The organism is Ruegeria sp. ABF4_144, from assembly GCF_056160045.1.
In genome coordinates this window covers 867,856-924,203 of record NZ_JBSWWK010000001.1, presented here as the reverse complement: position 1 = coordinate 924,203, position 56,348 = coordinate 867,856, and the positions used below count along the sequence as shown (strand labels likewise).

Below are 56,348 nucleotides of genomic sequence, written 5' to 3'. Positions count from 1 at the left end.
TGGAAAGCGATCTGGGCCTCGATCAGGCCACCTGCACCGCCGAGGCGATCACCCGCATCGACCGCTTTGTCTGTGACATCAAGGAAAGCCAATTCGGCGACGGTCTGCACATCTTTGGCCGCGTACCCGAGGTAACCGGAAACTTTGACCCAGCGCCCTCGGCCCATGCCGAGCGCAACGGCCTGATCGACGCGCTGGCTGGAAAACGGATTGAAGCCGGTCCATCCGGCTCTCCCTACCGCGGTCGTTCAGACGTGCTTCCGACCGGGCGCAACCTCTACACCACCGACCCGCGATCCGTACCGACCCGTGCAGCCTACACCCAAGGGGTGAAACTCGCCGAGGAACTGGTGCGGCGCCACCTGCAGGAAGAAGGCGACTACCCCAAGGGTCTGATCGTCGATCTGTGGGGTTCGGCCACCATGCGGACCGCTGGCGAAGAATTCGCCATGGCATTGCACCTGCTGGGCGTGAAGCCGGTTTGGGACAAAGGCTCGGAACGGGTTTCGGGCATCGAAGTACTGCCCATCACCGACCTCAGCCGCCCGCGCCTGGACGTGACGCTGCGCGTCTCGGGGTTGTTCCGCGATGTGTTTCCGACACTTTCCGCTCTGTTCGGTCAGGCCGTGCGGGCACTGGCGGGCCGGGATGAAGCTCAGGATTGGAATCCGTACGCCGGTCAGGCCCCTGCCGCCCGCGTCTATGGCCCTGCCCCCGGCAGCTATGGCCTGAACATGACCCACCTGTCTGAGACCTACACGGATGAGGCACGAGCTCAGGCCGGTGAAGCCTGGTTGGAGGCCAGTTCCTTCGCGCTTGAAGGCGAGCATATCGCACAAGACAAAGAGGGCATCACGCGGCGTGTCGCAAGTGCCGACAGCTTCGTTCATCTGCAGGACCTGACCGAGACCGACCTGCTGTTGGCCAATGACTATGCGACGCACGAGGCCGGATTCGCTGCCGCCAAGAAGATCACCGGCGGCACGGCGCAGCTCTATCATCTGGACAACACGAACCCAGAGAACCCACGCGCCCGGACACTGCCCGAAGAGATCAGCCGCGTCGTCCACGCCCGCGCTGCCAACCCCGGCTGGATCGCGGGGATGCAGCGGCATGGGTTCCGGGGTGCTGCCGAGATCGCGGCGACGTTGGACCACATGGCATCCTTCGCGCATCTGTCCGGAACGGTGGCACCGCATCTATTCGATCTTTACCATGACGCCACGCTGGGTGACGCCGAGGTCGATGCCTTCCTGCAAGAGGCCAACCCGCAGGCACATCAGGCCATGAAGGACAGGTTCCTGGCGCTGCTAGAGGCTGGGCTGTGGAACACACGCCGCAATTCGATCCGAGCAGATCTGGAGGGGCTGAGATGAGCGCCCCCGTTGTTCAAGGCTGGTGCCCCGGCGCTCATCGCCCGATGATGTCGGGCGACGGGCTGGTGGTACGTGTACGTCCTCGGCTGGCCCGGCTAAGCGCGGCGCAGGCGCTTGGCCTGTGTGAACTGGCGGACCGCTATGGCAACGGCACTATCGACCTGACCAACCGCGCCAACCTGCAATTGCGTGGCGTGAAAGAGACCGATCATCAGCCACTGCTGGAGGAACTGGCAGCGCTGGACCTGCTGGACGCCGAACCCGGCATCGAAGTGCGGCGCAATATCCTTGTCTCGCCTTTGTATGCAACCGGAGACGTGACCGCTCGATTGACACAACAATTGATCAACCGGCTGAGCGAACTGCCTGCCCTGCCCGCGAAGTTCGGCTTTGCCGTCGATACCGGCCCTGAACGTCTGCTGGCCAGTGACTCCGCAGATATCAGGATCGAAACCGGTACCGAGGGGCTGATCCTGCGCGCCGACGGCTGTGACACCGGGTGCCATGTGGCAGAAGCGGACGCCATCGACCGAGTGATCGCCTTGGCCGAGTGGTTTGCCGAACACTTTACGCCCGAAACACGCCGGATGGCGCGCGTGGTTGCGGCGCAGGGCTTGCCGCAGAATTGGCTGGGCAGTGTACCAGCCACCATCGGCGCGCCACTGCAACCCGGTGCCTGTGATCTGGGCGCGATGTATGGCGCGGCCTTCGGGCAATTGCCCGCGCGGCGTCTGTTCGGCCTGATCGAAGATACCGGCGCATCCGCCCTGCGGGTAACCCCGTGGCGGCTGATCCTGCTTGAAGGCGGGGCGGCGATCCCTGCATCAGCCTTTGTGACCGACAGCACCGACCCGCTGATGACCACCGACGCCTGCCCCGGTGCACCGTTTTGCCCGCAGGCGCAGGCAGCAACCCGCGACATCGCCCGCGCATTGGCGCCACGTGTCAGCGGCAGTCTGCATGTCTCAGGCTGCTCTAAGGGATGCGCCCGAATGGGTGCGGCAGATGTCACTTTAGTCGGCCATGATGGACGATTTGATCTTGTCAAACAGGGCCGTGCGGGGGATGAGCCCAGCCAGTACGGCCTGACCGAAGAAACACTTATGACCATGGACTTCACCTGATGCCCTATGAATACGAAACCGACGGAGCAGCTATCTATAAGGAAAGCTTTGCCACCATCCGGTCCGAGGCTGAGCTGGCCCGGTTCGACGCTGACGAAGAGCAGGTCGCGGTCCGCATGATCCACGCCGCCGGGATGGTCGGGTTGGAAGAGTTCGTGCATTTCTCCCCGGGTTTTGTGGCTACTGCCCGCACCGCGCTGGAAAACGGTGCACCGATCTTGTGCGACGCGCGCATGGTCAGCGAAGGCGTGACCCGCTTTCGCCTGCCTGCCGACAACGAGGTGATCTGCACCCTGCATGACGAACGCGTGCGCCCTCTGGCAGCCGAGATGAGCAACACCCGGTCCGCCGCGGCGCTGGAACTGTGGCGCCCGCATCTGGAAGGTGCTGTGGTCGCCATCGGCAACGCCCCCACTGCGCTATTCCACCTGCTGAACATGCTGGAAGACCCCGATTGCCCGCGTCCCGCTGCCATCATCGGCTGCCCTGTGGGCTTTGTCGGCGCGGTCGAATCCAAAGACGCTCTGTGGGAGGCGCAGCCAGTGCCGTCCTGCATCGTCAAAGGCCGTCTGGGCGGCAGCGCTATCACCGTCGCCGCTGTCAACGCCATCGCGAGCCGTGCCGAATGAGCGCGGGCAAGATATTCGGCGTGGGCCTTGGCCCCGGTGACCCGGACCTGATGAGCGTCCGCGCCGACCGCCTGTTGCGCAGCGCCCGCCACGTGGCGTTCTTCCGCAAGCCGGGCCGCAGCGGTCAGGCGCGTAAGATCGTCAACGGTATGATTCCCGGCGACGCGGTGGAGTTCCCGATGGAATACCCCGTCACCACCGAAATCCCGCTGACCGATCCGCGTTACAACGAATTGCTCTCGGCCTTTTACCAAGACTGCGCCGCACATCTGAAATCCCTGTCGGATCAGGGCGAAGACGTGGTGGTACTGTGTGAGGGCGACCCGTTCTTCTACGGCTCTTTCATGCACCTTTATAGCCGCTTGCGCGATGAAGCTAATGTTGAAGTCGTGCCCGCCATCACCGGCATGTCCGGCGCGTGGACGGCGACCGGCGATCCGATCACTTGGGGCGATGACGTGCTGACCGTACTGGTCGGCACCCTGCCCGAGGACGATCTGGCGCAGCGCATGGCCCAGACCGACGCTCTGGTCGTGATGAAGATCGGGCGCAATATCGACAAGGTGAAACGGGCTCTGAAAACGGCTGGTCTGTATGACCGGGCGTGGATCGTGGAATTTGCGCAGATGCCAAACCAAACGGTGACAAAACTGTCAGAGGCCTGTGACAAGGTCACCCCCTATTTCTCGATCATCATCGTGCATGGTCAGGGGCGGCGCCCATGAGCGGCTGGGTCAAGATCGCGGGTCTTGGACCGGGTAACGAAGACCTGGTGACGCCCGAGGTGTCCGCCGCGCTGGCCGAGGCCACCGATATCGTTGGTTACATCCCTTACGTCGCGCGCGTGGCTGAACGCCCTGGGCTGACGCTGCACGCCAGTGACAACCGGGTCGAGATCGACCGCTCGCGGCACGCGCTGCAGATGGCGGCCGAAGGCAAACGCGTGGTTGTGGTCTCGTCAGGCGATCCGGGCGTATTCGCGATGGCAGCCGCGGTTTACGAGGCGTTGGAGAACGGCCCCGCCGAATGGCGTAACATTCCCATCGACGTCCTGCCCGGCATCACTGCGATGCTGGCGGCGTCGGCTCGGGCCGGTGCGCCTTTGGGGCATGATTTCTGCGCCATCAACCTCAGCGACAACCTGAAGCCCTGGTCTCTGATCGAAAAACGCCTGCGCCTTGCCGCGCAGGGGGATTTCGCGATGGCGTTCTATAACCCGCGCTCAAAATCCCGCCCCGAAGGCTTTGTGAAAACGCTGGAAATCCTGCGTGAAGAATGCGAGCCCGAGCGCCTGATCCTGTTTGCCCGCGCTGTTTCCCGCGCAGATGAAGCAATCCGGATTTCAACACTGGCCGAGGCGACGCCGGATATGGCCGACATGCAGACAGTGGTCATCGTCGGCTCCTCCCTGACCCGCGTGATTGAGCGGGACAGCGCCCCGATCGTCTATACCCCGAGGTTCACACCGGAATGAGCCAACCAGTCCAGAACCTGAGCAACATTCGACAGTTCCGTCCGCTGCGGCAGTGCCGGACGGTCGATCATCAGCACCGGCACGCCCAGCGCCCGCGCGGCGTCCAGCTTGGCGCGCGCGCCGGTACCGCCTGCGTTCTTGGACACAACCAATTCAATCCCATGCTGCTGCATCAGCGCCCGGTCATCCGCAACGGTGAACGGTCCGCGCGAGACTACCACGTCACAATTCGGCAATGGCAACTGTCCGGGCTCGTCAACCAAACGCAGCAAGTAGCGGTGCTGGGGCTGGGCGGCAAAGTCCTCAAGATGCATTCGTCCAACGGCCAGAAATACGCGCTGCGGCTGGCCGGGCAGAGCGGCGACCGCACCGTTGATATCCGCAACGTGAAGCCATCTGTCACCGTCCTGCGCTTCCCATGCCGGGCGGGTCAGCGCGGCCAATGGCACTTGGGCCGCGCGACATGCTTCGACGGCGTTCCCGCTCATCTGCGCGGCAAAGGGATGGGTGGCATCGACCACATGGCTAATCGCGTGGTCGCGCAAGTAGCTTGCCAACCCTTCAACACCGCCAAACCCACCGACACGCACCGGCAAGGGCTGCGGGCGCGGATTTTCAACGCGCCCGGCATAGGAATAAGTGGACGGAATACCCTGTTCGACCACAGCTTTGGCCAGTGCGGTGGCCTCGGTCGTGCCGCCAAGGATCAGGAGGTGTGTCATGCATGAAGCTCCGTGGCTGACCGTTCTGGGCTTGGGCGAACATGGACTGGATGGCCTGCCGCCCGCAAGCCGTCAAGTGCTGGAGCGCGCTGAAATTATCATGGGCCCGCCGCGCCACTTGTCATTGGTGCCCGAGACCACCGCACAGCGGGTCGAATGGCCAGTGCCTTTCGCCGACGGCCTGCCGATTTTGACCAAGTTTCGGGGGCAACCAACTGTTGTTCTGGCCTCGGGCGATCCGTTCTGGTTCGGTGCGGGTTCGGTCATCGCGCGCAATTTCGAAGCCGGGGAATGGGCTGCCCTGCCCGGCCAGTCGACCTTTTCGCTGGCCGCTGCACGGCTGGGCTGGCCGCTGGAAAGCACGTTGACCTTCGGCCTGCACGCCGCACCGCTGACCCGGCTGCGGCCACATCTTGCACGCGGCCTGCACGCGATCCTGCTGCTGCGCAACGGCGCGGCGGTGGCAGAACTCGCAACCTACCTGACCGAGACCGGCTTTGCGGACACGCGCCTGCACGTGATGGAGGCGCTCGGCGGCCCTCGCGAAAGATCGCGCTCTGTGTCCTTGACCGAAGCGCTTTTGGGTGGCTTCGACCACCCCGTCTGCGTCGGGCTTGAAGTCGCGGGCGAAGGACGCGCATTCCCGAAAGCCTCGGGCAAACCGGATGAAATTTTCGAAACCGACGGTCAGATCACCAAACGTCCGGTACGTGCGCTGACGCTGTCGGCACTGGCCCCGCAGCGGGACGAGCATCTGTGGGACATCGGCGGCGGCACCGGCTCGATCAGCATTGAATGGCTGATGTGTGACCCGACTTTGACAGCCACCACCATCGAGCCCCGAGCGGACCGCGCCGAGCGTATCCGTAGAAACGCCGACGCGCTGGGACAGGACCGTCTGAATGTAGTCCACGGCACTGCGCCGGATGCTCTGACGGGGCTAACCCCACCTGATGTCGTCTTTATCGGCGGCGGACTCAGCGCCGACTTACTGGCGTGGCTCAACGATACTTTGCCCGCAGGTACGCGGCTGGTCGCCAATGCAGTGACGCTGGAAAGCGAGGCGTTGCTGGCGCAATGGCACGAGCGACTCGGAGGCGAACTGCTACGGATCGAGTTAGCGCAGGCTGGTGCCCTAGGCCCCCGGCGCGGGTGGAAATCTGCGTATCCCGTAGTGCAATGGAGCGTTACCCTATGATCGTCGCGGGTCTGGGATTTTCATCGACGGCCTCGGTAGAGAGCCTGCGGGCAGCCTTCAACCGGGCCAGCGCCGACTTGCAAGTTGAGGCGCTGGCAACAGTCGCTGACAAAGAAGGCCACGTCGCGCTGACCGAATTCGCAGCATCCACCGCCCTGCCGCTGCATTTCGTCGCGCCAGCCGATCTGGCTGGGCAGCGCACCCTTACCTGCTCGAACCGCAGCCGCGCCACCTACGGCACCGGCAGCGTGGCCGAAGCATCCGCCCTTGCCGCTGCCGGTTCCGGCGCGCGGCTAACCTCACCCAGACATATCTCGGACGACCGGCTTGCAACCTGCGCCGTCGCCATCGGAGGACAAACATGACCGTTCATTTCATCGGCGCCGGACCGGGCGCTGCCGACCTGCTGACCTTGCGTGGGCGCGATATCATCGCCTCGTGTCCGGTGTGCCTGTATGCCGGATCGCTGGTGCCCGAGGAAATCCTGGGCCATTGCCCCGAGGGGGCAAAGATCATCAACACCGCCCCGATGGATCTGGATCAGATCATGGCCGAGATCGAAACGGCGCATAAAGCTGGTCAGGATGTAGCGCGGTTGCATTCAGGCGACCTGTCGGTCTGGTCGGCGATGGGTGAACAACTCCGCCGCCTTAAAGAGATGGGTATCCCGGTCAGCGTGACCCCAGGTGTGCCGTCTTTTGCCGCTGCGGCGGCAACTCTTGGAACCGAACTGACACTGCCCGGACTAGCGCAATCGGTGGTTCTGACCCGGACACCTGGACGTGCGTCGTCGATGCCTGAGGGTGAGACGCTGGAAAACTTCGCCCGTACCGGGGCGACTCTGGCCATTCACCTGTCGATCGGCAATCTAGACAAGGTGATCGCCGACCTGACCCCAGCCTATGGTGCGGATTGCCCGGTGGCTGTGGTCTACCGTGCCAGCTGGCCGGATGAGCGGATCATCCGCGCCACTCTGGCCACGCTGAAAGACGCGCTGGACGAGAGCATTTCGCGCACTGCACTGATCCTGGTTGGGCCTGCACTGGCCGGAGAAGGCTTTGACGAAAGCTGCTTGTATTCCAAGGATTACGACCGCCGCTATCGTCCGCAAAGCGCCGACAGCCCGTGGTCAAGCTGGAGCCATGGTGATGACTAACCCTCCGGGTCTTCTGATTTCCGCGCCCTCTTCGGGGACCGGCAAAACCACTGTCATGCTGGGCCTGCTGCGGGCATTGGCGGAGGACGGATTGAATGTTCAGCCCTTCAAAAGCGGACCGGACTATATCGACCCTGCTTTCCACCACGCGGCGGCGGGGCGCGCCTCGTTCAATCTGGACAGCTGGGCCATGGGTGATCCACTGCTAGGGGCCATTTCGGCTCAGGCCGAAGGGGCTGATATCGTGGTCGCTGAAGGCTCGATGGGGCTGTTCGACGGTGTCGCCAAACCCGGAGAGCTTGGTCATGGGTCAAGCGCCGAGACTGCGCTGCGGATGGGCTGGCCTGTGGTGCTGGTGCTGGATGTTGGTGGTCAGGCACAATCGGCTGCGGCCACTGCGCTGGGGTTCCGGATGTATAACCCGGATCTGCCATTCGCAGGTGTGATCCTGAACCGATGCGCCAGCCCCCGGCATGAGCGTTTGACGCGGCTAGGGATGGAACGCGCAGGCCTGCCGGTGCTGGGCGTGCTGCCCCGTCGCGGTGACCTGACCCTGCCCGAAAGGCATCTGGGTCTGATCCAGGCGGTTGAGCATCCCGATCTGGAAAGCGCGATTGCCGGCTACGCGGCGTTTCTGCGCGAACATGTGGATTTGGAGGCCATCAAGGCGGCGGCTTCCTCAGGCCCGAAGGGGCCATCGTCAGCCGCGCTGCCGCGCCCTCCGGCGCAACGGATCGCGTTGGCCCGGGATGCCGCATTTTCCTTTACCTATCCGCATCTGCTGGAAGGCTGGCGCGCCGCAGGAGCCGAGATTCTGCCGTTTTCACCGCTGGCAAATGAGGCCCCGGCGGAGGATGCCGATCTGGTCTGGCTGCCCGGTGGATACCCCGAATTGCACGCCGGTACGCTGGCCGCAGCCGAGACCTTCTTGACCGGGCTGCGTAAGCACGCGGAAACCAAACCTGTTCATGGGGAGTGCGGTGGGTATATGGCTCTGGGTCAGGCGCTGATCGACAAGGAAGGTGTACAGCACCAGATGGCCGGTCTGTTGGGGCTGGTGACCTCGTATGAGAAGCGCAAGTTCAACCTTGGTTATCGCAAGGCGGAACTGTTGGCGCCGATGCCCGGCTTCACGTCAGGTGCGGCTTTGCGTGGACATGAGTTCCACTACTCCTCGATTGTCGAACAACCCGATGCGCCGCTGGCGCGGGTTTTTGATGCCGAAGGGGCCGAGGGTCCGCAAACCGGTTCGGTACGCGGCAACGTCACCGGCACCTTCTTTCACCTGATTGCGGAGGCCACAGCATGAGCGGCTTCGTTTCCTTTATCGGCTCAGGCCCCGGTGATCCGGAACTGCTGACGCTGAAAGCCGTCGACCGGATGCAGACGGCCGACGCGGTGCTGTTTGACGACCTGAGCAGCGGCCCGATTCTGGAGCATGCACGCAAGGATTCGGATCTGGTCGGCGTGGGAAAACGCGCCGGGCGGCCCTCGCCCAAGCAGGATCATGTCAGCCGCCTGTTGGTGGACTATGCCAAGACCGGTGCCCGCGTGGTGCGGCTGAAATCCGGCGATGGAGGACTGTTCGGTCGGCTTGAAGAAGAGCTGGTCGCCCTGCGCGAAGCCGGGATTGAGTACGAGATCATCCCCGGCATCCCTTCGGCCGTGGCCGCCGCAGCGGCGGCTGGCATTCCTCTGACGCGGCGCCTGACCGCCCGTCGGGTGCAATTCGTCACTGGCCATGATGTCAGTGGCCAACTGCCCGATGATCTGAATCTGTCTGCGTTGGCCGATCCGGATGCGACAACCGTCGTATTCATGGGCAAGCGGACATTCCCCCTGTTGGTCAAGACATTGCACGAGCATGGCCTGCCGCTGGACACGCCGGCGCTGATGGCTGAATCCGTTTCGACCCCTGACCAGAAACTGCATCGCGCAACAATCGGCGCGTTGTCGGAAAAACTGGCAAATGAGATCGGCACCGCCCCGGCGCTGATCCTTTACGGCCCGCTGGCAGAGATTGACGATGTATGATCTGACACTGATCGGTATCGGTACTGGCAACCCGGATCACGTGACCTTTCAGGGCGCGCAAGCGATCCGCGATGCAGACCTGATCCTGATCCCCCGCAAGGGTGAGAACAAAGCCGATCTGGCCGGATTGCGGGAAGAGATCATCGGCGCCGTGACTAACACGCCACCTCAGATCGCTTATTTTGACATTCCCAAGCGTCGCTCAGATGACGGATATCTGCGTGGTGTGGATGAATGGCACGATGCGATTGCCGTGCGCTGGCGCGAAGCGATCCAAGCCCACCCGGACGCGAAACATGTGGCGCTGCTGATCTGGGGCGACCCGTCGCTGTATGACAGCTCACTGCGGATCGCCTCGCGTTTGGACCCCAAGCCGGAAACCCGAGTGATCCCCGGCATCACCGCCCTGCAGGCGTTGACGGCAGCCCATGCGATTCCGATTAACGACCTGGGTGCGTCTTATGTCGTCACCACTGGCCGTCGTATCCGGGATGAAGGGTGGCCGGTAAATGCCTCGAAAGTGGCGGTTATGCTGGATGGCGAATGCTCATTCCAAAGCCTTAAGATGCAGGACTATGACATCTGGTGGGGCGCTTATGTGGGCATGAAAGAGGAACTGCTGATCAAGGGCCCCATGGCCGAAGTGGCGCAGCAGATTCTGGACACCCGCGCCCGCGCTCGGGCCGATCACGGCTGGATTATGGATATCTATTTGCTGCACAAACGCACGGAATTGTGAGAGCGTCGCTCGCCGTTCTCTGTCACCAATACAACCAGTCATGATGCCGGAGGTTTCACGAATGCGTTTTCTATGGGCTTTGCTTTGCTGTCTAACGCTGCCTGCCTGGGCCGATGAGCCCCTGTCCGGCTGGGCGGTTTATCCAACCGACAAAAGCTATGAAAACCTTGTGGCCGACACCAAGGCAGCGGTGAAAGAGAACGGGCTGATTGTTGTTACTCAGGCCGGGCCAACCAAGGCGGCAGCCGCGCGGGGCATCATCATACCGGGCAATCTGGTGATCGGTGCCTTCAACAACGACTACGCGGTACGCGTTTTGGAAACCTCGGTCCGGGCGATGATCGAGGCCCCGATACGGTTCTACGTCACCGAAAACGAGGACGGCTCAGCAACCCTGTCTTACAAAACACCCAGCTTTGTATTCGCACCTTATGTGTATGAAGGCGGTGAACCGTTAAGCGACATAGCCTCAGAACTTGACACAAAGTTTCAAGCGGTGGCGGAATCCGCAGTCAAATAGTCACACTGACGTGAACCTGCTTGCGTCCGGGCGCGTCCTCCGCAATTTCCTTTACAACACGAATTTCGGAGCTTGATTGATGCAGGACCTGTCCCCCCGTGCGGCTGATCTATTGGCCCAACGTCTCTATGAGGCTGGATGCCGCCACGCCTTTGGTATGCCCGGAGGCGAGGTTCTAACGCTGGTCGACGCGCTGGAGCAGGCGGGGATCACCTTTCACCTGACCAAACACGAAAACGCCGCGGGCTTCATGGCCGAGGCCGTGCATCACCGCGACGGCGCGCCTGCGATTCTGGTCGCCACCCTCGGCCCCGGCGCGATGAACGGAATCAACGTGGTCGCCAACGCGCTGCAGGACCGGGTGCCAATGATCGTACTGACCGGTTGCGTCGATGCAGATGAGGCGCTGACCTATACCCATCAGGTCATGGATCATGCGCAGGTCTACCGCTCGATCACCAAGGGGACGTTTATTTTGACCGCGCAAGGGGCGGATATCGTGGCTGACAAGGCGGTATCGCTGGCCAACCAACCGCGTCCCGGTCCGGTGCACATCGACGTGCCGATCTCGGTCGCGGATATGCGCGTATCTGGGGTAAAGCGCCGCCGCTTGACCAAACCCGCTGCCGTCGCGCCCGAAGGGAATTGCGTTGAAAAAGCCCGCCGTTGGGTTGCCGACGCAGAGAGGCCAATTGCGATTGTGGGGCTGGACGTGCTCTACGACGACTCGCGCAATGTGGTGCAGGCGTTTCTGGAACATTTCAGCATTCCCTTTGTGACCACTTACAAGGCCAAGGGTGTGGTGCCCGAGGATCATCCTCTGTGCCTTGGAGGTGCGGGCCTGTCGCCGCTGGCCGACAAACATCTGGTGCCACTGGTCGAACAATCCGATTTGGTGCTGTGTTTGGGGTATGACCCCATCGAAATGCGCCCTGGCTGGCGCGAGATCTGGGACCCCGAGGAAAAGCGCGTCATCGACATCTCTTCCGTGGTCAACGATCACTACATGCATCAAGCCGGGCTGAATCTGGTTGCCCACACCGGTGCTACACTTGAAGCCATCGCAAAGGGAAACCCTGCCCGTGCGACATGGCCGGGTGGTGAGCCGGCGCAGGTCAAGGCCGCGCTGGCTCAGGCCTTTCCCAGCGATGACGACTGGGGGCCTGCCGCAGTAATCGCCGAGACTCGCGCCGCCCTGCCCGCTGAAACGCTGGCGACCGCAGACAGCGGTGCGCATCGTATTCTGCTGAGCCAGATGTGGGACTGCCACGAAGAACGCGGGCTGATCCAGTCCTCGGCGCTGTGCACCATGGGCTGTGCCGTGCCTATGGCGATTGGCTTGAAGTTGGCGGAACCAGAGCGCCCGGTCATCAGCTTCTCGGGCGATGCCGGGTTCCTCATGGTAGCGGGAGAGCTGTCGACCGCCGCCGAAATGGGCGGCAACCCGATCTTTCTGGTCTTTGTTGACGCCAGCCTTGCGCTAATCGAGTTGAAACAGCGACAACGCCAGATGGGCAATATGGGTGTCGATTTCGATCGTCATGACTTTGCCGCCATGGGCAGGGCCTTTGGAGGAAACGGTCACACGGTCCTCAACCGGGAAGAACTGCGCACCGCGCTTGATGCCGCCGTCAAGGCCGATACATTCACCGTGATCGCCGCCGAAATCGATCGTGGAGGATATGATGGCCGCATCTGAGGGACCGCTGAAGGGAGTCAAAGTACTCGACCTCAGCCGCATTCTGGCCGGGCCGACCTGCACGCAGTTGCTGGGCGATCTGGGCGCCAGCGTCATCAAGATCGAAAACCCGGCGACGGACGGCGATGACACACGGCAATGGGGTCCTCCGTACGTCAAGGATGCAGACGGCAACCGCTCGGACCTGAGCGCCTATTTCATGTCGACCAACCGCAACAAGAAATCCGTGGCCATCGACATCACAACGGCTGAGGGTCAGGCGCAGATCAAGCGGCTGGCCTCGCACGCGGATATCCTGATCGAGAATTTCAAACCCGGCGGGCTGGCGAAATACGGGCTGGACTACGCGACCCTGTCACAAGAGTTTCCTAGCCTCGTCTATTGCTCGATCTCGGGCTACGGCCAAACGGGACCGAACGCATCCAAACCCGGGTATGACCTGATGGCGCAGGGCTATGGCGGAATCATGTCGCTGACCGGTAACCCTGACGGAATGCCGATGAAAGTGGGCGTCGGCATCTCAGACGTGATGTGCGGGATGTACGCCACCGTCGGCATTCTGGCCGCACTGCGCCACCGCGATCAGACCGGCGACGGTCAGCAGATCGACCTGGCCCTGGTCGATACGCAGGTGTCGTGGTTGATCAATGAAGGCGTGAACTATCTGACCTCGGATAAAACACCGCAGCGGCGCGGCAACGGGCATCCCAATATCGTACCCTATGACGTTTATGAAACTGCCGACGGACACGTCATTCTGGCAGTGGGCAATGACGGCCAGTTCCGCCGTTTTTGTGAATTCATTGGTCACCCGGAACTGGCGGATGACCCACGCTTTGCCACCAATCCCGCCCGGCTGGAAAACCGAGACTCCCTGAATGCAGTGTTGCGTCCGGCGGTGCAGACCTATGCCACAGACACCGTTATCGCCGAGCTGGAGTCCCGTAAAGTTCCTGTCGGTCCGGTGCAGACGTTGGATCAGGTTTTCGCCACAGATCAGGTTGCCGCACGACAGATGCAGATCGCGATGCAGGCCGCACCGGGCGAAGTAAAACTGATCGGGAATCCGCTGAAATTGTCCCGCACACCCGTAACATATCGCAGTGCTCCGCCCGTGTTCGGGGCCGACACTCAGGCTGTTCTGAACGCCGAAAACCCATTCGAAGATTGAAACACAGCGCCTATTTCGGCGGCATGTTGCTGAAACATGCCGTTGAATCGGCGGTTTTTTTCACGTTTTCCACACACGGCATTTCACCAATTCGAGAGCAGCGGCGATACTGATACGACGCCGCCGAAGTCTCTGCTAAATCAGATATTGTAGAAATTCATAATTGGATCGGATCACACGCATGAAACAAGATGTTTTCGGACAAATGAACACCCTCAGCCAGCCCGCAAGCGTCGAGGCATGGAATGGTGTTCTGCTTGGCTTCATGGCGCATTCGGCCGCTACGCCGCAGCATCTGGGCAAAGTGCTTGAGCTTGAGCCCGACTTTGCCCTGGGTCATGCGATCAAAGGTCTGTTCATGGTTTTGCTGGGCCGGCGGGAGATGACGGCGGTCGCGGTTGAAGCATTGGCAGCCGCAAACGCGTCCGTGGAACGGCAGCCGGTTTCTGCGCGCGAGCAGTTGTATATCGACGCGCTGGGTCTGTATCTGGCCGACCTGCCCTCGCAGGCTATCCAGAAGTTCGAAGAGATCCTGCGCAGTCATCCCGAAGATTCTCTGGCGATGAAGCTCAGCCACGCAACGCGGTTCGTTCTGGGCGACGCTGCCGGGATGCGGCGGTCGATTGAACGGGTCATGCCCGCCTATGCACCCGATCATGCCGGGCGCGGCTATCTGCTTGGCTGCCATTCGTTTGCTCTGGAAGAAACTGGCGCCTATGAAAAGGCCGAGATAGCCGGACGACAGGCGCTGTGGATGGTATCCGACGACGCTTGGGGCCTGCACGCAGTGGCGCATGTGCATGAGATGACAGGCAACGCCCAGTTGGGCCTGGATTGGTTGGCCGGGCGCGAAGACGCTTGGACCCACTGCAACAACTTCCGCTATCACGTCTGGTGGCACAAGGCGCTGATGCATCTGGATCTGGGTCAGGTGGATCAGGTGATGGAGTTGTATGACAACTATATCCGTCAGGACAAAACCGACGATTACCGCGATATCTCGAATGCCACTTCGCTGCTGTCGCGGCTGGAACTGGAAGGCGTCGATGTCGGCAACCGCTGGGAAGAACTGGCCGATCTCAGCGCCGCACGAACTGAGGATGGTTGCCTGATTTTTGCCGATCTTCACTATCTGCTGGCCCTGACCGGCGACAACCGCACCGACGCGACCAACAAGATGTTGCAGCGCATCCAAAAGGACGCCCAGCGCAATCAGGGGGACACCCCGATCCGGATGTCCGATCCGGGTATTGCAGCCGCCAAGGGGCTTGAGGCCTTTGGCGACGGGCTCTACGGCCAAGCCTTCGACTTTTTGTCGACCGCCAGAAGTGGTATGCAACTGGCAGGTGGCAGCCACGCCCAACGTGATGTATTCGAGCGCATCACAATTGATTCCGGCCTGCGCGCGGGCCGTCTGGATGCTGTCGAGCGCATCCTGGACGATCGCCGCGCCAAACGTGCCGGTGGCGAGGATAATTACGCTCTGGCGCGCCGCGCATTGATCGACGCGGCCCGCGATGACCGGGATGCACAAAGCGTCCCGGCTGAATAACAAAACAAAAAAGACCAAGAAGGACAGAATACGTATGGCGACAGCTTCGCCCGCTTCTGATTTTGCGCCTGTGGCGGCCTCGACGGCCGCCCCTGCGCGCACGCGCGATCCGCGGCTGGATTTCTATCGCGGCATCGCGATGTTCATCATCCTGATCGCGCATATCCCGAACGACCCTTGGGCCAAGTGGATTCCCGCCCGTTTCGGGTTCTCGGACGCGACCGAGATTTTCGTGTTCTGCTCGGGCATGGCCTCGGCTATCGCATTCGGCGGCGCATTCTTGCGCAAAGGCTGGTGGATGGGCACGGCCCGCGTCGCCTTCCGCATCTGGCAGGTCTACTGGGCGCATATCGCGCTGTTCTTCTTTGTCGCCATGTCCATGGCAGCTCTGAATGAAAGCGGGTTGTTCGAGAAAAACTATATCTCGGCCTTGAACCTTCAGCATTTCTTCAATGACCCAGCACCGCAGATCGTCGGGATCTTCACCCTGACCTATGTGCCGAACTATTTCGACATCCTTCCGATGTATTTGGTGGTTCTGGCGATGATGCCTTTGGTTATGGGCCTGTCACGGATCGGGTTCTGGGCGGTTGCCTTGGGCTCGGTCACACTGTGGCTGGTAGCGCAGACCGATGTGCTGGATCTACCGGCCGAGCCTTGGTCGGACCGCCAGTGGTTCTTCAACCCATTCGGCTGGCAATTGCTGTTCTTCACAGGCTTCGCGTTCATGCGTGGCTGGATTCCGGCCCCGCCTGTTTCGAAAGCGCTGATCTGGGCAGCGGCGCTGTTTCTGATTTTCTCGATGCCGTTTGGCTCGTGGAAAGTGTTCACCTGGATCAACGCGGCAGCCCCCGATTTGGCGGATGAAATCCGCAAAGTCTGGCCGGTAACCAAAGAATTCCGCGACAAGACCGACTTCGGTCTGTTCCGGTATCTGCACTTCCTGTCGCTGGCCTATCTTGGCTGGGTCGTGGCGGGTGAGCACGGTCACCGCCTGATCGCAACCGGCCACGGAGCTGCCGCCAAAGTCTGGCAGTTCCTGCTGACCGTAATCACTAAAGTCGGACAGCAATCACTGGCAGTATTCGTATTTTCCATGGCAGCAGCACGACTTATCGGCGTCGGATTAGACGTCAGTGGGCGGGATGTTGCCAGTGTGTTCGTCGCTAACATGATTGGCTTTGCGATGATCATCGGCGTGGCCTACATGGCCGCTTGGTTCAAGTCACAACCCTGGAAGTCGAAAAAATGAACTTTACACGTCGCGCATTTCTGGCCTCGACTTCGGCGCTTGCCTTCGCGCCGGCTACCTTTGCAACCGGCGGGGAAACCCCGTTTGACCGCAACGACGTCATTGCCATGGCCCGGGAACTGGCCAGCCAACCTTATGCAGAGCGCGAGATGGTGCCGCAGGAATGGCAGGACCTGACGTACGAGCAGTACCGCTCGATCCGGTTCCGCCTGGACCGCGCGCTTTGGTATGAAACCGAGACGCCCTTCAACGTCGATTTCTTCACCCCCGGCCTGTATTTCCCTCGCACTGTTAAGGTGTCGATGGTCGAAAACGGCATGGCCGCCCCGGTCGCCTTCGATCTGAGCATGTTCGACAAGTCCGAGGACGTACCAGAACTGCCGATCGACGACACGCTGGGGTTTTCGGGCTTGCGCCTGCGCACCGAAATGCACCGCCCCGGTAAAACCGACGAATTCTGCGTCTGGCAAGGGGCCAGCTATTTCCGCGCCATAGGTCTACACGAGGTCTATGGCCTGTCCGCTCGCGGTCTTGCCCTTAAGACCGGCGACCCCGATGGTGAGGAGTTCCCCGAGTTCATCCGCTTTTGGCTGGAACGCCCGAAACCTGGTCAGCGTGACATGGTGGTCCACGCGCTGATGGACAGCCCCAGCGTGACCGGTGCCTACCGGTTCAAAGTGACAGCCGGTGCGGATTGCGTGATGGATATCGAGGCCACCCTCTTCCCGCGCGAAGAGCTGACCCATGTCGGCATCGCACCCGGAACCTCGATGTTCCTGTTCGATCAGACCAACCACAGCAGATTTGACGATTTCCGCCCTGCCGTCCATGACAGCGACGGCCTGCTGATCCGCAACGGTGCCGGTGAAGTGCTTTGGCGCCCGCTTGCCAACCCCACTCGGTTGCAGTTTTCGTCCTTTGTAGACATGAACCCGCGCGGGTTTGGCTTGTTGCAGCGCAAGCGTGAGTTTTCGGACTACGCGGATCTTGAGGCGAACTACCACAAGCGCCCCGGCCTGTGGGTCGAACCCAACGGCGATTGGGGTAAAGGGGCCGTCACTCTGGTCGAGATTCCGGCCGATCAGGAAATCTATGACAACATCGTCGCATATTGGCGCCCCGCCGAGCCTTATGCCGCGGGCAGCCAGGTCGATCTGTCCTACCGCCTGATCTGGGGGGAAGAGCCTCAGCGCACCCCAATGCCGCGTGTGATCAACACGGCGATGGGTGACAACACCTTTGGCGAGGGCCGTTTGGCCGTCATCGACTTTGAGGAAAGCGAACTGTTCGACGACCCTGAGGCGATGACGATCTTTGTCGACTCTCCTCATGCCGAAACCTCCGAGGGCGTATTGCAACGCAATCCCGACACGGGCGGTCTGCGGCTGGCGTTCTCGTTCCAGCCGGGCGACCGCAACCATGTGGAACTGCGCGCGCAGTTGCTGAAAGACAAACAACCGGCCTCTGAGGTCTGGCTTTATCGTTGGACTGCATGACCCAGGATCTTCATATCATGCCCCCTGAGGCGCCTCTGGACATGCCCGCGCAAGATTTCGGCACGGACTTCCGGGATGCACAGGTACCATCGGGTAAGCGCCCCTCAGCCGGGTTCTGGCGTGCGCTGGCGTTCTCTCCGGCCATGGCGGCCACGCTGGGCCTGTTGTGGGTCATGAGCGATTGGTTCGGCGCCGAAGGTATCAACTTGATCGAAGCCATCCTGTTGGCTCTGATCTCGTTCAACTTCTTCTGGATTTCTTTCACGGTCTGCACCGTCTTGCTGGGCATGGTGTCACTTTCGCGGCAGGAACAGCCGAAACGCGAAACCCGCCCGCAGCCGCTGCGTGTGGCGCTGCTGACGCCGGTCTACAACGAGGTGCCGTGGAACGTGCTGGGCAACGCCCGCACGATGCTTGAGGACCTGCGCGCCCGGGGCGGTCAGCACCACTATGCCATGTTCATTCTGTCCGACACTCGCGATCCCGCGATCGCGGCGCAGGAACAGGCCAGTGTCGAGGCATTACGCACCACCCTCGCCCCCGGTCTGGAGCTGTATTATCGGCGGCGTGAGAAAAACACAGACCGCAAAGTCGGCAACATCGCCGATTGGGTTAGCCGCTGGGGCGCGGATTGGGATGCAATGTTGGTGCTGGATGCCGACAGCCTGATGACAGGTCGCGCGATCCTGCGCCTCACGGATTCGCTTGCGCGTGATCCGGGTGCCGGTCTGATCCAGAGCTACCCGCAACTGATCGGCGCACAATCGGTCTTTGCCCGGATGCAGCAGTTTGCCAATGGTGTTTACGGCATTGCATTTGCCGAAGGTCTGGCGCGCTGGTGCGGGCAGGAAGGCAACTATTGGGGTCACAACGCCATCATCCGTACGCGGGCTTTTGCCACAAGTGCAGGTCTGCCAAAGCTGCGGGCCTACAATGGTCAGGAAAAGCTGATCATGAGCCATGACTTCGTCGAGGCCGGTCTGCTGCGCCGCGCTGGTTGGGGCGTACGGTTCCTGCCGCGTATCCGTGGTTCCTATGAGGAAACCCCACCCACGCTGATTGATCATGCCCTGCGCGACCGCCGCTGGTGTCAGGGCAACCTGCAGCATCTGAAACTGTTGGGCTCGACGGGGTTCCGTGCTGTATCGCGCTTCCACATGTTCCATGGTGCAGTCGGGTATCTGATGTCACCGCTGTGGTTCGCGCTGCTGGTGATGTGGGCGCTGATTGGTCAGGGCGAGGATGCCTCGGTCCTGCATTATTTCAGCCCTGATAACCCGATGTTCCCTCAGTGGCCTGAGATGTCAGAAACCCGCCACGTGCTGATCATTCTGGTGATGTACGCGATGTTGCTTGCCCCTAAGGTGCTGGGCGTTCTGGCCCTGCCCCTGAGCGGTGTGCGCTATGCGGAATTCGGAGGCGGGTCCAAATTCGTGACGTCTTTCCTGTCCGAAGTGATCCTGTCGATCCTCTATGCACCGATCCTGATGGTGCAGCAAATGATTGCTGTGTTCCGTACGGCGCTTGGTATCCAAAAGGGTTGGTCCCCTCAGGCCCGCGATGGTGGCACCTACAGCCTGCGCACCCTGATCCTGTGCCACACGCTGGAAACCGTCAGCGGCGTTGCGCTGAGCGTCGGCATCCTGTCCGGTCTCGTTTCTGTCTGGCTGGCTCCAATCGCGATCAGTCTTGCGCTGGCGATCCCATTGTCCGCGCTCAGCGGTGTCTCGGCGGGTGCGGCGCGGCGTATGGTCGGGATGCGCGAGGATTTCCGCGAACCCGCAATCACCCGCTCGGCCCGGCGTCACCGGGATGAACTGAAGCGGCTGATCGAAGGCAAAGGTGTGATGACCCCCGCCGAATAAAGCGCTTTGTGTTTCATCTGAGTTTGTCAAAAAATGCGCGGCCAATCCAAGTGAGAGGCCGCGCATTTATTAAGTCCAAACGAAAGGCGCCGGGATCAGCCGCCGGGCAAACCTTCGTACCAATCGACCATCATGTCCGCCCAGCCCTTGGGCACACCATGACCGCCGGGGAACAGCGCGAATTCCAGCGCGCTGCCCTCGGCGCATCCACTCCAATAGCGGCGCATGAATTGGTCAGTGGTAGAGAACCCACTGGGCTTGGTGTCGACGCATTCATTGGCGATGCGCCAGATTTCCAGTCCAGCAAAGATATCGCCCTGATGGAACCGGCCGCCGCCCAGCAGCCGCCCTTCCAGCGGTACCACGTTGTCGGTCCAGCCATGAGTGTGAAACAACCGCACCGGGCCATCACATGCTTCGGGATGCGGACGCCAGAAACCGCCTGACACCGGAACATAAGCCGAGAACGTACCCGGCGCGGCGCAGGCCAGATAGTAGACCATGAACGCACCGGCAGAAAATCCGCCCAGAACAACCCTCTCGGTGTCGATCCCGAACCTGTCCGCCGCATCCTGAACGGCTTCGGTTAAGAACGCTGTTTCATCCCGTTCGCCAAATCCAGGGTAAAAGTTCCAGCTTTTGATACCGTCGCGGTTAGGCCGCTCAAGCCCTTCGGGTGCCATTACGGCATATCCACGGGCAAGAAGAGGTTCGACCATGCTGCGGTTCTTCATCGTGCCGGTCCCGCTGCCGCCATAGCCGTGCAGAAACACCACCAGCGGCGGGTTTTCTGTCTCGGGCATTTCAATGTGATAACCGCCCGAAGCGATTTCGCACATGCCGTCCTGATCGTCACAAGCGGCAAGGCCAGCCTGCGCCGCCAGAACCAGTCCGGTTGCCAGCGTCAATTCACGGATCATCCAGTCTCTCCTGTATTGCGCTGAACCGGCAAGCCGGCGCGCACCCATCCCGGCCCTGCGGCCGACCCCAACATGCCTTCGGGCACATCTATGATATTCGTAAACCCGGCGTCCGACAGCCGGTTGCTCAGACGGGCTGACCGCACACCACGGGCGCAGATCAACGCGACCGGCGCAGTGATATCCCCTCCCGTAAGCTGTGTCAGCGCCTGTTCAAAATCATCGCGGCGCATGTCCAGCGGATAGGCCCCTTCGCCAATGCCAGTGGCCGTCCACTCGCGCGGGGTACGGATGTCGACCAACAGAACGTCGCCCGAAAGCGCCCGCTTATGCGCATCCGTAACGGACAGCTGATCGCCCGAATAGTCCGGGGGGATCAGCCGGTACTGCCGCACAGCAAAACCAGCGGCGATGGCAGCGCCACCACCCAACAGAACCCATCTTCGGGTCCGGTTTACCTTGTTTGCCATTCAGCGCCCTCCGAAGCCGACAGGCCGGTTTTACCACAGTCGCCGTGAAGCTGCTGTGTCGAAATTCGGTACGCAGATCAAGTTCGCGTCATTTTTTCGCAGCCCAAAAAAGGCCTCTCACTGTGCCTTAGAACAAAGCGAAACGCTTGCAATAGCTGGACAGTCAGAAAATTATCCTTACAAAATCAGTACTACTTTTGACCGCTCAGACCGGAGTATCGCACTTGTCCCTATTCCTCATCGCGGCCCTTCCCTTCCTCGGAGCTGTTTTCCCAGCCCTTCTGATCCGGGCAGGACGAAACGCAGCAGCTTCGGCGGCGGGCTTGACCACTTTTCTGGCTCTTATGGGGCTGTTGATCCACATCCCCTCGGTCATGCGCGGAGACGTCGTGACGGCCCGGTTCGACTGGATACCGGCGCTGGGTCTGAATGCGAACTTTATGTTGGACGGTCTTGGCTTTCTGTTTGCCCTTCTGATCCTTGGCATCGGGTTGCTGATCATCCTCTATGCGCGGTTCTACCTGTCGCGCGAAGACCCGATGGGACAGTTCTATACCTATCTGCTTCTGTTTCAGGGCGCGATGGTCGGGATTGTCCTGTCTGACAATATCCTGCTTCTGCTTATTTTCTGGGAGCTTACGTCGCTTAGCTCATTCCTTTTGATCGGCTATTGGAAACACCTGCCCGAGGGTCGCCAAGGTGCACGAATGGCGCTGGCTGTAACCGGCTCGGGCGGGCTGGCGATGATCGCGGGGATGCTGATCCTGGGCAATATCGTGGGGTCTTTCGACCTGAGCGTGATCCTGCAAAACAAAGAGCTGATCCAGGCCTCGCCCTATTACCTGCCGGCGCTGATCCTGATCCTGCTGGGTTGTTTCACCAAGTCGGCGCAGTTCCCGTTCCACTTCTGGCTGCCCCACGCCATGGCTGCGCCTACACCGGTTTCGGCCTATCTGCACTCGGCCACTATGGTGAAGGCTGGACTGTTCCTGATGGCGCGGATGTGGCCGGTTCTGGCTGGGACTGAGGCCTGGTTCTATATCGTTGCGACCACTGGTCTGGTGACCATGCTGATCGGGGCCTGCATCGCGCTCTTCAAGGATGACCTAAAGGCGTTGCTGGCCTTTTCGACCGTGTCCCATTTAGGCCTGGTGACCATGCTGCTGGGCTTTGGCACCAAGATTGCTGCCGTGGCCGCGATCTTCCACATCATCAACCACGCAACATTCAAAGCCGCACTGTTTATGACCGCCGGGATCGTGGATCACGAGACCGGGACGCGCGACATCAAACGGTTGGGCGGGTTGCGACACCTGATGCCGATTACCTTTACCATCGGTACTATTGCCGCCCTGTCTATGGCCGGTTTGCCGCCGCTGAACGGCTTCCTTTCCAAGGAAATGATGCTGGAAGAGACGGTCCACACCACGTGGCTGAACTCGCACTATCTGGTGCCGGGACTGGCGCTGTTGGCGGCCCTGTTCTCGGCGGCTTATTCGTTCCGCTTTGTCAGCCATGTCTTCCTTGGCCCGGAACGGACCGACTATCCGCACCATCCACATGACCCGCCGGTCGGGTTGTGGCTGGCCCCGGCTTTCCTTGTGGTGCTGGTGGTGCTGATTGGCCTCTATTCGGCAGCTATCGTCGGGCCTTTGGTTGCGGTTGTCTCCAGCGCGGTGATTGGTGGCGAGAAGCTGCCCTACTATTCGCTTAAATTGTGGCATGGGTTCACACCTGCGCTGTATATGTCGGCAGTGGCCACGCTGGGCGGTCTGTTCCTGCTGGCTCTGCATCGTCAGGGCGAGGCGCTGTGGAATGCACTGCCCCGCCCCGAGGCCAAAACGATCTTCGATGCCTTGATCAGCGCCCTGACGGCGCTGAGCCGGATGGTCACTGATACGCTGCACAACGGCGTGATTAGCCGCTATGCGATCATCCTGATCGCGTTTACTGTCGGACTTGGCTACTACGCCTTTTCGACCGGCACGATTGGCCCGGAAACGCGTGAGCCTCTGCCGATACAGATCATCCCGTTCATCGGCTGGATCTGTCTGGTTGCTGCGACGCTTGCGATCATGTGGTTCCACCGCAACCGCTTGTTGTCGCTGGTGCTGATCGGCGTGGTCGGCCTGATTGTCTCGATGGCGTTCAACTATCTCTCGGCTCCGGATCTGGCGCTGACGCAGATTTCGGTCGAGGTGGTGACGATGATCCTGCTTCTGCTGTCGCTTAACTTCCTGCCCACGGACACACCATGGGACAGCAGCGCGGCACGGCGTTGGCGCGATGCAGCAATCTCGGTTGTGGCAGGTCTTGGTACCGGCGGGTTGATCTATGCGCTGATGCTGCGGGACTTTGCTTTCCCGACCATCTCAGAATTCCATCTGGCGAACTCTTACAAAGGTGGTGGAGGCACCAACGTGGTCAACGTGATCCTGGTAGACTTCCGGGGCTTTGATACCTTTGGTGAGATTATCGTTCTGGGCATCGCCGCCCTGATCATCTTTGCCCTGACCGAGGCTGTTCTGGGCTCGAATGTCCGCGCCTATCTGCTGAACCGCAAGCCGCATTGGCCGCAATCGGGGGACTCGCATCCGCTGATGATGGTCGTGGCGACACGCGTGATGATGCCGATTGCCCTGATGGTTGGCGCCTATATCTTTTTCCGCGGTCACAACCAGCCGGGTGGCGGGTTCATCGCCGGTCTGATCGTCGCGATTGCCTACCTGATGCAGTACATGGCCAGCGGGTATACCTGGGCTATCGAGCGACAGCGTTTCTACTACCACGGTACAATCGGTTGGGGTGTGTTGATCGCCGCTGCGACCGGTTTGGGCGCGTGGTTCAATGATCGCCCGTTCCTGACCAGCGACTTCGGCTATATCAACTGGCCCCCATTGGAAGAGTTCGAATGGGCCACTGCAATTCTGTTCGACACCGGAGTATTCCTTGCCGTTCTGGGTGCGGTGATGCTGGCGCTGGACAGCCTGTCGCGCTTTGCGTGGCAGCCGGGCATGGCACAGGAATTCCCGATGGATATCAACCCGCTTCGGGATGACCTGAAAGACGACGAAGAGAAGGAGCAGGCCTGATGGAAGCGCTCGTAGCCTCAGCCGTAGGTATTCTGACCGCTGCCGGGATTTTCCTGATCCTGCGCCGCCGGACATTCCCTGTGATCCTGGGCCTGTCACTGATCACCTACGCGGTGAACGTGTTCCTGTTCGCCACCGGTCGGTTGGCACTGGATGCGCCAGCCGTTCTGAACAAATACGAAGAAGTGCCCTATACCGACCCGCTGCCGCAGGCGCTGGTGCTGACGGCCATCGTTATCTCGTTCGGGATGACGGCGGTGATCGTGATGATCGCACTTTCGGCCTATCTGTCCTCGAAGGATGACCATATCGACATGACCGCGCAGGACAGCGTGGACGCGCCGGGAGAAGACGCATGAACCACTGGATCGTAGCGCCGATCGTTCTGCCCGCGATCCTGGCCCCGTTCATCATCATGGTCCTGCGATACCATCTGGACCTGCAGCGCATCTTCTCGGTCGCCGGTGTGATTGCCCTGCTGGGGATCGCCCTGACCATAACTGCGCAGGCCTCTGGCGGCGATATTCAGGTCTATGAGTTAGGCAACTGGCCCGCGCCTTTCGGCATCGTGATGGTGCTGGACCGGCTGTCGGCCATGATGGTGCTGCTGACCGCCTTACTGGCCTTGCCCGTTGTGCTCTATGCCATTGCCTCGGGTTGGGACGAAAGAGGTAAGCATTTCCACGCCCTGTTCCATTTCCAGCTCATGGGGGTCTGCGGTGCCTTCCTGACCGGTGACGCATTCAACCTGTTCGTGTTCTTCGAGGTTCTGCTGATCGCATCTTACGGCCTGATGACACATGGCGGTGGTGCGGTGCGGTTGAAGGCCGGTGTTCAATATGTGGCCTATAACCTGATTGGCTCGACCCTGTTCCTGTTTGCGCTTGGGACGCTTTATGCGGTGACCGGAACGCTGAACATGGCGGACATGGCAATGCGCGTGGCGGAGCTGCCCGCCGACGATACAGCCCTGCTGCGCGTCGGCGCAGTGCTGTTGCTACTGGTGTTCTGCATCAAAGCCGCCGTGCTGCCGCTGCATTTCTGGCTACCCGCCAGCTATGCCAACGCGCCCCTGCCTGTGGCCGCGCTGTTTGCCATCATGACCAAGGTCGGAGCCTATTCGATCCTGCGGATGTACACGCTGGGCTTCGGCCCCGAGGTTGAGGCAACGCAAGGTTTAGTGGGCGCCTGGCTGCAACCGGCGGCGCTGGTCACACTGGCCGTTGGGGTCATCGGCATTCTAGGGACACGGCACATCGCGCGAATGGTTGCCTTTTGTGCCATCGCCTCGATGGGGACGCTGCTGATTGCCATTTCGCTGTTCACGGAAACGGCCACCGCTGCAGCGCTGTACTACATCTATCACTCGACCCTTGCGACCGCGTTACTGTTCCTAGTCGCTGATTTGGTGATGGAGCGGCAGGGTGGCTCCATCGAACCCAAGGCGCCGATGCCACAGAGCGGGTTGATCTCAGCCCTGTTCTTTGTCGGGGCCATCGCGTTGGCGGGGATGCCGCCTTTGTCGGGCTTCATTGGCAAACTGCTGGTGCTGGACGCATCCCGAGACGCGCCGGATGCAAACGCGATCTGGGCTGTTATTCTGATCGGGTCGTTTGTCACCATCGTCGGTTTGGCACGCGCGGGATCGCTGATCTTCTGGAAAAGCCACGACGCCCAACACAATCCAAAGCCTGACGAGGGCGAAGAGGCCCCCGCCCAACCTGCGCCTGAGCCGAATGCAGGGCTGGCCTTCTCCGCTGTCTTTGGGCTGGTACTGGGCCTTGTTATGCTGACCTTGTTCGCAGGCCCAGCCTTGACCTACGCTGGTAAAACAGCCGAGCAATTGTTCACACCCGAACACTACATCTCGGCCGTACTGGGAGGAGAAGAATGATGAGATTTCTGCACCGGGTTTTCCCACACCCTCATCTGACCTTCCTGTTGACGATCGTGTGGGTTCTGCTGGCCAACAAACCTTCGCTGAACTCGCTGGTTTTCGGCCTGCTACTCGGGATCATCATCCCGTTTATAACCCAGCCCTACTGGCCCGACCGACCCAAGCTGCGCAACTGGCCGATGGTGGTCGAATATATGCTGGTCGTGCTGTGGGACATCGTGATTGCCAACATCACGGTAGCAAGGATCATCCTGTTCAAACGCGATGCCGACCGGCAACCCAACTGGATCTGTGTCCCGCTGGAACTGCGCACGCCCGAGGCTATCACCGTTCTGGCCGGAACCATCACCATGACCCCTGGCACCGTCAGCTCGGACCTGTCGGCGCAAGGGCATAATCTGCTGGTCCATTGCCTGGATGCACCCGACCCTGACGCGGTACGGGATCAGATCAAACAGCGTTATGAACGTCGCCTGAAGGAGATTTTCGAATGATCGATGTTGCGATCTGGTTTGCCTTCGCCTGCTTTGGAACGGCCATCATGCTGTGCCTTTATCGGATCATCTCAGCCGAGGGTGTCGGCACCCGTGTTCTGGCGCTGGATACGATGGTGATCAACACCATCGCGCTGATGATCCTTTATGGGCTTGCTCTGGGGACCGAGATTTTCTTTGAGGCCGCTATGATCATCGCCATGCTCGGCTTTGTTTCAACCGTGGCCTATGCGCGCTTTATGCTGCGCGGCAATATCATCGAGTGAGGCGGGTATGGAGTTCCTTTTCGAAATTCTGATCGCCTTTTTCCTTATTGTCTCGGGCATCTTCGGCTTTGTCGGATCGTTCGGGATGATCAAGCTGAAGGACCCGATGTCCCGCCTGCACGCGCCGACCAAGGCGACGACGCTAGGCGTGGGCGGCGTGTTGCTGGCCTCGATTTGCCACTCGGTTCTGATCGAAGACCACCTGTCGCTGCACGAACTGCTGATTACCCTTTTCCTGTTCCTAACCGCGCCGATCACGGCTCTGTTCATTGCCAAATGGCACATTCACCGCCATGAAAAGCCAAGTGATCTGCCCGACGCAGGTGAGGATGAGCTTTGGGCCACCCACGCGGTCGAGCAGGTCGAAGACGTCCCTGACCACACAGCGAACTAACGCCCATGCATCACCCTCCGTTGCCCCTGACCCGTGATCTGGTTCTGATTGGCGGAGGACATACCCATGCGCTGGTGCTGCGAAAATGGGGGATGAACCCGTTGCCTGGTGCCCGCGTAACGGTTATCAATCCCGGTCCCACTGCGCCCTATTCGGGAATGCTTCCCGGCTATGTCGCGGGGCATTATCTGCGCGAGGAGTTGGATATCGATCTGGTGCGTCTGGCGCGGTTCGCCGGTGCACGCGTTATTCTCGGTCCAGTTGAAGGGATCGATATTGATCAGCGTCTGGTCCGAGTGCCCGGTCGCCTTCCGGTGGCCTTCGATGTGGCGTCGGTCAATGTGGGGATCACCTCTGACATGCCCGCACTGCCCGGTTTTGCCGACCATGCGATCCCTGCCAAACCTTTGGGTCCCTTCGCGGAACGGTGGGCCATGTACCTGCAAGGCTCTGGTCCTGCATCGGTTGCGGTAATCGGCGGCGGCGTGGCAGGTGTTGAGCTGGTGATGGCAATGGCCCACGCTTTGCGTGCCAAAGACCGCGCAGCACAGGTGACACTGATCGACAATTCCCAAGCCCTGACCGCGACAGGACCGAAGGCAGCCGCAACCATTCGGAAGGCAATGGCCGAACTGGGCGTTGATCTGATCGAAAACACCGACATCTCCCGCATCAAGGCTGATCACATTGTTCTGGGCGATGGTCGCGAAATTCCTGCCGCCTTCGTAACCGGCGCCGCCGGTGCCCGCCCGTACGACTGGATCGCTCAAACGGGTCTTGATCTGCAAGACGGCTACATCCGCGTGAACGGGTTTCTGCAATCCAGCGATCCAGCAGTCTTTGCCGCCGGGGATTGCGCTCACCTGTCAGACAACCCACGCCCCAAGGCGGGGGTCTATGCGGTGCGAGAGGCTCCGGTCTTGTACGACAACCTGCGTGCCGTTTTAGGGGCCGGACGGATGCGGCGGTACACGCCGCAGAAGGACTACCTGAAACTGATATCTCTGGGAGGAAAGTCCGCACTGGCCGAACGGCTGGGCACCTCGTTCAGCGGACCATTGATGTGGCGCTGGAAGAACCAAATCGACCAGACCTTCATGAACAGGTTCCGCGATCTGCCTGAAATGGCGCCCCCGTCCCCGCCGAGGCTTCATGCTTCGGGACTGCAAGAGGCTTTGGGCGACAAGCCCATGTGCGGTGGTTGCGGCGCAAAGGTTGGGCGCGGGGCGCTGCAGGCTGCGCTGCACAACCTGCCTGTGCCAGAGCGTCCCGATATCACCCCCCTGCCCGGCGATGACGCGGCTCTGCTGATGACTGGTGGGGTGCGGCAGGTCATGACCTCGGACCATCTGCGCGGGTTCACCAATGACCCGGCGCTGATGACCCGCATCGCCGCCGTCCACGCGCTGGGCGATATCTGGGCCATGGGCGCCAGCCCGCAAGCGGCAACCGCAACGATCATATTGCCCCGCATGTCCCCCGAATTGCAGCATCGAACCATGGCCGAGATCATGACCATCGCAACCGAGGTCGTACGCAACGCCGGGGCCGAAATCGTCGGCGGTCACAGTTCAATGGGCGATGAGATGACCATCGGGTTCACCCTGACTGGCCTATGTGAGAATGACCCGATTACCCTGTCAGGTGCGCGCCCGGGCGATAAGCTGATCCTTACCAAACCGCTGGGCAGCGGCGTGTTGATGGCCGCTGAAATGGCTGGCAAAGCCCGGGGCGAATGGGTTGTTGACGCATTCCGGCAGATGGTTCATCCGCAAGGCGACGCCTCTCGCATTTTGGCAGACGCCCATGCGATGACTGACGTAACGGGTTTTGGCCTGGCCGGGCATCTGTTGGGCATGTGCGAGGCATCAGACTGCGGCGCGGAACTGGACCTGGACGCAATCCCGTTTATGACTGGTGCGCTGGAACTAAGCGCACAGGGTATCCGATCAACAGTATTCGAGGACAACCGCTCCGTCGCGCCGGGTTTACCGCTTGGAGACAAGGCTAACCTGCTTTTCGACCCACAAACAGCTGGAGGGCTGTTGGCCGCCGTCGCACCCGATCAGGCGCATGCGCTGTGCGAAAAGCTAAGGCACGCGGGCTTTCCGGCGGTCATCATTGGACACATGTCCGACACACCAGGCCTGCGCCTTCAAAGCTGATCCAGAACCCGTTCGATACGCTCAGCCGCATCCTTCAGGCCCGCGTCATCAAGTGAGGCCGCATCCACCTGCGCGACAATCTCGGCCCTGCGGGCGCGGCTGGATTTAGCATAGGACGGGTCATAATGCTGCTCCATCAGAGCGCGAGTCAGCGCCTGCTTGTCGCCGGCATCGATCAAGGCAAGCCAACCTTCTACGACCTCGTGCCCACGATGGAACCGCAGCGGGGATAGCCGATCGCGCAAACGCTCCGCGTCCGACAAGATGTCGTCATAAGCGCGGGCCAGATAGGCCGTGCGGGCCGCGACGGAGGCCTGAACCAGAATGCGCTGCGCGTTGCGCAAAGCAGTCCAAACGCTTGGCGGCAGGATCAGTGATCCGATCTTTGAGGACTCGGCCTCAACCACCACAGGACGCGCCGGATCAAGCCCGCACAGCGCTGCGGCCAGAGCGGACTCGAACGCCTTCTGGCTGGGTTGTCCACCAGGCATCTCGCCCAGTAGCGACCCGCGATGATTGGCCAGCCCTTCAAGGTCCAGCACCTGAACGCCGCGTGTCTTCAGATGCAGCAAAAGGTCGGTCTTGGCTGTGCCCGTATAGCCGTCCAACGCGATCAAACGATGGGGTAAGGAATCCTCGTACAAAAAGCGGTTCACCAGACGGCGATAAGTGCGATACCCGCCTTCGACCACCTCGGCCCGCCAGCCGATCTGTTGCAGCATCCAGGTGAACGACCCTGACCGCTGACCGCCCCGCCAGCAATAGACCAAAGGTTTCCAGCCGCCTTCGTGATGCGACAGGCTGTTTTCGATGTGGTTGGCGGCGTTGCGGAACACCAACGCCGCGCCCAGTTTGCGGGCTAGAAAGGGGCTTTCCTGCACATAGATCGTGCCGACCTGCGCGCGCTCTTCGTTGTTCAGAACCGGCAAGTTGATGGCACCAGGAAAATGATCCTCGGCAAACTCTGCCGGGCTACGTACGTCGATCACCGTATCGCAGTCATGCGCATAGAGGCTGGGCAGGTCGGTGAAGTTCAAAGCCATATCAGGGGTCTATCCTGCAACGACTGCGTTGAAAAGGCACAGCATCAGACCGGAAACGGTTCGATCAGGTCGGGCCCGCTGGCGCGGTTCGAATTCACCGCCGGGTCAACACGGTAAAAGTCCAGAACGTCCTCGGCACCGGGACGCATCAAACGCGCAGCTCCCTTCCCGACCTCACCCAGCCAAAGCGGCCAGTCCTCGGGCTCAAGGATCAGCGGCATCCGGTGATGGATGGCACTCAGATGGGTGTTGGCGGCCGTTGTCACGATGGCACAGGTGCCTTGCCGGGCTTCGTTAGTCCCCCAGTCCTGCCAGACCCCGGCAAAAGCGATCGGCGCCCCATCCTTGCGGTGGATGTACCACGGCAGTCGCGTGCCCTGTTCGGTCTTGGTCCATTCGTAAAACCCGGTCGCCGCGATCAAACAGCGCCGCTCGCGGCAGGCTGACCGGAAAGCAGGTTTTTCAGCCAACGTCTCGGCCCGCGCATTGATCAGCAGAGGACCGGCGGTTTCGGTCTTGTACCAATGCGGCAGAAACCCCCAGCGCAGCGGGTCCAGCCTGCGCCCGTTTTCTCCGGCGCGGATCACATGCACCTGATTGGTCGGGCAGACGTTGAAATTCGGCACCGCCGGCAGCGTGTTCGCGGGTCGTGCGGAAAACAGCTGCGCCATTGCGTCGTTGGGAAGGGTTATTGCAAACCGTCCGCACATGGGTAATGAACCATCAATAGTCGTTTTATCAGGCACAGAGTGTCACGGGGTCTCATGCAAAATCAAACAGCGAGTGCTCTGAAGAGCAAAGCGGTGGCGGCTCTGGAAGCGGGCAAGCTGCAACAAGCGCTGAAAAAAGCGCAGCTTGGCGTCAAGAAATTCCCCAAAGATTCAGATTTCCACGCGATCTCGGGCTTTGTCCTGACCGAATTGAAGCAATACAGGAAGTCCATTCCCCATTTCGTCGAAGCCTCCCGGATGAAACCGGACGATCCGCAGTTTGCGGAAAATCTGGCGAATGCGTTGATGCAAACCGGGCAGATTCCAAAGGCACTGGAATACACCGAACAAAAACTGGAACAGTTCCCCAATAACAAAGAGCTGAACCGTGTCCTGGACGAGATCCACTTGAAAGGCAGCAACTGGCGCATGGTTGTTGAACATGCGAGCAAGAAGCTGCAAAGCGAACCCGACGATGTGGAGCTTCTTGCCAAGCGGGCCCGCGCCTATTCCATGATCGGGTTTGTCGAAGATCACTCGCGCGATATTTCTCGCGCATTTGAACTTGATCCGGAAAACATAAACATCGCTTTCTACAAGTCTGTGAACCTGCATCAGAGTGGCGACAAAAGCGGATCACAGGAAGTCCTGAAGAAGCTTCTGGAGAAAGACCCGGAAAATATTCATGCCCTGCTGCAGATGTCTACGATGGCCTCTAGGGATGAAGCGCCAAAACTGATGGAGGCGGTTGAATCCGCAATCGCTAACAAGGATGAGGACTACCACGAACTGGAGTTCGCCAAGGCTAACCTGATCTCGAGAACAGACGGTTTGAGCGCGGCCATGCCGCAATATGCACATGCCAACAGGGTGCAACACGACAGCAACCCTTATGATGCCGCCGAGGAAGAGGAAAAGCTGAACCGGATCACCGGCCTGTTCCCGATCGGTGCCGAAATACCAACTGCCGGGGTAAGCGAAAGCCCGGTTCCGATCTTCGTTTTGGGTCAACCACGATCGGGCACCACTTTGATGGAAATGATGTTGAGCTCAGCCCCCGATATTGCCGGGTGTGGTGAACTGACATTGGCTCCTGAACTGTCGCATGAACTCGAATTGAGTGGCAAAGGTTTTAACGCTGCTAAAGCTGCTGAATTTGCTCAGAAATTCCGCAAAATGATGCCGCCGGTTCCCGAAGGGTCCTTCGCATTTGTCGACAAGTTGCCACACAACTATCAGAATGTTGGCTTCCTGCTGTCCGCGTTCCCCAACGCCAAGATCATCAACATGTTGCGTGATCCTCGTGACGTCGGACTGTCCAAATGGATCCGGCGGTTCCCGGCGGGTGGGATGCGCTATGCCTCGAACCTCTCGTCCATTGCGCATTCAGCGAATTTGTACCGCCGCTACATCGCCCATTGGGATGCCGTATTTGGCGATCGTATGTTGACGGTTCCTTACGAGAAACTTGTGGCCGATCCGAAAACCTATAGCCAACAGGTCGCTGCGTTCTGCGATATCGAATGGAACGAAACCATGATGCGCCCCGAGGAGAACACACAGCAGGTCAGAACGGCCAGTCTCGATCAGGTCCGCAACAAGATCTCAACCAAATCGGTTGGGGGCTGGCAGAGCGTGTCCGAGCACTTGAGCCCGATGTTGGACGGTTTGGACCCTGCGCTTTGGCCCGAATACGACCTTGGCTAAATCCTACTGAAAAGACAAAGGCCGCATCAGTAGATGCGGCCTTTTTTTGTTATCCAGCGCTCGCTTATTTTTGCTTGATGCGCCCGTCCAGATAAGGCTGGTACGGCGCGTTTTCGGCCAGGTATTCGGCTGTTACATCCGCCAGATCAGGCCCGTAGTCGTAGGCATTCTTGTCGTCGCCTTCAAACATGGAATACCCATCCCCGCCGTTGCGAACATAGTTGTTGGTGACCACCAGATAAGTCGCCGCCGGATCAATCGGAACAAAGCCATCACCATCGGCAACCATGACCTCGGTGATGCGCCCTTCATTCGGGGCAACAGACGGGTCCCAGGTGAAGGTCAGACCGGCAACCTGCGGAAAGCGACCCTTGACTTCCTCGACCTGACTGACACCGTTTTCCAGCGCGTCGATGACGGTTTGACCGGTGATCTCAAAGGTTGAAAGCGTATTCTGGAAAGGCAGCACCGTCAGCACCTCGCCCATGGTCACCTCACCGGGATCGATCGAAGCACGCAATCCGCCCGAATTGGCAATCGCGATCTGCGCGCCCTGATCGGCGACCCGCGCCAGCATGGCGTCGGCGACCAGATTGCCCATCTCGCATTCCTGCACACGGCAGACCGCACGATCGCCTTGGATAGCGTCAGCAGAGTTGGCAACGACGCGCTTTTTCATCTCTTCGATCGGAGCGCCCATTTCAGCCACACGCGCGGCGATATCCGCGTTGGGCTCAACCGAAGCGTCCAGCAGAATGGGCTCACCTTCCGCCGAAATCAGGTTGCCATCGTCGTCGAAGGTCAACACCACCTCGCCCAGATACTTGGAATAGGCATAGGCCTGTACCACCGGCACATCGCCGACCATCAACGGGTACGACCCCGCCGCGCCTTCCTGTGTATTCGACAACAGCGTGTGGGAATGCCCGCCGATCACCAGATCAAGGCCCGGCACTTTTTCGGCAATCTCGATGTCCTTGGCCAGACCGACATGGTTCAACGCGATGATGATATCGACACCTTCGGCCTGCAGAGCTTCGACATCCGCGGTCAGGCTTTCGATTTCATCCTGAAACACCACGTCCTTACCGGGGCTGGAGGTATCGACGGTGTCCGTGGCCAGCGCCGAAACAATACCGATCTTCTGGCCACCAACCTCAAGCACAAGATGGTTTTCCACTTTGCCGTTTAACTCGGCCGAAGACGACAGATCGAGGTTACCTGAAATGACCGGAAAGCTCACCGCGTCGATAAACGCCGCCAGACCCTCGGGGCCGTCGTCGAATTCATGGTTACCGACCGCCATCGCATCATAGCCGATGGCCTCCATGAATTCGGCCTCGGCCGCACCCTTGTAGGTCGTGTAGAACAGCGAGCCCTGGAACGGGTCACCGGCATCCAGCAACAACACGTTCTGATCCGCCAGCTCGTCCCGCTTGCTATCCACTATGGTTTTCAGCCGAGCAACACCGCCAAAGCACTTGCCTTCAGCTTCATCCTCAGCATCACAGGTCGAGTCGTATTTGTTGATCGACTCGATACGGCTGTGAAGGTCGTTTGTATGCAGAATCGTCAGCTTATACTCAGCTGCTGCCATGCCTGCTGTCAGGCCCAGAACGGCCACTGACGTCAGAAAACGGGTGAACATATTGATACTCCCTGTATTTGTTTGGCCCGATGGTGCGCTCAGCGGCAGGAAGAGTCAAAGGGGGAAATCCGGCTTGATTCTGCCCGTCACGCGGGGCATCACGGCCTTATGCTGATTTACAAGATTTTTAGGGCCGACGAATGGGCCACGTTGCAGGATCAGGGGGCCTCGGACGGGGCGCCGATTGATATATCCGACGGGTTTGTCCATTTCTCGACTGCCGAACAGGCCGCCGAGACCGCAGCCAAGCATTTTGCCGGGATCGAGGGGCTGACGCTGCTGGCCTGCGATGCGGGTGCGATGGGTGATGATCTGAAATGGGAAGTGTCGCGCGGTGATGCCCTGTTTCCGCATCTCTACCGCCAGATCCGCATGACCGATGTCGTGTGGTCGCGCCCCCTGCCCTTTGATGGACAGGCGCACCAGTTCCCGGTCGAGATGGTATGACCACGTTCATCGACCCCGACCGCGCCCAGTTCGAGGCATTCAAAGCGCTGGACCGTGATCACCCGATTGAGATGCTGAATCTGGTGAAGTTCCGTGCCAAGGCCGCCTATCCAGCTGGGCACGAACTGGCACAGGCCGGGATGACCGGCGCGCAGGCCTATCGCAACTATGGCGTTGAAACCGCCCCGATCATCGCGCGTCTGGGCGCGTCGATCCTGTGGCGCGGCGCCTATCAGGCCACTCTGATCGGCCCGCAGGATGAGGCTTGGGATGAGGTGTTCATCGCACGCTATCCAACTGCCCACGCATTCCTTGAGATGGTGACCGACCCGGATTACCAGAAGGCCGTCATACACCGGCAGGCGGCGGTAGAAACTTCGCGCCTGATCCGCTGTGCACCCACCCAAAGCGGAGAGGCTTTCGGATGAAACTGACCGAGAAACTGGGGCTTGCCGTCCTGCACAAGATGGATCCCGAAGCCGCCCATGGCATGTCGATCAAAGCGCTGAAGGCAGGGTTGACCCATATGCCGGGGCCCGTGACCTCGGCCCGGTTGAAAACCCAGGTCGCCGGTCTGGACCTACCCAACCCGGTGGGTCTGGCCGCAGGGTTCGACAAGAACGGAGAGGTTCTGACCCCTCTGTCCCGCACCGGGTTCGGCTTCATCGAAGTGGGTGCCGTCACCCCGCGCCCTCAACCCGGCAACCCCAAACCCCGCCTGTTCCGTCTGTCCGAAGACAAAGCCGCCATCAACCGCTTTGGCTTTAACAACGAGGGCATGGAGGTCATGGCTCGCCGTCTGGCCAACCGCCCCAAAGACGCGGTGATCGGCCTGAATCTGGGGGCGAACAAGGACAGTGACGACCGCCCCGGCGATTTTGCCAAAGTGCTGGCCCATTGCGCCGCGCACCTGGATTTCGCCACGGTCAATGTCTCGTCGCCCAACACCGAAAAGCTGAGGGATTTGCAGGGCAAGGCGGCGCTTGGCGCGCTGCTGGGCGGTGTCATTGAGACGCGTAACACGCTGCCACGCCCAATCCCGATTTTCCTGAAGATCGCCCCCGACCTGACCGAGGCCGAATTGCAGGACATCGCCGAGGTTGCCTCGGAAACCGGCGTGGATGCGGTGATCGCCACCAACACCACCTTGTCGCGCGACGGGTTGCGTAGTGCCCACAAGGGCGAAATGGGCGGTTTGTCTGGCGCTCCGCTGTTCGAGAAATCGACGCGAGTTCTGGCACGCCTCAGCCACCTGACCGAAGGGAACATCCCTTTGATCGGTGTGGGCGGCATCAGCAACGCGGAACAGGCCTATGCCAAGATCTGCGCCGGTGCATCTGCCGTGCAGTTTTATACGGCGCTGGTTTATGGCGGGATTTCTCTGACGGCTGAGATCGCGCAAGGCTTGGATGAGTTGCTGGCGCAGGACGGGTTTAACTCTGTCTCGCAAGCCGTTGGAAGCAAACGAGAGGATTGGCTGTGATCGCATATTGGCACAACCCGCGCTGTTCGAAATCTCGCGCCGGGCTGGCGTTGCTGGAGGAGAACGGCGCGCAACTCGAGATTCGTAAATACCTTGAGGATGCGCCCTCGGCGGATGAAATCCGCGCGTTGCTGGGCCTGTTGGGCATCGACGCTATCGACATGATGCGGACTGGAGAGAAGCGGTTCAAAGAGCTAGGCCTGACCAAGGACACCCCTGTAGACGACCTGATCGCCGCCATGTCCGAAAACCCGATCCTGATCGAGCGCCCTCTGGCCATTGCGGGCGACAAGGCCGCCATCGGCCGCCCACCCGAGAACTTGCTAGCGCTGCTTTAAGCCACCTGCGCCTCAAGCCGGGGGTATCGCCAGCCCAGCGTGATGCCGCGCGCGATATTTAGAACCATCAGCGCGGCCCATAGCCCGTGATTTCCCAGCGTCGGCACCAGAATGAACAGCGCGACGACATAGATCGCAACCGACTGGATCATCGCGTTGCGCATGGCGCGCGTCCATGTGGCCCCAATATAGATGCCGTCGAACATCCAGCTCGCCACACCGATCACCGGGGCGAGTGCAGCCCAAATCAAGAAGTCCCGCGCGGCAAGCCGCACCTCGGGCGAAGTGGTCATCAGATCGATCAGGGCCGGCCCAGCCAGATAGAAAACAGCGCCCAGCGCAAAGGCTCCGCCCACGCCCCATTGCGAGGCCATGATCGACGCGCGACGAACCTGATGGCGGTCCCGCGCGCCCACGGCGCTGCCGACCAATGCCTCGGCCGAGAAGGCAAAGCCATCCAATGCGAAGGCGGTGATCTCAAGGAATTGGAGCAGCACCTGATTGGCCGCAAGGTTCACGTCGCCCAGATCAGAACCTACGAACAGAAAGGTGGTGAACGCCCCGGTCAACAGGATCGAACGGATCATGATATCCGTGTTCACCTGCATCATTCGCCGCAGCCGGGCCGCATCGAAAATGCGCGGCCAGTCGCGCCATTGATTTCCGCTAAACGCATCACGGCACAGCCACAGGCCCAGCGCCAGCCCGGTCCATTCGGCGATCAAGGTGGCGATGGCGACACCTTCGACGCCCCAGCCAAGCCCAAGCACGAACCACAGGTCCAGCAGGATATTCAGCCCATTCATCCAGACTTGCAGGATGAACACCCCGCGCGTCCGCTCGACCGCAATCAGCCAGCCTGTCACGGCATAAAGGGCAATCGTCGCCGGAGCGCCCCAAATGCGGATTTGCAGATAGTCCCGCGTCAGCGCTTCGACCTCGGGGCTGGCGGGTGACAGGGCGAACGCGCCCCAGAACACCCAGATCTGCGTCAGAATAAAGAACAGCCCCGCCGCGCCACCCAGCAGCAGCCCGCGCATCAGCAGAGCACCGGTCTCGGCGGTGTCCCCTGCCCCGCGCGCCTGTGCAGCAAGCCCAGTGGTGCCCATGCGCAGAAACCCGAAGATCCAATAGATCGTCGCCAGAATAACAGCGCCCATGCCCACGGCACCGATGGGGGCCGCCTGCCCCATCTGTCCGACCACTCCGGTATCTACGGCCCCAAGAATTGGCACCGTCGCATTGGACAGCACGATCGGAACCGCGATCTTCAGCACCCGTTTATGGGTGAGAGGTCCCGAGGCGGTTTGCACCGTTAGTTATTCCGCTTTGGGTTTGGACTGCGGCATCAGGAAATGCCCGGTGGCCTGCGCAATCGGACGCGCGTGATTGTCCTGCCATGCCTCAACCCGGACCGATGCATAGCGACGGCCAGACCGGCTGACGAAGGCGCGGGCATAGGCGTCGCGTGGCAGGCCCGAACGCAGATAATCCACGGTAAAATCAACGGTTTTGGGAAAACGCACCGAGTCCGCTTTGAACAGCTCTTCCGCCTCAACCTCACCGCTTTCGATCATGGGAAAGAAGTATTCCCAACTTAGAGTGATGACGGCGGTGACTTCAAGGAATGCCGCCGTGACACCGCCATGCAAGGCTGGCAGCAAAGGGTTTCCGATCAGCTTGTCTTCGAAATTAAGTACTCCGGTCAGTTCATCGCCACGCCGGTCGAAAGTGATGTTCAGGAACCGGATATACGGCACCCCTGCGACGATTGCGTTCAGGGCCGCATCACGGCGTTGTTTGACAACCTGCATCGGTTCGGGACGAGGACGCGCCATCACAGACCCTCCACCGTAAAGGAACCGGCGGCGGTTGCGACCGGCAGGTCCTGGTTTTCATCCATCGCCGTAGCCCGGACAAAGGCGACATTGCGGGTGATGTGATAGCAGGTGGCATGCGCGGTAATGCTCTGTCCGGGTGTCGCGGCACGCATATAGTCGATCCTTAGATCAATGGTCGCGGTTCCGCCGGGGGCCGAAGGGTGGCACATCACGGCCGCACCGCAGCAGGTATCCAGCGCGGCAAACACAGCGCCGCCATGGATGACACCGGTTCTTGGGTCGCCGATCAGCTCAGCGTTGTATGGCATCGATATAGCGGCCTCACCATCGCTGATTGTGGTCAGCTTGAGCCCTAGCGCCTTGGCGTGCGGGATCGCCTCGATGAACCGGCGCGCAATTTCTACTTTATCGACCATGTCGTGGTGCCCCTTTGATTTCTTTCTTTATGAGCCTGTGCCCTGCAAAAGAGCAAGACCGCCTGTTGCGCTTGCCGCCACGACGGCCTAGTTTGCGGCCAGGGAGATCGAAAATGACCGACAACCGTTTGTCATTAAACGAGATGTGCGAAGAGTTCGACGTAACGAAGCGCACCTTGCGTTACTACGAGTATATTGAGCTTTTGCAGCCAGAGCGCGAAGGCCGTAGCCGGTATTACGGCCCTCGTGAATGCGCCAGGATGAAGCTGATCATGCGCGGACGGCTGTTTGGATTCTCGTTGGAAGAGATTCGCCAGTGGCTGCTGATCTACGAAGATCAGGGCGACAAGGCGCAGATGGCTGAGTTCATTAAACTGGCAGACCGGCAGATGCCGGAACTTCAAAAGCAGCGGCAGCAGCTGGATGAGGCGATGGACGAGCTCCAGCGCCTTCGCGACCAGACCGCGAAGTCCCTACGTTAAACACGTCTTCATTTTAGTAGTCCTTAAGCCCGGGCGTAAAGCCTTGGGCCGACTGCTTGTGTTTTTGCACCGTGTAGGCGGTGTAGGCGGTGCCCCCACTCGACCGAAATTCCGTTACGTCATCTCTGAAAACGCGGTCAATGCACATCTTGACGCGACTGGGCGTAACGTCAACTTTCAATGTGACGTAGCGTTTGCATTACGTGAACGTCACCTACGTGTTGTAACGTGCGCATCGACTGCGCACCTGACTTAAATAGACGCCAGTGACGAGAGTGCTGAAACCATGACCGAAGACCTGATGACCATCCGTGAAATGTGCGAGACCTACGAGGTCACGCCGCGCACCTTGCGTTTTTACGAGGCAAAGGAACTTTTGTTTCCGATCCGCGAGGGCCAGAAACGCCTGTTCACCAAACGGGACCGGGCGCGCCTGAAACTGATCCTGCGCGGCAAGCGTTTCGGCTTTAGCTTGGAAGAGATCCGGCAACTGCTAGATCTGTACCATGTGGGTGACCAACAGAAGACCCAGATGATCCGTACGATTGAAATCGCACGGGAACGTTTGGCCGACATGGAAGCCCGCCGCGAAGAGCTGACGCAAGCCATTGACGATCTGAAAGAGCAGTTGCGCTGGGGCGAGAAAGTCATCGCCTCGATAACCAATGAGAAAAAGGCCGCCGGATAACCCCAGCGGCTCAATCCCCGGACATCTGAATTTAAGGGAGCTTCAAATGCCCGTCTACAACGCGCCTACCAAAGACACTCAGTTTATTCTGCACGATGTGCTGAAAGTCTCGGAATCCGATATTCCAGGCTATAGCGAACTGGAGGCCGAATTTACCGGCGCTGTTCTGGAAGAAGCCGGCAAGGTCGCTACCAACGTTCTGCATCCTTTGAACGTGGTCGGCGACACCGAGGGATGCCGGTTGGAAAACGGCATTGTCTACACCCCAACCGGTTTCAAGGACGCCTTCGAGCAGGTTAAAGAAGGTGGTTGGACTGGCCTCGACATGCCGGAAGAGTATGGCGGCCAGAACATGCCTTACGTGATTGGCACCGCCGTGGGTGAGATGTTCTCGGCCGCGAACCAGGCGTTTGTGATGTATCAGGGCCTGACCCATGGTGCGGCCTCGGCTATCCTGGCACACGGCACCGAAGAGCAGAAGAACACTTATCTGCCCAACATGGTCAGCTGCGAGTGGACCGGTACCATGAACCTGACGGAACCGCATTGCGGTACCGATCTGGGTCTGATGCGCACCAAGGCGGAACCGCAAGGCGACGGCAGCTACAAGATTTCCGGTCAGAAAATCTTTATCTCGTCCGGCGATCATGACATGGCCGACAACATCATTCATCTGGTGCTGGCTAAGATCCCCGGCGGCCCCGAGGGCATCAAGGGTGTGTCCCTGTTCATCGTGCCCAAGTTCATCGTCAACGAGGACGGCACCCCGGGTGAGCGCAACGGTGTCTCGGTCGGCAAGATCGAAGAGAAAATGGGCATCCACGGCAACTCGACCTGCGTGATGAACTATGACGAAGCCACCGGTTGGCTGCTGGGCGAAGAGCACAAAGGCATGCGCGCCATGTTCACCATGATGAACGAAGCGCGTCTGGGTGTAGGGATGCAGGGCCTGTCGCAGGCAGAAGCCGCGTTCCAGAACGCCTTGGAATATGCCAAGGACCGCCTACAGGGCCGCGATGTGACCGGCGTGAAGAACCCGGACGGCCCCGCCGATCCGCTGATCGTGCACCCGGATATCCGTCGCAACCTGATGGACCAGAAAAGCTTCACCGAAGGCGCGCGCGCGTTCATCCTGTGGGGCGCGACCATGATCGACAAGGCGCACCGCTCAAGTGACAAGGATGCGGACGGGCTGATCTCGCTGCTGACCCCGGTCATCAAAGGCTTCCTGACAGATCAGGGCTACGACATGACGGTTCAAGCGCAGCAGGTCTATGGCGGTCACGGCTACATCGAAGAGTGGGGAATGTCGCAATACACCCGCGACGCCCGTATCGCGATGATCTACGAAGGCGCAAACGGCGTTCAGGCGTTGGACCTTGTTGGCCGCAAGCTGGCGCAGGATGGTGGCAAGCACGTCATGGCGTTCTTCGACATGGTCAAAACCTTCTGCAAGGAAAACGGCGGCAAGGACGAAGCCTTTGACAAGGCCTTCATCGAACCGCTGAAAGCCGCATCAAAGGATCTGCAGGCCGCTGGCATGTATTTCATGCAGGAAGGCATGAAGAACCCGAACAACGCGCTGTCCGGCTCGTATGACTTCATGCACATGTTCGGCCACGTTTGCCTTGGCCTGATGTGGGCGCAGATGGCCAAGGCCGCTCAGGACGCGCTGGACGGTGGTGCCTCGGACAAAGAGTTCTACGAAACCAAGATCAACACCGGCCGTTTCTACATGGCCCGCCGCCTGCCGGCCACCGCGCTGCACCTGTCCCGCATCCAGACCGGTGCGGATACGGTCATGGCACTGGAGGCCGCGAACTTCTGATCTCAACCCGGTTCCGGGGCCCTGCCCCGGAACCGGTTTTCGGAGGAAAGAGAATGCCAAAACGCTTTCGCCTGACCCGCCGCTTTCCAGTCGCCATGACTGAGGACGGCTATCGCAAGCTCAGGGCTTTTGCTCGTGAGGCGGGGCTGGATGAAGGTGAGGCGCTCTCTTTCCTGTTCGAAAATTTCAACAGCGTCACAGATGAGGAGAAACTGACGCGCCGCCTACGAGAATTCAATACCGAGCTAGAGGCGCGCAAGCGCTGACGGTTTTATTCACACCTGTTTCGGGTGTGCGTATTTTCAGCAAGACGAACCCCGCATCGACGCCACAGGGTTCGGCTTTCTCGAAATACGCTGATTGCAGCACGGCACCATGCGCCACGGGAGGGGCGATCGCATGACCATCAAACTTCACTGTTTCGGAGAGAGCGGGAACTCGTACAAAGCCGCGCTGGCGCTGGAGATGTCTGGCCTTGAATGGGAACCGGTCTTTGTCGATTTTTTCAAAGGCGTCACCCGCAGCCCTGAATTCCGTTCAGAAGTCAACGTGATGGGCGAAGCGCCTTTTTTGATCGATGGTGATTTTCAAACCTCTCAATCCGGTGCCATTCAGGCTTACGTCACCGAGAAATCGGGTAAATTCGGCGGCAAGGATCGCGATGAGAATTACGAAATATTTCGCTGGGTGCTGTGGGACAATCACAAGCTCAGCTCGATGGCGGGAATGACCCGGTTCCTGATGAACTTCCTGCCCAAAGAGCACCGAAATGCGGATGTGATTGCCTTCAACCAAGGCCGCCTGAAAGCGGCCTACGACGTGCTGAACAACCACCTTGAGGGCCGCGACTGGATCGTCGGCGACAGCGTGACCAACGCCGATCTCAGCTGCTGCGGTTACCTCTATTACCCTGAACCCTTCGGCTTTGACCGTGCCGATTGGCCCAACATCGACGCCTGGCTGACTCGCCTGTCCGAACAGCCCGGTTGGAAACACCCATATGACCTGATGCCCGGCAACCCGTCGGATCGAGCTTAAGGAGAAGACCCATGACCGAAGCTTACATTTATGATGCCCTGCGCACACCGCGCGGCAAGGGCCGTAAGGATGGCAGCCTGCACGAGGTAACCTCGGTGCGCCTGTCCGCCTTGACCCTGAACGCGATGAAAGAGCGGAACAATCTTGAAGGCCACGCCGTTGAGGACGTGATCTGGGGCAACGTCACGCAGGTGATGGAGCAAGGCGGCTGTCTGGCACGCTCGGCGGTTCTGGCCTCGGACCTCGACCAGTCGATCCCCGGTCTGGCGATCAACCGCTTCTGTGCCTCGGGCATGGAAGCCGTAAACCTGGCGGCGAACCAGGTCAAAGGCGGCGCAGGCGAAGCTTATATCGCCGGCGGCGTTGAGATGATGGGCCGTGTGGCTATGGGCAGCGATGGCGCGGCAATTGCCGTCGATCCGACACTGGCAATGGACACCTACTTCGTTCCGCAAGGCATCTCGGCCGACATCATCGCCACCGAGTATGGCTTCAGCCGTGACGACGCTGACGCACTGGCCGTAGAATCTCAGAAACGCGCGGCTGCGGCTTGGGAAGACAACCGGTTTGAAAAGTCGGTCATCACCATCAAAGACCAAAACGGCCTGACTATCCTAGACCGCGACGAATACATGCGGCCCGGCACCGATATGCAGAGCCTTGGGTCGCTGAACCCGTCCTTTGCGATGATGGGCGAGCAGATGCCCGGCTTCGACAAGGTGGCGATGCTGAAATACCCGCATCTGGAAAAGATCAACCACATCCACCACGCGGGCAACAGCTCGGGTATCGTGGATGGTGCGGCCGCCGTTCTGATCGGTAACAAGGAATTTGGCGAGAAATACGGCCTGAAGCCGCGTGCCCGCATCAAGGCGACCGCCAAGATCGGTACCGACCCGACCATCATGCTGACTGGCCCGGTTCCGGTGACCGAGAAGATCCTTGCCGACAATGGCATGAAGATCAGCGATCTGGACCTGTTCGAAGTGAACGAAGCCTTCGCCTCTGTCGTGCTGCGGTTCCAGCAGGCGTTCGATGTGGACCCGGCTCTGGTCAACGTAAACGGCGGTTCGATCGCGATGGGTCACCCGCTGGGTGCGACAGGCGCGATGATCATCGGCACTCTGCTGGATGAGTTGGAGCGTCAGGACAAAGAAACCGGTCTGGCCACGCTTTGCATCGCGTCCGGCATGGGTGCGGCAACCATTATCGAGCGGGTCTGATGCCCAAGCTGGATCTCTCTCAGATCCCGTTCAAGGGCGGCTCGGCCTATCCCGGCAAGCTGGCCGAGGCGACCGCAGGTCGTTTCGTGCAGCGCGTCGGTGATGCGGGCGGACTGACCCAGTACGGGGTCAACATCGTGCGGTTGGAGCCGCGGGGCCTCTCGTCGTTGCGCCACTACCATATGGAGCAGGACGAGTTTGCCATCATGCTCAGCGGCACCTGCGTGCTGATCGACGACGATGGTGAGCATGAGATGCAGCCCGGCGACTGCGCCGCATGGCCAGCAGGTGAGGCCAACGGCCATCACCTTGTGAACAAGACCGATGCGCCCGCGACCTTTTTGGTAGTGGGCACACGGACCCCGACCGAGACCGGCTATTACAGCGACATAGACATGATGGTGAAGGATGATGAGAACGGATTCTCTTTCACCCGGAAAGACGGCAGCCCGCTGACGGCTGACCAGATTGGAGATGACAATGACTGATTTCACTCTGAGCAAAGACGCAGACGGCGTCGCCTTTGTTACCTGGGACGCCCAGGGCAAATCCATGAACGTGCTGACCCGCGAGGCCTTTCAGGAGGTCAGCCAACTGATCGATCAGGCCCTGAATGATGATGAGATCAAAGGCATCGTTATCACCTCGGGCAAAGAAGGCTCGTTCGCAGGTGGCATGGACCTGACCACGCTGGCCACCATCCGTCAGGAATCGGGTGATGAACCGGCGCAAGCCCTGTTCGATTTCGTAATGGGCGGCCACCACATCCTGCGCAAGATGGAACTGGCGGGCATGGACCCCAAGACCAAGAAAGGCGGTAAGCCGATCGCTTGTGCCATCAACGGCACCTGCGCCGGAATCGGGACCGAGATCGCTCTGGCCTGCCATCACCGCGTCATGACTTCGAATCCCAAGGCCAAGATCGGCCTGCCTGAGATTCTGCTGGGTATCTTCCCCGGCGGCGGCGGTACCATGCGATTCAGCCGTATGGTTGGTGCCATGGCTGCGGCTCCTGTCCTGCTGGAAGGCAAAATGATGGATCCGAAGAAAGCCAAGGGCGCACAACTGATCGACGCCGTGGCTGATGATCCAGTTGCTGCAGCGAAGGAATGGGTGCTAAACGCCAAAGACGCCGATCTGGTCAAGCCTTGGGACGCAAAGGGTTACAAGATGCCCGGCGGCGCACCCTACCACCCTGCTGGATTCATGACCTTTGTTGGCGCCAACGCAATGGTGAACGGAAAGACCCAAGGCGCCTTCCCGGCGGCAAAGGCTCTGCTTAGCTCGATCTACGAGGGGGCGCTGGTCGACTTCGACACCGCCCTGAAGATCGAGGCGCGTTGGTTCACCAACGTTCTGATGAACCCGTCCTCGTCGGCGATGATCCGTTCGCTGTTCCTCAACAAAGAAGCACTGGAAAAGGGCGCGGTCCGTCCCAAAGACGTGCCGGATCAACGCGTTCAGAAGGTCGGTGTTCTTGGCGCGGGCATGATGGGTGCGGGCATCGCTCTGGTCTCGGCTCAGGCCGGGATGGAAGTTGTTCTGATCGACCGTGATCAGGAAGCTGCTGACAAGGGCAAGGCCTATAGCGAAAGCTATATGGACAAGGGCATCAAGCGCGGCAAGGCTACGCCTGAGAAGAAAGAGGCCTTGCTGGCCCGCATCACAGCGACCCCTGACCTGGAGCATCTGAAAGGTTGCGACCTGATCATCGAGGCCGTGTTCGAAGACCCCGGTGTCAAGGCCGAAATGACGAAAAAGGTCGAGGCGATCATCCCCGAAGATTGCATCTTTGCCTCGAACACCTCGACCCTGCCGATCAGCGATCTGGCGAAAGCGTCAGTGCGGCCCGAGCAGTTCATCGGCATCCACTTCTTCTCGCCGGTTGAGAAGATGTTCCTGGTCGAGATCATCAAGGGCAAGGAAACCGGGGATCGTGCTGTCGCCAAGGCTCTGGACTATGTGCGCCAGATCCGGAAGACACCGATCGTGGTCAACGATGCGCGCTTCTTCTACGCCAACCGCTGTATCATTCCGTACATCAACGAAGGTGCGCGTATGATCACCGAGGGCGTCAGCCCCGTACTGATCGACAACGCCGCGCGTCAGCTGGGCTTCCCGGTTGGTCCGGTTCAACTGACCGATGAGACCTCGATTGATCTGGGCGCCAAGATCGCTCGCGCCACTAAGGCTGCGATGGGCGATGCCTATCCGGAAAGCCCTGCGGACGATCTGATCTTCTGGATGGAAGAACAGGGCCGTCTGGGTCGCAAGGCAAACGCAGGCTTCTTCGACTATGACGACAAAGGCAAGCGCGTCGAATACTGGAAAGGTCTGCAGGAGAAATATCCGCTGGCCGAAAATCAGCCGGACCTGATCGAAGTACAGGAACGCCTGATGTTTGCTCAGGTTCTGGAAGCGGTTCGTGCGCTGGAAGAAGGCGTTCTGGAAGACATCCGCGAAGGTGACGTTGGCGCAATCCTGGGTTGGGGCTTCGCGCCTTGGTCGGGCGGCCCGCTGAGCTGGCTGGACATCATCGGCACGCCTTACGCTGCCGAGCGGTGCGATCAGCTGACCGAGGCTTATGGCGAGCGCTTCACCTGCCCGCCGCTGCTGCGTGAGATGGCCGAAAAGGGCCAAAGCTTCTACGGACGCTTCGCCCCCGAAGCGAAAGCAGCCTAAACAAAAAACGCTGGCGCATGCCCCCCATGCGCCAGCGTCAATTTGTGGGTTCAGATAGTTCCCCCTTCAAATCATCATCACAGGTCGACCCGGCCGCCCGGGCCGCCGCGCGCCCCTAACCGGCCGCACCGGGACAATCGGATGATCGAACACCGGCGCTGGAACCGAGCCCAACGAATTCGCCAAAACGCCAACGTCACCACGTCTTGTCGTCAGATAGATCAAGTCCGCAGCCGCCTCGCCCGAGACGACCTCGTACGACGCCCCCCCGGAAAGCCTGCTTGAACCGAAGCGACCGGCGGGGCAATAAGCTCGAAATCCGCCTTCGATATAGATTACCTCATCCTGATCAAAGAACAGTGTGCTGATGTCGAAATATGACGCCGGCACATCAGAGGTAATCCGGAACATCCCGCTCAGCAGTCTGGCCGAAACAATCGGCAGGTTGACTGGCAGCGTGATCGGATCATGACCCAGCTTGGTATTATCCAAAGCGACGCCCTGCTCGGGCATCAACCAAACCGGTCGGCCATTATAGGCGGCATTTGCAGGCACCCGTACCGGCATGTTTTCGGCACTGGTTTCCCCCGGCGGCACTGTTATGCAATCTGATGCAACGCGACTTATCGGTTTAAAACCATTGTCCAATGTCCGAACAAAGTCACCGGCCTGCAGTTCTTCAACCGGCTTCCACCCGACCTTTGTTGAAACTTTGGTCCCGTGTACCAGCCCCCCCCGGCGCGCGTTCAGCGCGACCTGCGGCTCTGCGCTTCTTGGGTATTCGGACCTCTCCGCAAAATCTATGACTCTATCAATCTTCAACAAGAACCCACCCACTCATTACACAACAAACACAATTAATGCGTATCACAGGATCAGGTGAGGCGACTTAATTTTGACATATTATGGCCAAATTTGAACCATTTAGGCCCCATCAGGCACCCAAAATATAAACAACTATTCGCATTTTAAGATAATTGGGTTCAGTTTGGAAACTATGCGCCGCAAGCCGGATCAAAAACATATCCGAATCTGGCAATGTCCTCTGCACAGGCTTCGGCAACCGCCGCCGCCGCCTGATCCGAATAGTATCCTCGGTAATCTCCTCGCCGCGTAGAGCAGTTGAGACGGGGCAACGACACCTCGAACCCAAGGTGGTCGAACAAGGGGGCTGCGTCCTGTTCAAAATACTCCAGTCGGATGAAAAAGCGGCACTGTTCCACGCCATCGGCGCGCGTCATGTAACGGCGTGATGGGTTCAGCCGGAAAGATCGCCCGATGTCAGGATGCTGCACGAACCTATCGAACGGCAAAGACTTTGCCAGCGAGACAGCCCCATGTTCAAAGTGTTGCTCGCGCAGCCAGTGGTAATAGCTGACGATCCGATCCCACGGATTGCGCACCAGAGTGAAGGTGGTCATCGCCTGCAGGTCCTCAATCGACAGCACCCCGTCGATATCCGCCAGCGTGGAGTGCTTCCACAACCGTCCCCTGCCCTTCAGCGCCCTGGCCCGTTTACGGCGCCTCACGGCCTTTGGTGTATCTCCGAACAGGATGTCATCCTTCATTGCCCGCTGCTCTAACACCTGCGCCAGCGAGGTACCGCCCGTTTTGGGGATGTGAACGAACACATAGCCGCGCCCACGCGAAATGATCACACCGTCTCTCCCAACGCCGCCGCGCGTCTTGATCGCCAGCCCAGCAACGCCCCAGCAGCGGCAATCAACCCGATCCCAGCAACCTGCATGACTCCGATCACCTGCCCAAGCGCAACCCACGCGAACAGCGGACCAAAGATCATCACCGAATACTCGAACACCGCGACATAAGAAGTTTCGCCAATCTGATAGGCCTTGATCAGCATGAAAACTGCAATCGTGGACCCGACCGCCTGCACGATGATCCACGGCAGCGCCGGTTGCATGTCCCAGACCATGCCGCGCGTTACGAAACCATCGGCAAAGGAATGCGGAACGGTCGAAAACACGGTCAGACCAATAGCTCCGGCTAGCCCAAGGGTGGTAATCATCGCGGCCAACAGCGCCACGGTGCTCTCCTGCGCGCAATGGCTGCGTGTGATGATGGAACTGAGCGCGTAGAAAAACCCGCCGGCAACAGGCAGCAGGGTTTGCGCATCGAATTCGTAAGGATTGGGCTGTAGCACGCACAGAATACCGGCGAACCCGATCAGAACAGCCAGAATGCGCCACGGGCCAATCCTTTGCCCCATCGCAACGGCCGAGATCAGCAGCACGAAGATCGGTGACGTGAACAGCCCCGCCAGTGCCTGCGCAATCGGCATCAGCGCAAGCGAGGCAAAATAGAACAGCATCGCCAGTGTAATCAGAACGCTACGCAGGATGACCGGACCCAACCTTTGAGGGCGCAAACTGCCCATTCCCATCAGGGAAAGGCCCCCGATCAGCGGCAACATCAGCAGGGCGCGGCTCAGGTGGAATTGCCACAGGCCAATCGTGTCGGCCAGCAGGATCACGACATTGTCGATGACCCCGATAATCGCCATTGCACCAACCATCAAGACCGAGGACAAAATCGGTGAGGTCTGACTGTCCGCCTGCATTCCAAGCCCCGGTTACAAAGCGGCGTGGATTGCCGCACGTCGCGTTATCCAGCACATTTTGCAATCCGGCCGCAACAGGTTTGCGCCTTTGGATTTTACCATGCTAAGCTGAGTCAAAATAATCACGAGCATACCTCATCTTGAAAACGGCACTTAAACAGTACCAGCGGATCGAAGCCACCGGTCTGTGGCGCTCCTCGCCCGATGCGCAGCGGCGCGAGGTCGTGGTGTCGCTTGGCGAGGCTACGCTGACGATTTCGGATTTCAATGAACAGGCATTGACCCATTGGTCCTTGGCCGCGTTGGAGCGGCAGAACCCGGGTGTCTTCCCTGCGATCTTCAACCCCGATGGCGACCCGGATGAAACGTTGGAACTGGAAGACTCCGAAACCACGATGATCGAAGCCATCGACCGGTTGCAACGGGCTATCGACCGGGCACGTCCGCATCCGGGGCGGTTGCGCTGGCTCAGCGTCGCGGGTGTGGTGGCCGCCGTGGCTGCGCTGTTGCTGCTGTGGATGCCATCGGCTTTGCAAAATCACGTCGTCTCGGTCGTGCCCGAGATTAAACGCGAGGACATCGGCAACGCGATTCTGCACCGGATCGAGCGGGTGTCGGGGCGGGCCTGCACCTCTGAGAACGCAGACGCTGCGCTGGACCAACTGGCCGCACGTACCGGGGTGCGAAAGGTCATCATTCTGCCTGCCGGGGTGCAAACCAGCCTCAGCCTGCCAGGTGGTATCATTCTGCTGAACCGGGCCTTGGTCGAGGATCACGAAGACCCCTCGGTCGCGGCTGGATATATCATAGCCGAACGCGCCCGAAATCAAGCGCAGGACCCGCTGGACGAGCTGCTGGACCGCACCGGTGTCACAACCGCCTTCCGCCTGCTGACGACCGGAGAGCTGACGCCTGATATTGTCGACACCTACACCGAACAGGTGCTGGCCGAACCCCGCCCGACCTTGCCTGATGACGATCTTCTGGCCGTATTCGCGCAGGCCGCGCTGCCGTCAACACCTTATGCTTATGCGATGGATGTCACCGGTGAGACAGTGCTGGGCCTGATCGAGGCCGACCCGATGGCGGGCCGCCCCCTTCAACAGGTTCTGCCGGACCGCGATTGGGTCCGGCTGCAGAATATCTGCGGAGAATAAGCGTTACTTGGTGCCGAACATCCGGTCCCCGGCATCGCCGAGACCGGGCATGATGTAGCCCTTGGAATTCAACTCGCGATCCAAAGACGCGGTGACGATTTTCACATCCGGATGCGCCTCTTTCATGCGCGCAACGCCTTCGGGCGCGGCCAGCAGGCAGAGGAAACGGATATCGGTGGCACCTGCCTCTTTCAGCAGGTCAATCGCCGCGGCCGAGCTGTTGCCAGTTGCCAGCATCGGATCGACCGCAATCACCAGACGGTCCTTCAGCCCCTCGGGCGCCTTGAAGTAATACTGCACCGGCTTCAGGGTCTCTTCGTCGCGGTACAGACCTACAAATCCAACGCGCGCCGAGGGCACCAGCTCCAACACACCATCCAGCATCCCGTTACCGGCCCGCAGGATCGACACCAGCGCCAGTTTCTTGCCCGCCAGAATGGGGGCGTCCATCTCCTCCATCGGGGTTTCGATGTGGCGGGTAGTCAGCTTCAGCTCGCGCGTGACCTCATAGGCCAGCAGCAGCGTGATCTCGCGCAGCAACTGCCGGAAAACGGCGGTCGAGGTGCCCTTATCCCGCATGAGCGTCAGTTTGTGCTGCACCAGCGGGTGGTCAACGACGGTCAGGTGTTCGCTCATGTTTTCTCCAGTCTTTTCTTGACCCGCGCGCGGGTTTCTTCATCGCAGAAGGCCGCGTTCAGGGCTGTTTCATTCAGGGCAGCAAAGTCTTCGGCGTCCCAGCCAAAAGCTTGGCTTAGCATCTCATATTCACGCCGCATGGTGGTGTGGAAAAACGGCGGGTCGTCGGTTGAGATAGTGACGTTGACCCCATGGTCACGCAACCGGGCAATCGGATGCGTTACAAAATCGGGAAACAAGCCCAGAACCACGTTCGAGCCTGGACAGACCTCAAGTGTCACCTCACGGTCGATCAGTTCGCGGATCAGATCGGGGTCTTCAATGGCGCGGACGCCGTGGCCCACACGTTCCACCCCCAGATCGCGCACCGCATCGCGTACGCTCTCCGGCCCGCCGAATTCACCGGCGTGGGTGGTCAGCCGCAGGCCAGCTTCGCGGGCGCAGTCGAAGGCCCATTTGTAATCGCCCTGCGTGCCGATGGATTCGTTGCCGCCCATGCCAAAGCCGGTGATCCAATCGCCCGCAGTCTCGGCGGCGCAGGAGGCGCTGTGTTTGGCCTGTTCCGGCCCGAAATGGCGCACACAAGTCACGACGCCACGCAGCGTGATGTCGTGTTTGCGCTCGGCCTCGTCTGCTGCGTCCTGAATGGCATTCAAATAGTCCCGCCAAGCGTGCAGATCACCGCCGCCACAGAAGTCGGGACTGAGGAAGGTTTCGGAATAAACCACTCCATTTGCAGCGCTTTCTTCGAGGATAGCCAGCGTAAGTCGGCGAAAATCCTCGGGTGATTTAAGCACTTCGCAGGCGGCCTCATAGACGCTGAGGAAATGTGCAAAATCGCGAAAATCGTAGCTGCCATCGGGCTTGAAAATCCCGCTCAGGTCAATGCGCTTTTCATGCGCCAGTTGACGGATAAAGGCGGGCGGCGCTGCACCCTCATGGTGCAGGTGCAGTTCGATCTTGGGCAGGTCTGCGACGGTCATAGGAAACTCTTCCCCGGCCCTTGTGCCGGAATGTTCAAATGGTGGGCGATGCTAGCGGCGACGTCGGCGAAGTTAACCGCGCCGATCTGACCCGCGCCCTGCCCGGCGATCAGCAAGGGCACTTGTTCGCGCGTGTGATCGGTGCCAATCCAGCTAGGATCATTGCCGTGATCGGCAGTCAGAAGCATCAGGTCGCCGGGGCGCAAGCGCGACAGGATTGTGCCGATCTCACGGTCGAACCACTCCAGCGCACGGGCATATCCGCTGATATCGCGGCGATGGCCATAGAGACTGTCAAACTCAACGAAATTGGCGAAGGTCAGGCTGCCCTCTTCGGCCTCATCGACCAGGTCGGACAGGTGGCCCATCAGTTCGGCGTCCGAGCCCTTGCGCAGGGTGTCGATCCCCTGCATCGAGAAGATGTCGCCGATCTTTCCCACCGCGTGGACGCGTCGCCCGGCATCCTGCGCCCAGTTGGTCAGCACCGGTGCAGGCGGCAGAATCGCGAAGTCCTTACGGTTGGTGGTGCGGGTGAAACCCTGTTCCGGCGAGCCGACAAAGGGCCGCGCGATGACACGGCCCACCTTCATCTCATGCAAACGCGGGGCCAGCGCCTTGCACATGTCCAGCAGACGGTCGAGGCCAAAGCTCTCTTCATGCGCTGCGATCTGAAAAACACTGTCGGCCGAGGTGTAGCAGATCGGCCAACCAGTCCGCAGATGCTCAGCCCCCAACTCGGCAATGATCGCCGTGCCCGAGGCATGACAATCGCCCAGAATGCCATCGGTTCCCGCAGCCTCGGCGGCAGCGCGGGTCAGATCGGCGGGAAAGGACGGCGTGGTATCGGGGAAATAGTGCCAGTCCCACGGCACCGGCAGCCCGGCCAACTCCCAATGGCCGGAGGGAGTGTCCTTGCCCCGTGAGTGCTCGCGCGCGCAGCCCCAGAGGCCCGACGGTTCGGCCTGCAATCCGGGCGTATCAGCACCCGAGGCCAACCGCGTCGCTGCCCCCAGCCCAAGTGTATCCAGATTGGGCAGATACAACGGTCCTGACCGTCCATCCTCGGCCCGCCCCTCGGCGCAGGCCTGCGCGATATGCGCAAGGGTGTTGGCGCCGGTATCCGGGGTATCGCCGTTAAAGAACCGATCCGCATCTGGCGCACCGCCGATACCAACCGAATCCATCACGACAAGAAAGGCACGTGTCATGGCGTGATCCTTTCGTGAACCAATGTCGGCAGTGGCCCTGCATCCGGACCAATTGCTATAGCCTGTTTCACCGCCTCAGCGGCCCGTTGTGCAGCGTCTTCCCGCGCCGCGTGGACAACCGCTAAAGGCGCGCCTTTTTCGATCCTGTCACCCAACCGGACAATACCCGACAAACCAACCGCCGGGTCGATCACGTCATCTTCGACCTGCCGACCGCCGCCCAGCGCAACCGCTGCCAGGCCCAGCGCCTCGCCGTCTATTGCGGTGACGTGACCGCCCGTCTCGGCGGAAACTTCGAGGATCACGCTGGCTTCAGGTAGGTAGCGGGACCAGTTGTCGACAAACTGCAACGGCCCGCCCACGGCGGCCATCATGCGACCAAACCGTTCGGCAGCTCGGCCATCACGAATAACGTCGGTGATCCTGTCGCGCCCTTCATCAGCGGTTGCGAACATGCCTGCATCGGCCAGCAACACCCCGCCCAGTTCCGCCGAGATTTCGGCCAGCGGTTCGTAATGCGCCTTGGTCAGAACATTCATCACTTCGGCCACTTCCAATGCATTGCCCAGTGCCGGCGCCAAAGGTTGATGCATGTCGGTTATCACGGCCGAGGTCCGGCACCCCGCGGCATTAGCCGTTTCCGTCAGAGCCTGAGCCAGACTGCGGGCATCCTCCAAGGTCTTCATGAACGCGCCAGAACCTACCTTGACGTCCAGCACCAGAGCCTGCGGGCTGGCGGCCAGTTTCTTGGACAGAATCGACGCGGTGATCAGGTCCAGACTTTCCACCGTCGCCGTCACATCGCGGATCGCATATAGCCGCTTGTCGGCCGGGGCGATCTGCCCCGTCGCACCGACAATGGCCGCGCCGGTTTCGCGCAGAATCTGGGTCAGGCGTTCTTGCCCAATCTGGGTGCTGACACCCGGAATGGACTCCAATTTATCCAGCGTACCACCGGTGTGACCCAGCCCACGGCCCGAGATCATCGGGACATAAGCGCCAAGTTCAGCCAGTGCCGGGGCCAGCACCAGAGAAACGCTATCACCCACCCCACCGGTCGAGTGCTTGTCGATCACTGGGCCGTCGAAATCCCAGCTCAATACATCGCCACTGTCGCGCATGGCCACGGTCAGATCAGCACGCCCTTGCGCACCCAGCCCGCCCATACAGACGGCCATAGCAAAAGCCCCGGCCTGTGCGTCACTGACGCCGCCATCGGCCAGACCTTCCGCGAACCAAGACAGTTCCTCACCGGTGGGCACCTGCCCGCGGCGCAGTTTTGCGATGATCGAACGGGCGTCCATTGGTTCAGACGTCCTCCATATGCGACGCGTCAAATGCCCCCGGTAGCAGGTCACCGATGGTGGTTTCGAACTCGGCCCCGTCGACCGTGGCTAGCGTCACCTTGACGTCACGCTTGCCGAATTCGGCCAGCTTCTGGCGGCAACCCCCGCAGGGCGGCACCGGTTGCGGAGAGGACGCGACCACGTAAACCTCAGTCAGGCTCTGTTCGCCCGCGGCAACCATGGCGGCTATGGCTCCCGCCTCGGCACATGTGCCCTCGGGGTAGGCCACGTTTTCAACGTTGCAGCCGGAATAAACCTCGCCCGAGGCCGACCGGATCGCCGCGCCAACCTTGAAGTTTGAATAGGGAGCATAGGCCTTTTCTCGGACGGACAGTGCTGCGTCTTTCAAAGTCATGGCGATTCCCCAATTTTTGATCATCTGGTCAGAAAGGCGTACCCTAAATGAAACCGGCCGGGGAGTTGAAGCCCCGGATGGCAAAATCCTTACCCCAAAATAGTATTGAACCGCCCCGGCAGCGTGACCTCAAGCAGTTCGACGTTGTCTGAGGGGTCAGTCAGACGGGTGCGCATACCGGGCGGAATGACGAACGCATCCCCTTGTTCAAGCTGGAACGGATCGCGGCCTTCGCCCTCCAGCGTGACTTCGCCATTCATGACAAAGGTAAAGTGGATATCCGTGTCATGGACCGCCCACACCGGATCGCCCTGCCCTTTGCGCACAACCTGCACTCCGGCGACGCCTTTGGTGTTTTCGGCAATGGTTGTGTCGCGGCAGATATAGCCTGGCAGACGGAACGGAGCCCACTCGGCCCCTTCGGCCTGATTGAAGACAAACCGCTGGCCCTGCCATTCCCGATCCGGGCGATACTGGGGAGTGGGCAATTCCATCTCATGGTCAATCTCGGTGACGTGCTCGGCGGGAACGCCGATTTCGATCACCTGCACATTGTCCGAGGCTTCAAGCACGCGATGGCGGATTTCCGGAGGCTGAATAAAGCAATCCCCTGCGGTCAGGCGCATCTTGTCGCCCTGATCTTCATAGACCACATCGACCCAGCCATGGATGCAAAAGATCAGCTGAAACCCAACCTTGTGGAAATGCACCATATCGGGGACCGGGCCACCATCGGGAATGCGAATATGGCTGGCGATGATCGACCCGCCCAGCCGGTCCGGCACCAGATCGCGATAGTGCAT

Annotated in this window: 57 protein-coding genes (2 of these 57 only partly in view); 39 read left to right on the top strand and 18 right to left on the bottom strand. The window is 60.2% G+C overall.

Annotated features, from left to right (window positions below):
- The 5 genes in view from cobN to cobJ are tightly spaced (each overlapping or abutting the next) and all read left to right on the top strand, a layout consistent with a single transcriptional unit that may run on beyond the window.
- Positions 1–1,376: the 3' end of a cobaltochelatase subunit CobN gene (gene cobN, locus ACXAGD_RS04775; RefSeq protein ID WP_475208816.1), read on the top strand. 1,918 nt of this gene lie to the left of the window's left edge; the window shows 1,376 of its 3,294 coding nt (coding positions 1,919–3,294); its start codon lies beyond the left edge, outside the window; its stop codon occupies positions 1,374–1,376.
- Positions 1,373–2,500 (top strand): cobalamin biosynthesis protein CobG, encoded by a 1,128-nt coding sequence (locus tag ACXAGD_RS04770; RefSeq protein WP_475208815.1) that lies wholly within the window; start codon positions 1,373–1,375, stop codon positions 2,498–2,500. Before cobN ends, ACXAGD_RS04770 begins: the two co-directional genes overlap by 4 nt.
- Entirely contained in the window at positions 2,500–3,129 is a 630-nt protein-coding gene (locus ACXAGD_RS04765) for a precorrin-8X methylmutase (RefSeq protein ID WP_475208814.1), read from the top strand. The genes ACXAGD_RS04770 and ACXAGD_RS04765 overlap by 1 nt, the downstream gene beginning before the upstream one ends.
- Positions 3,126–3,854 (top strand): precorrin-2 C(20)-methyltransferase, encoded by a 729-nt coding sequence (locus tag ACXAGD_RS04760; protein ID WP_475208813.1) that lies wholly within the window; start codon positions 3,126–3,128, stop codon positions 3,852–3,854. The genes ACXAGD_RS04765 and ACXAGD_RS04760 overlap by 4 nt, the downstream gene beginning before the upstream one ends.
- Positions 3,851–4,603 (top strand): precorrin-3B C(17)-methyltransferase, encoded by a 753-nt coding sequence (gene cobJ / locus ACXAGD_RS04755; RefSeq protein ID WP_475208812.1) that lies wholly within the window; start codon positions 3,851–3,853, stop codon positions 4,601–4,603. The genes ACXAGD_RS04760 and cobJ overlap by 4 nt, the downstream gene beginning before the upstream one ends.
- Here the strand turns inward: cobJ and ACXAGD_RS04750 are convergent.
- Positions 4,576–5,325: a cobalt-precorrin-6A reductase gene (locus ACXAGD_RS04750; RefSeq protein WP_475208811.1), complete on the bottom strand. Its 750-nt coding sequence runs from the start codon at positions 5,323–5,325 to the stop codon at positions 4,576–4,578. The genes cobJ and ACXAGD_RS04750 overlap by 28 nt on opposite strands.
- Here ACXAGD_RS04750 and cbiE point away from each other — a divergent pair.
- From cbiE to mdoH, 13 genes are all read left to right on the top strand, one after another.
- A complete protein-coding gene (gene cbiE / locus ACXAGD_RS04745) occupies positions 5,324–6,523 on the top strand; it encodes a precorrin-6y C5,15-methyltransferase (decarboxylating) subunit CbiE (RefSeq protein ID WP_475208810.1) in 1,200 nt (399 codons plus the stop codon). The genes ACXAGD_RS04750 and cbiE overlap by 2 nt on opposite strands.
- Entirely contained in the window at positions 6,520–6,888 is a 369-nt protein-coding gene (locus ACXAGD_RS04740) for a cobalamin biosynthesis protein (protein WP_475208809.1), read from the top strand. Before cbiE ends, ACXAGD_RS04740 begins: the two co-directional genes overlap by 4 nt.
- Entirely contained in the window at positions 6,885–7,679 is a 795-nt protein-coding gene (gene cobM, locus ACXAGD_RS04735; RefSeq protein WP_475208808.1) for a precorrin-4 C(11)-methyltransferase, read from the top strand. Before ACXAGD_RS04740 ends, cobM begins: the two co-directional genes overlap by 4 nt.
- On the top strand, positions 7,666–8,988 hold the full coding sequence (locus ACXAGD_RS04730; RefSeq protein ID WP_475208806.1) for a cobyrinate a,c-diamide synthase: 1,323 nt from the start codon (positions 7,666–7,668) through the stop codon (positions 8,986–8,988). The genes cobM and ACXAGD_RS04730 overlap by 14 nt, the downstream gene beginning before the upstream one ends.
- A complete protein-coding gene (gene cobA, locus ACXAGD_RS04725) occupies positions 8,985–9,713 on the top strand; it encodes a uroporphyrinogen-III C-methyltransferase (RefSeq protein ID WP_475208805.1) in 729 nt (242 codons plus the stop codon). Before ACXAGD_RS04730 ends, cobA begins: the two co-directional genes overlap by 4 nt.
- Entirely contained in the window at positions 9,706–10,452 is a 747-nt protein-coding gene (gene cobF / locus ACXAGD_RS04720; protein WP_475208804.1) for a precorrin-6A synthase (deacetylating), read from the top strand. The genes cobA and cobF overlap by 8 nt, the downstream gene beginning before the upstream one ends.
- 61 nt (positions 10,453–10,513) lie before the next feature.
- Positions 10,514–10,972 (top strand): DUF302 domain-containing protein, encoded by a 459-nt coding sequence (locus ACXAGD_RS04715; RefSeq protein WP_475208803.1) that lies wholly within the window; start codon positions 10,514–10,516, stop codon positions 10,970–10,972.
- 79 nt (positions 10,973–11,051) lie between these two features.
- The gene (locus ACXAGD_RS04710; protein WP_475208802.1) at positions 11,052–12,671 is read left to right on the top strand and encodes a thiamine pyrophosphate-binding protein; all 1,620 of its coding nucleotides are present in this window, start codon (positions 11,052–11,054) and stop codon (positions 12,669–12,671) included.
- Positions 12,658–13,842, top strand: a complete 1,185-nt coding sequence (locus tag ACXAGD_RS04705; RefSeq protein ID WP_475208801.1) for a CaiB/BaiF CoA transferase family protein — start codon at positions 12,658–12,660, stop codon at positions 13,840–13,842. Before ACXAGD_RS04710 ends, ACXAGD_RS04705 begins: the two co-directional genes overlap by 14 nt.
- 181 nt (positions 13,843–14,023) lie before the next feature.
- Entirely contained in the window at positions 14,024–15,394 is a 1,371-nt protein-coding gene (locus ACXAGD_RS04700) for a tetratricopeptide repeat protein (RefSeq protein ID WP_475208800.1), read from the top strand.
- 34 nt (positions 15,395–15,428) lie between these two features.
- On the top strand, positions 15,429–16,646 hold the full coding sequence (locus ACXAGD_RS04695) for an OpgC family protein (RefSeq protein WP_475208799.1): 1,218 nt from the start codon (positions 15,429–15,431) through the stop codon (positions 16,644–16,646).
- The gene (locus ACXAGD_RS04690; RefSeq protein WP_475208798.1) at positions 16,643–18,142 is read left to right on the top strand and encodes an OpgD/OpgG family glucan biosynthesis protein; all 1,500 of its coding nucleotides are present in this window, start codon (positions 16,643–16,645) and stop codon (positions 18,140–18,142) included. The genes ACXAGD_RS04695 and ACXAGD_RS04690 overlap by 4 nt, the downstream gene beginning before the upstream one ends.
- Positions 18,139–20,007: a glucans biosynthesis glucosyltransferase MdoH gene (mdoH, locus tag ACXAGD_RS04685; protein WP_475208795.1), complete on the top strand. Its 1,869-nt coding sequence runs from the start codon at positions 18,139–18,141 to the stop codon at positions 20,005–20,007. The genes ACXAGD_RS04690 and mdoH overlap by 4 nt, the downstream gene beginning before the upstream one ends.
- Positions 20,008–20,102: 95 nt before the next feature.
- Here the strand turns inward: mdoH and ACXAGD_RS04680 are convergent, their stop codons facing one another.
- Together ACXAGD_RS04680 and ACXAGD_RS04675 are read right to left on the bottom strand one after the other, a co-directional pair.
- Complete coding sequence (locus ACXAGD_RS04680; RefSeq protein ID WP_475208794.1) at positions 20,103–20,927, bottom strand: CE1 family esterase; 825 nt, start codon at positions 20,925–20,927, stop codon at positions 20,103–20,105.
- Positions 20,924–21,397: a rhodanese-like domain-containing protein gene (locus ACXAGD_RS04675; protein ID WP_475208793.1), complete on the bottom strand. Its 474-nt coding sequence runs from the start codon at positions 21,395–21,397 to the stop codon at positions 20,924–20,926. The genes ACXAGD_RS04680 and ACXAGD_RS04675 overlap by 4 nt, the downstream gene beginning before the upstream one ends.
- Positions 21,398–21,621: 224 nt before the next feature.
- Here ACXAGD_RS04675 and ACXAGD_RS04670 point away from each other — a divergent pair, with 224 nt between their 5' ends.
- Genes ACXAGD_RS04670 through selD form a run of 7 tightly spaced genes read left to right on the top strand, consistent with a single transcriptional unit; the run spans position 21,622 to position 29,705 of the window.
- A complete protein-coding gene (locus ACXAGD_RS04670) occupies positions 21,622–24,489 on the top strand; it encodes a monovalent cation/H+ antiporter subunit A (protein WP_475208791.1) in 2,868 nt (955 codons plus the stop codon).
- Positions 24,489–24,848, top strand: a complete 360-nt coding sequence (locus tag ACXAGD_RS04665) for a Na+/H+ antiporter subunit C (protein ID WP_170672104.1) — start codon at positions 24,489–24,491, stop codon at positions 24,846–24,848. The genes ACXAGD_RS04670 and ACXAGD_RS04665 overlap by 1 nt, the downstream gene beginning before the upstream one ends.
- Positions 24,845–26,383, top strand: coding sequence for a monovalent cation/H+ antiporter subunit D (locus tag ACXAGD_RS04660; protein ID WP_475208790.1), 1,539 nt, complete (start codon positions 24,845–24,847; stop codon positions 26,381–26,383). Before ACXAGD_RS04665 ends, ACXAGD_RS04660 begins: the two co-directional genes overlap by 4 nt.
- Positions 26,383–26,880: a Na+/H+ antiporter subunit E gene (locus ACXAGD_RS04655; protein WP_475208789.1), complete on the top strand. Its 498-nt coding sequence runs from the start codon at positions 26,383–26,385 to the stop codon at positions 26,878–26,880. Before ACXAGD_RS04660 ends, ACXAGD_RS04655 begins: the two co-directional genes overlap by 1 nt.
- The gene (locus ACXAGD_RS04650; protein WP_475208788.1) at positions 26,877–27,146 is read left to right on the top strand and encodes a K+/H+ antiporter subunit F; all 270 of its coding nucleotides are present in this window, start codon (positions 26,877–26,879) and stop codon (positions 27,144–27,146) included. The genes ACXAGD_RS04655 and ACXAGD_RS04650 overlap by 4 nt, the downstream gene beginning before the upstream one ends.
- A 7-nt stretch (positions 27,147–27,153) precedes the next feature.
- A complete protein-coding gene (locus tag ACXAGD_RS04645; protein ID WP_475208787.1) occupies positions 27,154–27,540 on the top strand; it encodes a Na+/H+ antiporter subunit G in 387 nt (128 codons plus the stop codon).
- Between the two features lie 5 nt (positions 27,541–27,545).
- Entirely contained in the window at positions 27,546–29,705 is a 2,160-nt protein-coding gene (selD, locus tag ACXAGD_RS04640; protein WP_475208786.1) for a selenide, water dikinase SelD, read from the top strand.
- On the opposite strand, the gene mnmH is transcribed toward selD, so the two are convergent.
- Together mnmH and ACXAGD_RS04630 are read right to left on the bottom strand one after the other, a co-directional pair.
- Positions 29,696–30,748 (bottom strand): tRNA 2-selenouridine(34) synthase MnmH, encoded by a 1,053-nt coding sequence (gene mnmH / locus ACXAGD_RS04635; RefSeq protein ID WP_475208785.1) that lies wholly within the window; start codon positions 30,746–30,748, stop codon positions 29,696–29,698. The genes selD and mnmH overlap by 10 nt on opposite strands.
- A gap of 44 nt (positions 30,749–30,792) precedes the next feature.
- Positions 30,793–31,458 (bottom strand): SOS response-associated peptidase, encoded by a 666-nt coding sequence (locus tag ACXAGD_RS04630; protein WP_475208784.1) that lies wholly within the window; start codon positions 31,456–31,458, stop codon positions 30,793–30,795.
- 54 nt (positions 31,459–31,512) lie between these two features.
- Between ACXAGD_RS04630 and ACXAGD_RS04625 the strand changes: the two genes are divergently transcribed.
- Entirely contained in the window at positions 31,513–33,165 is a 1,653-nt protein-coding gene (locus ACXAGD_RS04625) for a tetratricopeptide repeat-containing sulfotransferase family protein (protein WP_475208783.1), read from the top strand.
- A 64-nt stretch (positions 33,166–33,229) separates the two neighbouring features.
- On the opposite strand, the gene ACXAGD_RS04620 is transcribed toward ACXAGD_RS04625, so the two are convergent.
- A complete protein-coding gene (locus ACXAGD_RS04620) occupies positions 33,230–34,813 on the bottom strand; it encodes a bifunctional metallophosphatase/5'-nucleotidase (RefSeq protein ID WP_475208782.1) in 1,584 nt (527 codons plus the stop codon).
- 108 nt (positions 34,814–34,921) lie between these two features.
- On the opposite strand from ACXAGD_RS04620, the gene ACXAGD_RS04615 reads away from it, so the two are divergent.
- Genes ACXAGD_RS04615 through arsC form a run of 4 tightly spaced genes read left to right on the top strand, consistent with a single transcriptional unit; the run spans position 34,922 to position 37,081 of the window.
- On the top strand, positions 34,922–35,260 hold the full coding sequence (locus ACXAGD_RS04615) for a DUF952 domain-containing protein (protein WP_475208781.1): 339 nt from the start codon (positions 34,922–34,924) through the stop codon (positions 35,258–35,260).
- Entirely contained in the window at positions 35,257–35,688 is a 432-nt protein-coding gene (locus tag ACXAGD_RS04610; protein ID WP_475208780.1) for a DUF1330 domain-containing protein, read from the top strand. Before ACXAGD_RS04615 ends, ACXAGD_RS04610 begins: the two co-directional genes overlap by 4 nt.
- Positions 35,685–36,743, top strand: coding sequence for a quinone-dependent dihydroorotate dehydrogenase (locus tag ACXAGD_RS04605; RefSeq protein ID WP_475208779.1), 1,059 nt, complete (start codon positions 35,685–35,687; stop codon positions 36,741–36,743). Before ACXAGD_RS04610 ends, ACXAGD_RS04605 begins: the two co-directional genes overlap by 4 nt.
- The gene (gene arsC, locus ACXAGD_RS04600) at positions 36,740–37,081 is read left to right on the top strand and encodes an arsenate reductase (glutaredoxin) (RefSeq protein WP_475212490.1); all 342 of its coding nucleotides are present in this window, start codon (positions 36,740–36,742) and stop codon (positions 37,079–37,081) included. The genes ACXAGD_RS04605 and arsC overlap by 4 nt, the downstream gene beginning before the upstream one ends.
- On the opposite strand, the gene ACXAGD_RS04595 is transcribed toward arsC, so the two are convergent.
- The 3 genes from ACXAGD_RS04595 to ACXAGD_RS04585 are packed head-to-tail and all read right to left on the bottom strand — an operon-like array spanning position 37,078 to position 39,338.
- A complete protein-coding gene (locus ACXAGD_RS04595; RefSeq protein ID WP_475208778.1) occupies positions 37,078–38,394 on the bottom strand; it encodes an MATE family efflux transporter in 1,317 nt (438 codons plus the stop codon). The genes arsC and ACXAGD_RS04595 overlap by 4 nt on opposite strands.
- 6 nt (positions 38,395–38,400) lie before the next feature.
- Positions 38,401–38,919 (bottom strand): PaaI family thioesterase, encoded by a 519-nt coding sequence (locus ACXAGD_RS04590; RefSeq protein ID WP_475208777.1) that lies wholly within the window; start codon positions 38,917–38,919, stop codon positions 38,401–38,403.
- Positions 38,919–39,338 carry a PaaI family thioesterase gene (locus ACXAGD_RS04585; protein WP_475208776.1) on the bottom strand — a complete coding sequence of 140 codons (420 nt, stop codon included), beginning with the start codon at positions 39,336–39,338 and terminating at the stop codon, positions 38,919–38,921. The genes ACXAGD_RS04590 and ACXAGD_RS04585 overlap by 1 nt, the downstream gene beginning before the upstream one ends.
- Positions 39,339–39,451: 113 nt before the next feature.
- On the opposite strand from ACXAGD_RS04585, the gene ACXAGD_RS04580 reads away from it, so the two are divergent.
- The 8 genes from ACXAGD_RS04580 to ACXAGD_RS04545 all read left to right on the top strand — a co-directional run bounded on the left by ACXAGD_RS04580 (position 39,452) and on the right by ACXAGD_RS04545 (position 47,279).
- Positions 39,452–39,820: a MerR family transcriptional regulator gene (locus tag ACXAGD_RS04580; protein WP_475208775.1), complete on the top strand. Its 369-nt coding sequence runs from the start codon at positions 39,452–39,454 to the stop codon at positions 39,818–39,820.
- A gap of 286 nt (positions 39,821–40,106) precedes the next feature.
- Complete coding sequence (locus tag ACXAGD_RS04575) at positions 40,107–40,508, top strand: MerR family transcriptional regulator (RefSeq protein WP_475208774.1); 402 nt, start codon at positions 40,107–40,109, stop codon at positions 40,506–40,508.
- Between the two features lie 46 nt (positions 40,509–40,554).
- The gene (locus ACXAGD_RS04570) at positions 40,555–42,336 is read left to right on the top strand and encodes an acyl-CoA dehydrogenase C-terminal domain-containing protein (protein WP_475208773.1); all 1,782 of its coding nucleotides are present in this window, start codon (positions 40,555–40,557) and stop codon (positions 42,334–42,336) included.
- Positions 42,337–42,389: 53 nt separating this feature from the next.
- Positions 42,390–42,602 (top strand): hypothetical protein, encoded by a 213-nt coding sequence (locus ACXAGD_RS04565; protein WP_475208770.1) that lies wholly within the window; start codon positions 42,390–42,392, stop codon positions 42,600–42,602.
- 133 nt (positions 42,603–42,735) lie between these two features.
- Positions 42,736–43,374, top strand: a complete 639-nt coding sequence (locus ACXAGD_RS04560) for a glutathione S-transferase family protein (protein ID WP_475208769.1) — start codon at positions 42,736–42,738, stop codon at positions 43,372–43,374.
- Positions 43,375–43,385: 11 nt separating this feature from the next.
- The gene (locus tag ACXAGD_RS04555) at positions 43,386–44,597 is read left to right on the top strand and encodes an acetyl-CoA C-acetyltransferase (RefSeq protein ID WP_475208768.1); all 1,212 of its coding nucleotides are present in this window, start codon (positions 43,386–43,388) and stop codon (positions 44,595–44,597) included.
- Positions 44,597–45,085 (top strand): cupin domain-containing protein, encoded by a 489-nt coding sequence (locus tag ACXAGD_RS04550; RefSeq protein WP_475208767.1) that lies wholly within the window; start codon positions 44,597–44,599, stop codon positions 45,083–45,085. Before ACXAGD_RS04555 ends, ACXAGD_RS04550 begins: the two co-directional genes overlap by 1 nt.
- Complete coding sequence (locus ACXAGD_RS04545) at positions 45,078–47,279, top strand: 3-hydroxyacyl-CoA dehydrogenase NAD-binding domain-containing protein (RefSeq protein ID WP_475208765.1); 2,202 nt, start codon at positions 45,078–45,080, stop codon at positions 47,277–47,279. Before ACXAGD_RS04550 ends, ACXAGD_RS04545 begins: the two co-directional genes overlap by 8 nt.
- Before the next feature lie 66 nt (positions 47,280–47,345).
- On the opposite strand, the gene ACXAGD_RS04540 is transcribed toward ACXAGD_RS04545, so the two are convergent.
- The 3 genes from ACXAGD_RS04540 to ACXAGD_RS04530 form a co-directional block, all read right to left on the bottom strand.
- The gene (locus ACXAGD_RS04540) at positions 47,346–48,101 is read right to left on the bottom strand and encodes a Hint domain-containing protein (protein ID WP_475208764.1); all 756 of its coding nucleotides are present in this window, start codon (positions 48,099–48,101) and stop codon (positions 47,346–47,348) included.
- A gap of 173 nt (positions 48,102–48,274) precedes the next feature.
- Complete coding sequence (locus ACXAGD_RS04535) at positions 48,275–48,937, bottom strand: sulfotransferase family 2 domain-containing protein (RefSeq protein WP_475208763.1); 663 nt, start codon at positions 48,935–48,937, stop codon at positions 48,275–48,277.
- Complete coding sequence (locus ACXAGD_RS04530) at positions 48,934–49,860, bottom strand: DMT family transporter (RefSeq protein WP_475208762.1); 927 nt, start codon at positions 49,858–49,860, stop codon at positions 48,934–48,936. Before ACXAGD_RS04530 ends, ACXAGD_RS04535 begins: the two co-directional genes overlap by 4 nt.
- A 140-nt stretch (positions 49,861–50,000) precedes the next feature.
- On the opposite strand from ACXAGD_RS04530, the gene ACXAGD_RS04525 reads away from it, so the two are divergent.
- Positions 50,001–51,017 (top strand): hypothetical protein, encoded by a 1,017-nt coding sequence (locus ACXAGD_RS04525; RefSeq protein WP_475208761.1) that lies wholly within the window; start codon positions 50,001–50,003, stop codon positions 51,015–51,017.
- Between the two features lie 3 nt (positions 51,018–51,020).
- Here ACXAGD_RS04525 and upp read toward each other — a convergent pair whose 3' ends face one another.
- From upp to ACXAGD_RS04495, 6 genes are all read right to left on the bottom strand, one after another.
- Positions 51,021–51,653 carry a uracil phosphoribosyltransferase gene (upp, locus tag ACXAGD_RS04520; protein ID WP_170443013.1) on the bottom strand — a complete coding sequence of 211 codons (633 nt, stop codon included), beginning with the start codon at positions 51,651–51,653 and terminating at the stop codon, positions 51,021–51,023.
- Entirely contained in the window at positions 51,650–52,636 is a 987-nt protein-coding gene (locus ACXAGD_RS04515; protein ID WP_475208760.1) for an adenosine deaminase, read from the bottom strand. The genes upp and ACXAGD_RS04515 overlap by 4 nt, the downstream gene beginning before the upstream one ends.
- Positions 52,633–53,844, bottom strand: a complete 1,212-nt coding sequence (locus ACXAGD_RS04510; RefSeq protein ID WP_475208759.1) for a phosphopentomutase — start codon at positions 53,842–53,844, stop codon at positions 52,633–52,635. The genes ACXAGD_RS04515 and ACXAGD_RS04510 overlap by 4 nt, the downstream gene beginning before the upstream one ends.
- Positions 53,841–55,148, bottom strand: a complete 1,308-nt coding sequence (locus ACXAGD_RS04505) for a thymidine phosphorylase (protein WP_475208758.1) — start codon at positions 55,146–55,148, stop codon at positions 53,841–53,843. Before ACXAGD_RS04505 ends, ACXAGD_RS04510 begins: the two co-directional genes overlap by 4 nt.
- Positions 55,149–55,152: 4 nt before the next feature.
- Entirely contained in the window at positions 55,153–55,545 is a 393-nt protein-coding gene (locus ACXAGD_RS04500) for a cytidine deaminase (RefSeq protein WP_475208757.1), read from the bottom strand.
- An 89-nt stretch (positions 55,546–55,634) separates the two neighbouring features.
- Positions 55,635–56,348 carry the 3' portion of a cupin domain-containing protein gene (locus ACXAGD_RS04495; RefSeq protein ID WP_475208756.1) on the bottom strand. The gene runs 384 nt beyond the window's last position, so the window shows 714 of its 1,098 coding nt (coding positions 385–1,098); the start codon falls outside the window, past its right edge; the stop codon is at positions 55,635–55,637.

Coding starts and splice junctions, on each gene's coding strand:
- ACXAGD_RS04770 (WP_475208815.1), top strand. CDS start 1,373: ATGAGCGCCCCCGTTGTTCAAGGCTGGTGCCCCGGCGCTCATCGCCCG.
- ACXAGD_RS04765 (WP_475208814.1), top strand. CDS start 2,500: ATGCCCTATGAATACGAAACCGACGGAGCAGCTATCTATAAGGAAAGC.
- ACXAGD_RS04760 (WP_475208813.1), top strand. CDS start 3,126: ATGAGCGCGGGCAAGATATTCGGCGTGGGCCTTGGCCCCGGTGACCCG.
- cobJ (WP_475208812.1), top strand. CDS start 3,851: ATGAGCGGCTGGGTCAAGATCGCGGGTCTTGGACCGGGTAACGAAGAC.
- cbiE (WP_475208810.1), top strand. CDS start 5,324: ATGCATGAAGCTCCGTGGCTGACCGTTCTGGGCTTGGGCGAACATGGA.
- ACXAGD_RS04750 (WP_475208811.1), bottom strand. CDS start 5,325: ATGACACACCTCCTGATCCTTGGCGGCACGACCGAGGCCACCGCACTG.
- ACXAGD_RS04740 (WP_475208809.1), top strand. CDS start 6,520: ATGATCGTCGCGGGTCTGGGATTTTCATCGACGGCCTCGGTAGAGAGC.
- cobM (WP_475208808.1), top strand. CDS start 6,885: ATGACCGTTCATTTCATCGGCGCCGGACCGGGCGCTGCCGACCTGCTG.
- ACXAGD_RS04730 (WP_475208806.1), top strand. CDS start 7,666: ATGGTGATGACTAACCCTCCGGGTCTTCTGATTTCCGCGCCCTCTTCG.
- cobA (WP_475208805.1), top strand. CDS start 8,985: ATGAGCGGCTTCGTTTCCTTTATCGGCTCAGGCCCCGGTGATCCGGAA.
- cobF (WP_475208804.1), top strand. CDS start 9,706: ATGTATGATCTGACACTGATCGGTATCGGTACTGGCAACCCGGATCAC.
- ACXAGD_RS04715 (WP_475208803.1), top strand. CDS start 10,514: ATGCGTTTTCTATGGGCTTTGCTTTGCTGTCTAACGCTGCCTGCCTGG.
- ACXAGD_RS04710 (WP_475208802.1), top strand. CDS start 11,052: ATGCAGGACCTGTCCCCCCGTGCGGCTGATCTATTGGCCCAACGTCTC.
- ACXAGD_RS04705 (WP_475208801.1), top strand. CDS start 12,658: ATGGCCGCATCTGAGGGACCGCTGAAGGGAGTCAAAGTACTCGACCTC.
- ACXAGD_RS04700 (WP_475208800.1), top strand. CDS start 14,024: ATGAAACAAGATGTTTTCGGACAAATGAACACCCTCAGCCAGCCCGCA.
- ACXAGD_RS04695 (WP_475208799.1), top strand. CDS start 15,429: ATGGCGACAGCTTCGCCCGCTTCTGATTTTGCGCCTGTGGCGGCCTCG.
- ACXAGD_RS04690 (WP_475208798.1), top strand. CDS start 16,643: ATGAACTTTACACGTCGCGCATTTCTGGCCTCGACTTCGGCGCTTGCC.
- mdoH (WP_475208795.1), top strand. CDS start 18,139: ATGACCCAGGATCTTCATATCATGCCCCCTGAGGCGCCTCTGGACATG.
- ACXAGD_RS04680 (WP_475208794.1), bottom strand. CDS start 20,927: ATGATCCGTGAATTGACGCTGGCAACCGGACTGGTTCTGGCGGCGCAG.
- ACXAGD_RS04675 (WP_475208793.1), bottom strand. CDS start 21,397: ATGGCAAACAAGGTAAACCGGACCCGAAGATGGGTTCTGTTGGGTGGT.
- ACXAGD_RS04665 (WP_170672104.1), top strand. CDS start 24,489: ATGGAAGCGCTCGTAGCCTCAGCCGTAGGTATTCTGACCGCTGCCGGG.
- ACXAGD_RS04660 (WP_475208790.1), top strand. CDS start 24,845: ATGAACCACTGGATCGTAGCGCCGATCGTTCTGCCCGCGATCCTGGCC.
- ACXAGD_RS04655 (WP_475208789.1), top strand. CDS start 26,383: ATGAGATTTCTGCACCGGGTTTTCCCACACCCTCATCTGACCTTCCTG.
- ACXAGD_RS04650 (WP_475208788.1), top strand. CDS start 26,877: ATGATCGATGTTGCGATCTGGTTTGCCTTCGCCTGCTTTGGAACGGCC.
- ACXAGD_RS04645 (WP_475208787.1), top strand. CDS start 27,154: ATGGAGTTCCTTTTCGAAATTCTGATCGCCTTTTTCCTTATTGTCTCG.
- selD (WP_475208786.1), top strand. CDS start 27,546: ATGCATCACCCTCCGTTGCCCCTGACCCGTGATCTGGTTCTGATTGGC.
- mnmH (WP_475208785.1), bottom strand. CDS start 30,748: ATGGCTTTGAACTTCACCGACCTGCCCAGCCTCTATGCGCATGACTGC.
- ACXAGD_RS04630 (WP_475208784.1), bottom strand. CDS start 31,458: ATGTGCGGACGGTTTGCAATAACCCTTCCCAACGACGCAATGGCGCAG.
- ACXAGD_RS04625 (WP_475208783.1), top strand. CDS start 31,513: ATGCAAAATCAAACAGCGAGTGCTCTGAAGAGCAAAGCGGTGGCGGCT.
- ACXAGD_RS04620 (WP_475208782.1), bottom strand. CDS start 34,813: ATGTTCACCCGTTTTCTGACGTCAGTGGCCGTTCTGGGCCTGACAGCA.
- ACXAGD_RS04615 (WP_475208781.1), top strand. CDS start 34,922: ATGCTGATTTACAAGATTTTTAGGGCCGACGAATGGGCCACGTTGCAG.
- ACXAGD_RS04610 (WP_475208780.1), top strand. CDS start 35,257: ATGACCACGTTCATCGACCCCGACCGCGCCCAGTTCGAGGCATTCAAA.
- ACXAGD_RS04605 (WP_475208779.1), top strand. CDS start 35,685: ATGAAACTGACCGAGAAACTGGGGCTTGCCGTCCTGCACAAGATGGAT.
- ACXAGD_RS04590 (WP_475208777.1), bottom strand. CDS start 38,919: ATGGCGCGTCCTCGTCCCGAACCGATGCAGGTTGTCAAACAACGCCGT.
- ACXAGD_RS04585 (WP_475208776.1), bottom strand. CDS start 39,338: ATGGTCGATAAAGTAGAAATTGCGCGCCGGTTCATCGAGGCGATCCCG.
- ACXAGD_RS04580 (WP_475208775.1), top strand. CDS start 39,452: ATGACCGACAACCGTTTGTCATTAAACGAGATGTGCGAAGAGTTCGAC.
- ACXAGD_RS04575 (WP_475208774.1), top strand. CDS start 40,107: ATGACCGAAGACCTGATGACCATCCGTGAAATGTGCGAGACCTACGAG.
- ACXAGD_RS04570 (WP_475208773.1), top strand. CDS start 40,555: ATGCCCGTCTACAACGCGCCTACCAAAGACACTCAGTTTATTCTGCAC.
- ACXAGD_RS04565 (WP_475208770.1), top strand. CDS start 42,390: ATGCCAAAACGCTTTCGCCTGACCCGCCGCTTTCCAGTCGCCATGACT.
- ACXAGD_RS04560 (WP_475208769.1), top strand. CDS start 42,736: ATGACCATCAAACTTCACTGTTTCGGAGAGAGCGGGAACTCGTACAAA.
- ACXAGD_RS04555 (WP_475208768.1), top strand. CDS start 43,386: ATGACCGAAGCTTACATTTATGATGCCCTGCGCACACCGCGCGGCAAG.
- ACXAGD_RS04550 (WP_475208767.1), top strand. CDS start 44,597: ATGCCCAAGCTGGATCTCTCTCAGATCCCGTTCAAGGGCGGCTCGGCC.
- ACXAGD_RS04545 (WP_475208765.1), top strand. CDS start 45,078: ATGACTGATTTCACTCTGAGCAAAGACGCAGACGGCGTCGCCTTTGTT.
- ACXAGD_RS04530 (WP_475208762.1), bottom strand. CDS start 49,860: ATGCAGGCGGACAGTCAGACCTCACCGATTTTGTCCTCGGTCTTGATG.
- upp (WP_170443013.1), bottom strand. CDS start 51,653: ATGAGCGAACACCTGACCGTCGTTGACCACCCGCTGGTGCAGCACAAA.
- ACXAGD_RS04515 (WP_475208760.1), bottom strand. CDS start 52,636: ATGACCGTCGCAGACCTGCCCAAGATCGAACTGCACCTGCACCATGAG.
- ACXAGD_RS04510 (WP_475208759.1), bottom strand. CDS start 53,844: ATGACACGTGCCTTTCTTGTCGTGATGGATTCGGTTGGTATCGGCGGT.
- ACXAGD_RS04505 (WP_475208758.1), bottom strand. CDS start 55,148: ATGGACGCCCGTTCGATCATCGCAAAACTGCGCCGCGGGCAGGTGCCC.
- ACXAGD_RS04500 (WP_475208757.1), bottom strand. CDS start 55,545: ATGACTTTGAAAGACGCAGCACTGTCCGTCCGAGAAAAGGCCTATGCT.